The 57671-nt window shown below is 75.7% G+C and carries 49 protein-coding genes and 2 pseudogenes (1 of these 51 running past the window's edge); 34 read left to right on the top strand and 17 right to left on the bottom strand.

The genetic code is table 11. The annotated features are described in order from the left end of the window. On the bottom strand, positions 1 to 172 hold the 5' end (the start) of the coding sequence (locus ACRYM2_RS02770) for an acetolactate synthase large subunit (protein WP_432519692.1). Its footprint begins 1679 nt before the window's first position; 172 of the gene's 1851 nt are visible here — the first part of the coding sequence; its start codon is at positions 170 to 172; the stop codon falls past the left edge of the window. Positions 173 to 492: 320 nt separating this feature from the next. Continuing rightward, positions 493 to 2172, bottom strand: coding sequence for a dihydroxy-acid dehydratase (ilvD, locus tag ACRYM2_RS02765; RefSeq protein ID WP_432519754.1), 1680 nt, complete (start codon positions 2170 to 2172; stop codon positions 493 to 495). A gap of 200 nt (positions 2173 to 2372) precedes the next feature. Between ilvD and ACRYM2_RS02760 the strand changes: the two genes are divergently transcribed. The 5 genes from ACRYM2_RS02760 (at position 2373) to ACRYM2_RS02740 (ending at position 6712) form a co-directional block, all read left to right on the top strand. Next, on the top strand, positions 2373 to 4370 hold the full coding sequence (locus tag ACRYM2_RS02760) for an aldo/keto reductase (RefSeq protein WP_432519691.1): 1998 nt from the start codon (positions 2373 to 2375) through the stop codon (positions 4368 to 4370). Then, a complete protein-coding gene (locus ACRYM2_RS02755) occupies positions 4367 to 5305 on the top strand; it encodes a LacI family DNA-binding transcriptional regulator (RefSeq protein ID WP_432519690.1) in 939 nt (312 codons plus the stop codon). Before ACRYM2_RS02760 ends, ACRYM2_RS02755 begins: the two co-directional genes overlap by 4 nt. A 105-nt stretch (positions 5306 to 5410) precedes the next feature. Beyond that, positions 5411 to 5758, top strand: a complete 348-nt coding sequence (locus ACRYM2_RS02750) for a hypothetical protein (protein ID WP_432519689.1) — start codon at positions 5411 to 5413, stop codon at positions 5756 to 5758. A gap of 100 nt (positions 5759 to 5858) precedes the next feature. Further along, positions 5859 to 6383, top strand: coding sequence for a helix-turn-helix domain-containing protein (locus ACRYM2_RS02745; protein WP_432519688.1), 525 nt, complete (start codon positions 5859 to 5861; stop codon positions 6381 to 6383). After that, a complete protein-coding gene (locus tag ACRYM2_RS02740) occupies positions 6380 to 6712 on the top strand; it encodes a HepT-like ribonuclease domain-containing protein (RefSeq protein WP_432519687.1) in 333 nt (110 codons plus the stop codon). Before ACRYM2_RS02745 ends, ACRYM2_RS02740 begins: the two co-directional genes overlap by 4 nt. 777 nt (positions 6713 to 7489) lie before the next feature. Here ACRYM2_RS02740 and ACRYM2_RS02735 read toward each other — a convergent pair. Then, entirely contained in the window at positions 7490 to 8449 is a 960-nt protein-coding gene (locus tag ACRYM2_RS02735; protein WP_432519685.1) for a helix-turn-helix transcriptional regulator, read from the bottom strand. Positions 8450 to 8510: 61 nt separating this feature from the next. On the opposite strand from ACRYM2_RS02735, the gene ACRYM2_RS02730 reads away from it, so the two are divergent. Further along, complete coding sequence (locus tag ACRYM2_RS02730) at positions 8511 to 9452, top strand: SDR family oxidoreductase (protein ID WP_432519683.1); 942 nt, start codon at positions 8511 to 8513, stop codon at positions 9450 to 9452. Between the two features lie 402 nt (positions 9453 to 9854). On the opposite strand, the gene ACRYM2_RS02725 is transcribed toward ACRYM2_RS02730, so the two are convergent. Next, positions 9855 to 10637, bottom strand: a complete 783-nt coding sequence (locus ACRYM2_RS02725) for a DUF8817 family protein (protein WP_490055055.1) — start codon at positions 10635 to 10637, stop codon at positions 9855 to 9857. 471 nt (positions 10638 to 11108) lie between these two features. On the opposite strand from ACRYM2_RS02725, the gene ACRYM2_RS02720 reads away from it, so the two are divergent. From ACRYM2_RS02720 to ACRYM2_RS02705, 4 genes are all read left to right on the top strand, one after another. Then, positions 11109 to 11618 (top strand): putative immunity protein, encoded by a 510-nt coding sequence (locus ACRYM2_RS02720; protein WP_432519680.1) that lies wholly within the window; start codon positions 11109 to 11111, stop codon positions 11616 to 11618. Positions 11619 to 11851: 233 nt separating this feature from the next. Further along, complete coding sequence (locus ACRYM2_RS02715) at positions 11852 to 12313, top strand: type II toxin-antitoxin system Phd/YefM family antitoxin (protein WP_432519677.1); 462 nt, start codon at positions 11852 to 11854, stop codon at positions 12311 to 12313. A 14-nt stretch (positions 12314 to 12327) separates the two neighbouring features. Next, positions 12328 to 12744 carry a type II toxin-antitoxin system VapC family toxin gene (locus tag ACRYM2_RS02710; RefSeq protein WP_432519676.1) on the top strand — a complete coding sequence of 139 codons (417 nt, stop codon included), beginning with the start codon at positions 12328 to 12330 and terminating at the stop codon, positions 12742 to 12744. A 206-nt stretch (positions 12745 to 12950) separates the two neighbouring features. After that, positions 12951 to 13313 carry a hypothetical protein gene (locus tag ACRYM2_RS02705; RefSeq protein ID WP_432519674.1) on the top strand — a complete coding sequence of 121 codons (363 nt, stop codon included), beginning with the start codon at positions 12951 to 12953 and terminating at the stop codon, positions 13311 to 13313. 148 nt (positions 13314 to 13461) lie between these two features. Here ACRYM2_RS02705 and ACRYM2_RS02700 read toward each other — a convergent pair whose 3' ends face one another. Continuing rightward, positions 13462 to 14079 (bottom strand): hypothetical protein, encoded by a 618-nt coding sequence (locus ACRYM2_RS02700; protein ID WP_432519672.1) that lies wholly within the window; start codon positions 14077 to 14079, stop codon positions 13462 to 13464. 181 nt (positions 14080 to 14260) lie between these two features. Between ACRYM2_RS02700 and ACRYM2_RS02695 the strand changes: the two genes are divergently transcribed. After that, the gene (locus ACRYM2_RS02695; RefSeq protein ID WP_432519670.1) at positions 14261 to 15106 is read left to right on the top strand and encodes a phosphotransferase; all 846 of its coding nucleotides are present in this window, start codon (positions 14261 to 14263) and stop codon (positions 15104 to 15106) included. Positions 15107 to 15310: 204 nt separating this feature from the next. Here ACRYM2_RS02695 and ACRYM2_RS02690 read toward each other — a convergent pair. Both ACRYM2_RS02690 and ACRYM2_RS02685 read right to left on the bottom strand, forming a co-directional pair. After that, a pseudogene (locus ACRYM2_RS02690) lies at positions 15311 to 15637 on the bottom strand (dihydrofolate reductase family protein); the annotation flags it as partial. Between the two features lie 866 nt (positions 15638 to 16503). Beyond that, on the bottom strand, positions 16504 to 17511 hold the full coding sequence (locus ACRYM2_RS02685; protein WP_432519668.1) for a helix-turn-helix transcriptional regulator: 1008 nt from the start codon (positions 17509 to 17511) through the stop codon (positions 16504 to 16506). Between the two features lie 90 nt (positions 17512 to 17601). Between ACRYM2_RS02685 and ACRYM2_RS02680 the strand changes: the two genes are divergently transcribed. After that, a complete protein-coding gene (locus ACRYM2_RS02680; protein ID WP_432519666.1) occupies positions 17602 to 18441 on the top strand; it encodes an alpha/beta fold hydrolase in 840 nt (279 codons plus the stop codon). A gap of 267 nt (positions 18442 to 18708) precedes the next feature. Here ACRYM2_RS02680 and ACRYM2_RS02675 read toward each other — a convergent pair whose 3' ends face one another. Continuing rightward, positions 18709 to 19227 carry a phosphotransferase gene (locus ACRYM2_RS02675; protein ID WP_432519752.1) on the bottom strand — a complete coding sequence of 173 codons (519 nt, stop codon included), beginning with the start codon at positions 19225 to 19227 and terminating at the stop codon, positions 18709 to 18711. Positions 19228 to 19278: 51 nt separating this feature from the next. Beyond that, complete coding sequence (locus tag ACRYM2_RS02670) at positions 19279 to 19857, bottom strand: GNAT family N-acetyltransferase (protein ID WP_432519664.1); 579 nt, start codon at positions 19855 to 19857, stop codon at positions 19279 to 19281. 112 nt (positions 19858 to 19969) lie between these two features. Here ACRYM2_RS02670 and ACRYM2_RS02665 point away from each other — a divergent pair, with 112 nt between their 5' ends. After that, the gene (locus ACRYM2_RS02665; RefSeq protein ID WP_432519662.1) at positions 19970 to 21250 is read left to right on the top strand and encodes a DUF3500 domain-containing protein; all 1281 of its coding nucleotides are present in this window, start codon (positions 19970 to 19972) and stop codon (positions 21248 to 21250) included. 142 nt (positions 21251 to 21392) lie between these two features. Here ACRYM2_RS02665 and ACRYM2_RS02660 read toward each other — a convergent pair whose 3' ends face one another. Then, on the bottom strand, positions 21393 to 23981 hold the full coding sequence (locus tag ACRYM2_RS02660) for an ExeM/NucH family extracellular endonuclease (RefSeq protein ID WP_432519660.1): 2589 nt from the start codon (positions 23979 to 23981) through the stop codon (positions 21393 to 21395). Between the two features lie 244 nt (positions 23982 to 24225). Between ACRYM2_RS02660 and ACRYM2_RS02655 the strand changes: the two genes are divergently transcribed. Beyond that, positions 24226 to 26025, top strand: a complete 1800-nt coding sequence (locus ACRYM2_RS02655) for a bifunctional metallophosphatase/5'-nucleotidase (RefSeq protein ID WP_432519658.1) — start codon at positions 24226 to 24228, stop codon at positions 26023 to 26025. Here the strand turns inward: ACRYM2_RS02655 and ACRYM2_RS02650 are convergent. Continuing rightward, positions 25983 to 26831: a DeoR/GlpR family DNA-binding transcription regulator gene (locus ACRYM2_RS02650; protein ID WP_432519656.1), complete on the bottom strand. Its 849-nt coding sequence runs from the start codon at positions 26829 to 26831 to the stop codon at positions 25983 to 25985. The two genes, ACRYM2_RS02655 and ACRYM2_RS02650, sit on opposite strands and share 43 nt — an antisense overlap. 29 nt (positions 26832 to 26860) lie before the next feature. On the opposite strand from ACRYM2_RS02650, the gene ACRYM2_RS02645 reads away from it, so the two are divergent. Then, positions 26861 to 28084, top strand: a complete 1224-nt coding sequence (locus ACRYM2_RS02645) for an MFS transporter (protein ID WP_432519654.1) — start codon at positions 26861 to 26863, stop codon at positions 28082 to 28084. A 9-nt stretch (positions 28085 to 28093) separates the two neighbouring features. Then, the gene (locus tag ACRYM2_RS02640; RefSeq protein ID WP_432519652.1) at positions 28094 to 28774 is read left to right on the top strand and encodes a PIG-L deacetylase family protein; all 681 of its coding nucleotides are present in this window, start codon (positions 28094 to 28096) and stop codon (positions 28772 to 28774) included. Between the two features lie 21 nt (positions 28775 to 28795). Here the strand turns inward: ACRYM2_RS02640 and ACRYM2_RS02635 are convergent, their stop codons facing one another. Then, complete coding sequence (locus tag ACRYM2_RS02635; RefSeq protein ID WP_432519650.1) at positions 28796 to 29782, bottom strand: CPBP family intramembrane glutamic endopeptidase; 987 nt, start codon at positions 29780 to 29782, stop codon at positions 28796 to 28798. A gap of 140 nt (positions 29783 to 29922) precedes the next feature. Between ACRYM2_RS02635 and ACRYM2_RS02630 the strand changes: the two genes are divergently transcribed. From ACRYM2_RS02630 to ACRYM2_RS02615, 4 genes are all read left to right on the top strand, one after another. Next, positions 29923 to 31200, top strand: a complete 1278-nt coding sequence (locus tag ACRYM2_RS02630; RefSeq protein WP_432519648.1) for a sensor histidine kinase — start codon at positions 29923 to 29925, stop codon at positions 31198 to 31200. After that, positions 31197 to 31880, top strand: coding sequence for a response regulator (locus ACRYM2_RS02625; protein ID WP_432519646.1), 684 nt, complete (start codon positions 31197 to 31199; stop codon positions 31878 to 31880). The genes ACRYM2_RS02630 and ACRYM2_RS02625 overlap by 4 nt, the downstream gene beginning before the upstream one ends. A 74-nt stretch (positions 31881 to 31954) precedes the next feature. Then, complete coding sequence (gene ypfJ / locus ACRYM2_RS02620; RefSeq protein ID WP_432519644.1) at positions 31955 to 32875, top strand: KPN_02809 family neutral zinc metallopeptidase; 921 nt, start codon at positions 31955 to 31957, stop codon at positions 32873 to 32875. Positions 32876 to 33451: 576 nt separating this feature from the next. Then, on the top strand, positions 33452 to 33988 hold the full coding sequence (locus ACRYM2_RS02615) for a hypothetical protein (RefSeq protein ID WP_432519642.1): 537 nt from the start codon (positions 33452 to 33454) through the stop codon (positions 33986 to 33988). Here the strand turns inward: ACRYM2_RS02615 and ACRYM2_RS02610 are convergent. Then, positions 33948 to 34133 carry a hypothetical protein gene (locus tag ACRYM2_RS02610; RefSeq protein ID WP_432519641.1) on the bottom strand — a complete coding sequence of 62 codons (186 nt, stop codon included), beginning with the start codon at positions 34131 to 34133 and terminating at the stop codon, positions 33948 to 33950. The genes ACRYM2_RS02615 and ACRYM2_RS02610 overlap by 41 nt on opposite strands. Before the next feature lie 216 nt (positions 34134 to 34349). Between ACRYM2_RS02610 and ACRYM2_RS02605 the strand changes: the two genes are divergently transcribed. Both ACRYM2_RS02605 and ACRYM2_RS02600 read left to right on the top strand, forming a co-directional pair. Further along, a complete protein-coding gene (locus tag ACRYM2_RS02605; protein ID WP_432519640.1) occupies positions 34350 to 35297 on the top strand; it encodes an ATP-binding cassette domain-containing protein in 948 nt (315 codons plus the stop codon). Continuing rightward, the gene (locus ACRYM2_RS02600) at positions 35294 to 36118 is read left to right on the top strand and encodes an ABC transporter permease (RefSeq protein WP_432519639.1); all 825 of its coding nucleotides are present in this window, start codon (positions 35294 to 35296) and stop codon (positions 36116 to 36118) included. The genes ACRYM2_RS02605 and ACRYM2_RS02600 overlap by 4 nt, the downstream gene beginning before the upstream one ends. A gap of 20 nt (positions 36119 to 36138) precedes the next feature. Here ACRYM2_RS02600 and ACRYM2_RS02595 read toward each other — a convergent pair whose 3' ends face one another. Then, on the bottom strand, positions 36139 to 39384 hold the full coding sequence (locus ACRYM2_RS02595; protein WP_432519638.1) for an AfsR/SARP family transcriptional regulator: 3246 nt from the start codon (positions 39382 to 39384) through the stop codon (positions 36139 to 36141). 73 nt (positions 39385 to 39457) lie between these two features. Then, a complete protein-coding gene (locus ACRYM2_RS02590; RefSeq protein WP_432519636.1) occupies positions 39458 to 43597 on the bottom strand; it encodes a bifunctional nitrate reductase/sulfite reductase flavoprotein subunit alpha in 4140 nt (1379 codons plus the stop codon). Between the two features lie 216 nt (positions 43598 to 43813). On the opposite strand from ACRYM2_RS02590, the gene ACRYM2_RS02585 reads away from it, so the two are divergent. From ACRYM2_RS02585 to ACRYM2_RS02550, 8 genes are all read left to right on the top strand, one after another. Beyond that, positions 43814 to 45205: an MFS transporter gene (locus tag ACRYM2_RS02585; protein WP_432519634.1), complete on the top strand. Its 1392-nt coding sequence runs from the start codon at positions 43814 to 43816 to the stop codon at positions 45203 to 45205. Between the two features lie 24 nt (positions 45206 to 45229). Further along, complete coding sequence (locus tag ACRYM2_RS02580) at positions 45230 to 45577, top strand: molybdopterin oxidoreductase (protein ID WP_432519632.1); 348 nt, start codon at positions 45230 to 45232, stop codon at positions 45575 to 45577. A 5-nt stretch (positions 45578 to 45582) separates the two neighbouring features. After that, positions 45583 to 48162, top strand: coding sequence for a nitrite reductase large subunit NirB (nirB, locus tag ACRYM2_RS02575; protein WP_432519631.1), 2580 nt, complete (start codon positions 45583 to 45585; stop codon positions 48160 to 48162). Beyond that, positions 48159 to 48503 (top strand): Rieske (2Fe-2S) protein, encoded by a 345-nt coding sequence (locus ACRYM2_RS02570; RefSeq protein WP_432519629.1) that lies wholly within the window; start codon positions 48159 to 48161, stop codon positions 48501 to 48503. Before nirB ends, ACRYM2_RS02570 begins: the two co-directional genes overlap by 4 nt. A gap of 15 nt (positions 48504 to 48518) precedes the next feature. Beyond that, a complete protein-coding gene (gene cobA / locus ACRYM2_RS02565; protein ID WP_432519628.1) occupies positions 48519 to 49832 on the top strand; it encodes a uroporphyrinogen-III C-methyltransferase in 1314 nt (437 codons plus the stop codon). Positions 49833 to 49930: 98 nt separating this feature from the next. Further along, positions 49931 to 51037, top strand: coding sequence for a uroporphyrinogen-III synthase (locus ACRYM2_RS02560; RefSeq protein ID WP_432519750.1), 1107 nt, complete (start codon positions 49931 to 49933; stop codon positions 51035 to 51037). After that, positions 51034 to 51777, top strand: coding sequence for a sirohydrochlorin chelatase (locus ACRYM2_RS02555; protein ID WP_432519627.1), 744 nt, complete (start codon positions 51034 to 51036; stop codon positions 51775 to 51777). The genes ACRYM2_RS02560 and ACRYM2_RS02555 overlap by 4 nt, the downstream gene beginning before the upstream one ends. 118 nt (positions 51778 to 51895) lie before the next feature. Next, the gene (locus ACRYM2_RS02550; RefSeq protein WP_432519626.1) at positions 51896 to 53365 is read left to right on the top strand and encodes a peptidase M16 family protein; all 1470 of its coding nucleotides are present in this window, start codon (positions 51896 to 51898) and stop codon (positions 53363 to 53365) included. Between the two features lie 34 nt (positions 53366 to 53399). On the opposite strand, the gene ACRYM2_RS02545 is transcribed toward ACRYM2_RS02550, so the two are convergent. After that, on the bottom strand, positions 53400 to 54317 hold the full coding sequence (locus ACRYM2_RS02545; protein ID WP_432519625.1) for a 2-hydroxyacid dehydrogenase: 918 nt from the start codon (positions 54315 to 54317) through the stop codon (positions 53400 to 53402). A gap of 35 nt (positions 54318 to 54352) precedes the next feature. Between ACRYM2_RS02545 and ACRYM2_RS02540 the strand changes: the two genes are divergently transcribed. The 3 genes from ACRYM2_RS02540 to ACRYM2_RS02530 are packed head-to-tail and all read left to right on the top strand — an operon-like array spanning position 54353 to position 56683. Beyond that, on the top strand, positions 54353 to 55588 hold the full coding sequence (locus tag ACRYM2_RS02540; protein WP_432519623.1) for a PQQ-dependent sugar dehydrogenase: 1236 nt from the start codon (positions 54353 to 54355) through the stop codon (positions 55586 to 55588). 38 nt (positions 55589 to 55626) lie between these two features. Further along, a complete protein-coding gene (locus tag ACRYM2_RS02535) occupies positions 55627 to 56019 on the top strand; it encodes a PPOX class F420-dependent oxidoreductase (RefSeq protein ID WP_432519622.1) in 393 nt (130 codons plus the stop codon). A 58-nt stretch (positions 56020 to 56077) separates the two neighbouring features. After that, entirely contained in the window at positions 56078 to 56683 is a 606-nt protein-coding gene (locus tag ACRYM2_RS02530; protein ID WP_432519620.1) for a DedA family protein, read from the top strand. Between the two features lie 29 nt (positions 56684 to 56712). Here ACRYM2_RS02530 and ACRYM2_RS02525 read toward each other — a convergent pair whose 3' ends face one another. After that, complete coding sequence (locus ACRYM2_RS02525; protein ID WP_432519619.1) at positions 56713 to 57456, bottom strand: SDR family oxidoreductase; 744 nt, start codon at positions 57454 to 57456, stop codon at positions 56713 to 56715. Here ACRYM2_RS02525 and ACRYM2_RS02520 point away from each other — a divergent pair. Further along, a pseudogene (locus ACRYM2_RS02520) lies at positions 57455 to 57671 on the top strand (endonuclease/exonuclease/phosphatase family protein); the annotation flags it as partial. The gene ACRYM2_RS02525 and the pseudogene ACRYM2_RS02520 sit on opposite strands and share 2 nt — an antisense overlap.

Genomic DNA, 57671 nt, shown 5'->3' with positions numbered 1-57671 from the left:
TGTGCCGCACGTGCGGGGAGTCCATCAGCGGGTCGTAGGCGGGCAGGATCGCGCCGCCGGGGATGCCGAAGACGACCTCGACCCCTACCGCCTCCAGGGAGCGGACGAGGCTCTGCGCGCCGGTGAGGGACGCGACGGGGAGCTTCGGGTCCAGGGGCAGCTGCTCTGGCATCTCTGGTGTCCTCCTCGGGCGGTGCCGTTCGCGGTGTCGTGCTCTCGGACGCCCAGCCGGTCGGTCAGCCGGACGCAAAAAGACCCCTCAGCCCGGGATGGCGTGTGAGGGGTCGCGCGCTCGGCCGAACGTGGTCAGCCGGCGCGCTGTCCGATGGCTACGAGGAACCGCATGCGGACGAAGGTAGCCCGGTCGGCCCCCGCTGTCAGCCGCGAACGCGTCGCGTCTCACATCCTGGACAGATCGTCCACCTGGTGGACGCCCGCCGCTCCCCCGCCCCCGCCCACCGCGGGAGGTGGGCGGGGGCGGCTGCGGCCGGGTCAGCGGCAGACGGCCCCGAGGGAGGCCGACTGGACCTGCTTGGCGTACTTGGCCAGCACCCCGCGCGTGAAGACCGGCGGCAGCGGCTGCCAGCCCTCCTTGCGGGCCTCCAGCTCGGCCTCGTCCACGAGGACCTCCAGCGTCTTGCCCGCCACGTCCAGGCGGATGCGGTCGCCGTCGCGCACGAAGGCGATGGGGCCGCCGTCGACGGCCTCCGGCGCCACGTGCCCCACGCACAGGCCCGTCGTGCCGCCGGAGAAGCGGCCGTCGGTCATCAGCAGCACGTCCTTGCCGAGCCCGGCGCCCTTGATCGCCCCGGTGATGGCGAGCATCTCGCGCATGCCGGGACCGCCCTTGGGGCCCTCGTAGCGGATGACGACGACGTCGCCGGCGCCGATCGTGCCGTCCTCCAGCGCGTCCAGGGCCGCGCGCTCGCGCTCGAAGACGCGCGCGGTGCCCTCGAAGACCTCCGAGTCGAAGCCGGCGCTCTTGACGACCGCACCCCCCGGGGCGAGGTTGCCGGACAGGATCGTGATGCCGCCGGTCTTGTGGATCGGGTCGTCCAGCGCCCGCAGCACGACGCCGTCGACGTCCGGCGGCGCGATGTCGGCCAGGTTCTCCGCCATCGTCCTGCCCGTCACGGTCAGCACGTCCCCGTGCAGCAGCCCGGCGTCCAGCAGGGCGCGCATGACGACGGGGATGCCGCCGATGCGGTCGACGTCGACCATGACGTGGCGGCCGAAGGGCTTGAGGTCGCCCAGGTGCGGGACCTTGCCGGCGATGCGGTCGAAGTCGGCCAGCGTGAGGTCCACCTCCGCCTCGTAGGCGATGGCCAGCAGGTGCAGCACGGCGTTGGTGGAGCCGCCCAGCGCCATGACGACGGCGATGGCGTTCTCGAACGCCTCCTTGGTGAGGATCTGCCGCGCCGTGATCCCGTTGGCCAGCAGGTTCACCACGGCCTCGCCGGAGCGGCGGGCGAAGCCGTCGCGGCGGCGGTCGGTGGCCGGCGGCGCGGCGCTGCCCGGCAGCGACATGCCGAGCGCCTCGGCCGCGGCGGCCATCGTGTTGGCGGTGTACATGCCGCCGCAGGCGCCCTCGCCCGGGCAGATGGCGCGTTCGATGGTGTCGACGTCCTCGCGCGACATCAGCCCCCGCGCGCACGCGCCGACGGCCTCGAAGGCGTCGATGAGGGTGACCTCGTGCTCGCTGCCGTCGGACAGCTTGGCCCGCCCCGGCAGGATCGTGCCCGCGTAGAGGAAGACGCTGGCCAGGTCCAGGCGGGCGGCGGCCATGAGCATCCCCGGCAGCGACTTGTCGCAGCCGGCCAGCAGCACCGAGCCGTCCAGGCGCTCGGCGCTCATGACGGTCTCCACGGAGTCGGCGATGACCTCGCGCGAGACCAGCGAGTAGTGCATGCCCTGGTGGCCCATCGAGATGCCGTCGGAGACGGAGATGGTGCCGAACTCCAGGGGGTAGCCCTGCGCGGCGTGCACGCCGTCCTTGACGGCCTTGGCCAGGCGGTCCAGCGGCAGGTTGCAGGGGGTGATCTCGTTCCAGCTGGAGGCGACGCCGATCTGGGGCTTGACCCAGTCGTCGTCGCCCATGCCCACGGCGCGGAGCATGCCGCGCGAGGCCGTCGCCTCGAGGCCGTCGGTGACCGTGCGGCTGCGGGGCTTGATGTCGACACCGGGGGCGACCCGGGGGCCGCGACCGTTCGTCTGCTGCGCTGGAGGGGTCTCGGTGCTCACGACCGCCCAGTCTAGGCCGCGACCGCGGACCGGCCGGTCCCGCGCCGTTGACCCGCGGGCGCCCCGGTGCCTAGGCTCGCTCCCGCCGTGAACGTTCACGGCCACTCCCCAGGACGCGAAGGAGCGCCACCGTGCCCACCTCCCCCACCCGCTGGGCCGTCATCGGCCCCGGTGGCATCGCCCGCCGCTTCGTGAGCCAGCTGCCCGCCGCGGGCCACGAGCTCGTGGCCGTCGGCGCCTCCCCCACCGCGGCCGGCGCCGAGCGCGCCCGCGCCTTCGCGGCGGAGTTCGCCCCCCTCTTCGCGGCCCCGGCCGCCGTCGGCGACTACGACGACGTCCTCGCCCGCGACGACGTCGACGCGGTCTACGTCTCCACCGTGCACGTCACCCACGCGAAGCTCGCCCTGGCCGCGGTCCGCGCCGGCAAGCACGTGCTGTGCGAGAAGCCCCTGGCCCCCAACCACGGCACCGTGATGGCCGTCGTCGACGCCGCCCGCGCCGCCGGGGTGCGCTTCCTCGAGGCGTACATGTACGCCCACCACCCGCAGACGGCGAAGCTGCTGGACCTCGTGCGCACCGGCGCGATCGGCACCGTCCAGCACGTCGACGCCAGCTTCGCGTTCGCCACCGGCGCGAAGGAGGGGCGCCTCTACGACGCCGACCTCGCCGGCGGCGGGATCCTCGACGTCGGGGGCTACCCCGTCTCCGCCGCCCACCTCGTCGCCGGCGCCGCCCTGGGCCGCCCGGCCGCGGTGACCGCGTTCTCCGCGCAGGGCACCGTCGGGGAGACCGGCGTCGACGAGTGGGCCGTGGCCTCGATCACCTTCACCGGTGGCGTGACGGCCTCCGTCCGCACCGGGGTCGCGCTGTCGGAGCCCCAGACGCTCACCGTGCACGGCTCCGGCGGCACGATCCACCTGCCCGACCCGTGGACGGTCCTCGGCGACACCCGCGTCGTCCTCACCCGGCCCGGCGCGCAGCCCGAGACGTTCGCGTTCGACCCCGAGCTGCCGGAGAACAAGGCCTACGCCCGCGAGGCCCGGGCGCTGGTCTCCGACGAGACCCCGGTGTTCACCCTCGACGACAGCCTCGCCGTCAACGCGGTCCTCAACCGTTGGCGCGACGCGATCGGCCTGCGCTACCCCTTCGAGGCCGACACCGCCGACATCCCGACGGTCTCCGGCCTGCCGCTGCGGCGCACCGAGCCCACCACCATGCGCTACGGGCGCATCGAGGGCTTGGACAAGCAGGTGTCCCGGCTGGTCATGGGCTGCGACAACCAGCCCGACCTCGCGCACGCCTCGGCGGTGTTCGACAACTTCGTCGAGGCCGGCGGGAACACCTTCGACACCGCCTGGCTGTACGGGATGGGCAAGTACGAGAAGCTGTTCGGCCGCTGGCTGGCCAACCGCGGGATCCGCGACGAGGTCAACGTCGTCGTCAAGGGCTGCCACACCCCGCACTGCGACCCCGAGTCGCTGACCCGGCAGCTGCACGAGTCGCTGGAGCGGCAGGGCGTCGAGCACGCCGACATCTACATGATGCACCGCGACGACGAGTCCATCCCGGTCGGCGAGTTCGTCGACGTCCTCGACGAGCACGCCTCCGCCGGGCGCATCACCGTCTACGGCGGCTCGAACTGGTCCCCCGAGCGCGTCGACGCGGCCAACGCCTACGCCGCGGCCAACGGCAAGCGGCCCTTCCGGGTGCTCAGCAACCACTTCGGCCTCGCCGAGGCCCTGGACGTCCCCTGGGCCGGCTGCCGCCACGTCACCGACGCCGCCTCCAAGCAGTGGCTGACCGAGCGCGGGATCGCGCTGCTGCCGTGGTCCTCGCAGGCGCGCGGGTTCTTCGCCCGCGCCGACGCCGCCGACCGCAGCGACGCCGAACTGGTGCGCTGCTACTACAGCGAGGAGAACTTCGAGCGCAAGGCGCGCGCGGAGAAGCTCGGCCGCGAGCTGGGCGTGCCGGCCACCGCGGTCGCGCTGGCCTACGTCCTCGCCCAGCCGTTCCCGACGTTCGCGCTCTTCGGCCCGCGCACCATCGCCGAGTCCCGCTCGTCGATGGCCGGCCTGGGCGTCGAGCTCGACGAGCAGCAGGTCGCCTGGCTGGACCTGCGCGAGGGGTGAGCGCTCCCCCGGCGCGCGCCGCGACGATCGTCGACGTGGCGCGCGCCGCCGGGGTGTCCCGGCAGACCGTCACCCGCGCGCTGCACGACATGCCCGGCATCAACCCCGCCACCCGCGAGCGCGTGCTGGCCGCCGCGCGGGAGCTGCGCTACCACCCCTCGCGCTTCGGGCGCGGGCTGGTGAAACCCGCCGCCCGCACCCTGGGGCTCGTGGTCGGCGACCTGGCCAACCCCTACTACGGCGAGCTCGCCTCGGCGGTCCTGGCGCTGGCGGCCGCCCGCGGCTGGCACGTGGTCATGGCCGAACCCGCGAGCGCCGCGGACCTCGCCGCCGGAGCGGACGCCGTCGTCGCCTTCACCGGCACCGCGTTCCCCGACCCCGCCGTCGGCGCCCCGAACCTGCCGGTCGTGGAGATCGACCCGCCGCACCCGCACCCGCGGCGCGCCAGGGTCGCCTTCGAGCGCGCCACCGCGAGCGCGCAGGCGGTGGACCACCTCCTGGCGCGCGGCAGCCTGCGGCCCGTCGTGCTCGACTCCACCACCCCGCCCGGGGGGTCCTCGCGGGCGGCCGCGTTCGTGGAGGCCTTCCGCGCCCGCGGCGTCGAACCCCACCTCGCGCACCGCACGAGCAGCTTCTCGCAGCTGCCCCCGGGAACCGACGCCGTCGTGGCCTTCAACGACCTCGACGGCCTGCGCCTGCTGCGCGAACTGCACGAGGCGCACCGCGCGGTGCCGCGCGAGGTCCGCGTCGTGGGCGTCGACGGCCTGGCCGTCGGGGAGTTCACCACCCCGCGGCTGTCGACGCTGGCCATCGACCTGGCCGAGGTGGCCCGCGCGGCGCTCGACCTCGTGGTCGAGCTCACCGACGCGGCCCCCGGCGCACCGCCGCCCGTGCGGGTGCTCGCGCACGTCTTCCGGGCGCGCGAGTCCACCTGAGGCCGGCGGCCGCCCGCGCGCCGCGGGGTGCCGGAGCGCACGGGCAGGATGGTCCGCGTCCCCGCCGGGGACCCCGCTCCCACCCGACCGGAAGGCGGCACGCCCGTGAACACGCGATCGGACCGCGACGACCTGACCGCCCAGCGCGAGGCCCTCACCGCCGCGCGCACCCGCTGGCGCGAGGCCCTGGTGGACCTCGCGCGCACCGCCTCCCGCGAGGGCGCCGCCGAGGTCGCCGACGAGGCGTCCGCCCTGGCGCGCGCGCTGGCCTCGCGGGCCAAGCGCCCGCCCGCGGTCGACGGTTCCGGGCTCGCCGGGGCCGTCTCCGCCCTGGCCCGTACCAGCGTTCCCTCCGACGCCTTCGACGAGGCCGCCGCCCGGGCGCGCGCGGCGGAGCAGCTGGTGGACCAGGCCGCCTACGACCTGCGCACCGCCTCGGGTGAGGACGGCTAGGAGCTGCCCCGCGGACCGTGGAGCGACGACGTCACGGTCATGTCGATCCCAGGACGTTCGGGACCCCTCACGAACATCGACGATCCGCTATGTTGACGGCGTGCCCGTCATCGACTCCGCCGACGCGCTGCTGCGGGAGGCCCGTCGACGCGCCGGACTCACCCAGGCTCAGCTGGGTCGACGCGCCGGCGTGACCCAGAGCGTCATCAGCGCCTACGAGTCCGGTCAGCGACAGCCCTCCCTGCCCACGCTGCTGCACCTGCTGCGCGCCAGCGGCCACCTGCTCGACGCCTCGCTCGTCGCCGTCGACGCACCGCCCACCGCCCCGCTGTCCGGCCCCCTGGGACAGCGCTTGCGCCGGCACCGCCGCAGGATCAGGACGATCGCCGCCGCCCACGGCGTGCACCACGTGCGCGTCTTCGGCAGCACCGCCCGCGGCAGCGAGCGCCCCGACTCCGATGTCGACCTGCTCGTGGACCTCCCGCCGGGAACAGGCTTGTTCGCGCTGGGACGCCTGCGCCGCGAACTGGAGGACCTCCTCCACGCGCCCGTCGACCTGGTGCCCGAGGACGGGCTCAAGCCCGAGGTGCGCGCGAACGTCGAAGCGGACCTGGTGCCCCTGTGAGCCGGCACGCCCACCAGCGCCTGCTGGACGTGCTCGCGGCCCTGGACGCCATCGAGGCCCACACCCGTCGCGGAGACCTGTCCGACGGCCTCGTCTTCGACGCGGTCCGCGTACGGCTGATCGAGATCGGCGAGGCCGTCAAGGCCGTGCCGGAGGAGGTGCTGGCCGGCGAGCCGGACCTGCCGTGGTCGGAGATCGCCCGCATGCGCGACCACCTCGCCCACCGCTACTTCGACACCACCCGCTCCATCGTCACCGCCACCGTCACCCAGGACCTGCCCGAGCTGCGGCGCGCCGTCGAACGCCTGCTGGCGAACACCGGCGCCTGACGCCGGGACGTCGCGGTCATGGCGCGCTGCGGCGCGTGCACAACGGTGCTGCACTGCGCCCACCAGCCGCCGCACGGTCGTCCTGACGCCCTTCCCAGGAGCCGTCGACCGGCTCCCCACCCGTGTACGTCCGGGCGACCACCGCACCAGGCACGTCCTCGCCCCCAGGACGTGTTCGCGCGATCCCGTGAACGTCCTGAGCTGGCCCTCATCGGCTAGCTCAGCCACCCACCGCTTATCGGCCTCCTGCTCAACGGCCTCCGGGAGGACCGTCAGCCGACCGCGGCGAGCCAACCGATGACCCTCGGGAGCGGACTGATGCCTGCGGCGCGCCACGAAGCAGGACTGCCACCACGAGCTGCTGCTCCGACAGCTCCGACTTCACGGTCATGTCGCCTCGCGGGCGCGTCCGGTCGTGGCGCTGACTTCGCGCTCTTGCGGATGACCAGGTGAGCGTTGAGCACCGCGATCATCCGCGGGTTCCGCACCTGGCTCGTGCCGCGCGAGGACCTGCGGATCGACCAGCCCACGTAGACCGCTCCGCTGCGGTCGACCTGGGCGCCGACGCTGGCCCGTCCACCTCCACGACCGTGAAGTGCTCGGTGGCCGATGCCCGCGGGGAACCGTCGGCGTTGAGGGGGTACCGGCGCTGGGCCACTGACCGCAGCCACGGCGAGCAGCGCACCACCATCGGCGGGCGGGGAGGCTGCTCTCCTCGGGCGTCAGGGCCGGGCTCTGACGCTGGAAACAGGTGACGCCGTCGGATCCCGCGAGGTCCTACGCATCGCGGTGCGCCCGCGCCAGCTGCTCTCCGCGCTCTCGCAGGCGCTCGCGCAGCTCGGGCGGCTCGAGAACCTGCACCCCGGGCACCGCGCACAGCTGGTCGGTGGCGACATCGACTCCCTCCACCCCCAGCTGGACCTCCACGTGCCCACCAGGCAACGCGACGGCGTCGTGGGTGGCCGAGGCGGTGAGCCGCCCCGGGACGTGCCGGATCAAGTCCGGCAAGCTCTCGGCGGGCAGCACGAGACGGACCCGGACGCGGCGCAGGTCGGCATCGAAGGCGTCGGCGGCGGCTTGCCAGTAGCGGTGCAGGTCGAAGTCGTCCGGGCGCACCGCGGCCTCGGCGCGCACGGTGACGGATTCCACCCGCGAGGTGCGGTACGTGCGCAGCCTCCCGCGGTGCGCCGCGACCAGGTACCACCGCCCCGCCTTGAGCACCAGGCCCAGCGGATCGAGCCGACGAGCCACGCTGCCCTCAGCGCGCCGGTAGCGGACGTCGACGCGGCGGCCGGTCCACACGGCCCGAGCGAGATCACCCAGCGCCGCCTCCGGCGCCGCCGGGCTGAACCAACCGGTCGTGTCGAGCAGCACGCACCGGTTGACCACGTCCAGCTGCGCCTGCACCCGGGCGGGCAGACCCGAGCGCAGCTTGGAGCGGGCGACGGCGAGCACGGCGCCCAGGCCCAGGTCGGTGGCCGCTGCGCCGCCGAGCCCGAGCGCGGTCACCTCGTCGGGCGAGAGGCCTTCGACAGGAGAACGCCACCGCTCGACGATGCCGATCCCCCCGCCGGCGCCCTGCAGCGCGTACAGCGGCGCCCCGGCCAGCTGCAGCGCCTCGACGTCGCGGTAGATCGTGCGGACCGAGACGCCGAGTTCCGCCGCCAGCGCGGACGCCGTGGTCCGGCGGTCGCGCTGCACGCACAGCAGCAGGGCGACGAGGCGGGAGGAACGCACCTGCTGACCGTAGTGGCAGACCTGACAGCAGGTGTCAGGTCCGCGCCGCAGAGTGGGTCCCATGACTTCCGCTGAACGACCCTTGTCCGGTGTGGTCGCGCTCGTCGCCGGGGCCACCCGCGGCGCCGGACGCGGGATCGCCGTCGCCCTGGGCGCCGCCGGCGCCACCGTCTACTGCAGCGGCCGCAGCAACCGCGGGAGGCGGTCCGACTACGACCGTCCCGAGACCGTCGAGCAGACCGCCGACCTGGTCGAGGCCGCCGGCGGCACGGGCATCGCCTGCATCACCGACCACCTCGACCCGGCCCAGGTCAGGACGCTCGTGAGCCGCATCGACCACGAGCAGGGACGGCTGGATGTCCTGGTCAACGACATCGGCGGTGAGCACTACGTCGACTTCGGCAAGACGGTGTGGGAGTACGACCTCGACCGCGGCCTGGCCCTGCTGCGCGCCGGCCTCGAGACGCACCTGATCACCAGCGCCGTCGCGCTGGGCCTGCTCACCCGCCGGCCGGGTGGGCTCGTCGTCGAGGTCACCGACGGCACGACGACGTTCAACACCCCGCGCTTCCGCGAGACGGTCTTCATGGACGTCACCAAGCACGCGGTGAACCGCCTCGCCTGGGGGCAGGGGCACGAACTGGAGCGCGTCGGCGGTACGGCTGTCGCAGTCACTCCCGGCTGGCTGCGCTCGGAGATGATGCTCGACGTCTTCGGCGTCCGCGAGGACTCCTGGCTCGAGGCGACGAAGCAGCCGAAGACCGACGGCCCCGATCCGGCGGACTTCGCCATCTCCGAGTCGCCGGCGATGATCGGGCGTGCGGTGGCTGCGCTGGCCGCCGACCCCGACAAGGCGCGCTGGAACAAGGCATCGGTCACATCGCACGCGTTGGCCGAGCACTACGGCACCACCGACGCCGACGGTTCGCGGCCGGACGCGTGGCGCTACGTGGAGGAGGTCCGTGAGAGGGGCCTGCCCGCCGACGTCACCGGGTACCGCTGACGAGCCCTCCCGCACCTCGACCACCGGGAGCGTGCAACAGCGTCGCCACCCGAGCCTGCAGCAGCCAGGAACTGGCCGCCGGGCCCAAGCGCGCGGTCAGAGCGAGAACGACGCCCCTGATCGAGGCGCACGCTCGACTGCCCACCGGACGAAGGCCGGGCTCCTCGACAAGTCGTAGGCGGTCCGCCACTCACCACCCACGAGACCGCTGTCGCTCCACGTCACCACCGTAGGGACCAGCGCGCGGTGCGTCCGCTCATCCCGCCCTGCGGGCGACGTCACGGTCGTGGCGCGATCCGGGCGCGGTCGTGGGTGGTCGATGATCTCGTGGTCGTGCCGATGCGGGTGCCCGTGAAGGGGTGCGTCGACACGTGGCTGCGATCCTGCAGGCGCTCCAGCCGCTCACGAGCCCGCGCGCAGCACCTCACGAGCATGCGCGAAGTCGTGAGCCACCGCCGCGGCTTGCGCACCGCTCAGGTCCACGCGCGAGGCCTGCTGCACCGCCTCCACCGCTGCATCGAGCTCTCCAGTGCGCACCAGCAGCTCGGCGCGGTGCAGCAGCACTCGAACCTCCTCGACCGGCGGTCCCCCCGGGTGGCGCTGCACCCCGCGCTCCAGGACCTCCAGGGCCCGCGCGTGGTCACCGCGCGCGTCACCCTGGCGGGCCACGACCTCCAGCACCCGTGCCAGGCCCCGGCTGCGGGGCCGATCACCGGCCTCACCATCGTCACCGGGCCCACCGGCCTCGTCGACGTCGTCCTCCTCGACGTCTGCGCTGCCGTAGAAGCGCAACCAGTTGCCACCGACGTCCACGACCGTGGACCCCGTGGTCGTGCCCTGCTTGCGGCGAGGGCGCAGCACTCGCGGCACGCCTGCCGAGGGCAGGCGGCCGCAGTGCCGGCGGAGGCGGTCGACGAAGTCCGCGTACAGGTCGTGCGCATCGGGCACCACGACGATCACGCTGCTCACCGACGAGGCGGGGTCGAAGCTGTCGATCCCGCACAGGTGGACCGTCATGTCCTCGCGCGCCACCACGGCGTGGGGGTTGGGGCGCACCTGGCGGTAGGTGCGGCGGAAGCCCAGAGCACCGCAGAAGGCGATCGCCTCGTCCAGGTCGGGACAGGGCAGCACCGGATGGGTCCGCTCACCGCTCCAGCCTGACCCCTCGCACCTGCCCTCGTCCACGACCGATCGCCCGCTCACGGCGCCGGCTTCGCGCTCTTGACGACCTGCGCGAGATCGTCACGCTCCTCGCGGGCTGCCTGCGCGCCGCAGCCGACGAGCAGCAGATGGCTGCCGGCGCGCGTGTCACGTCGCAGGACATCGGTGACAGTTCCGCATCAGGACATCGGTGACAGTCACAGCCGTCTTGGTGGTGGTACTCCCCGCTCCTCCGGCTCCTCACCGCTGGACTCCGCCGGCCTCCGCGGAGCGCGCGGACCCCGCACCAGGTGACGCGCACGGGCCGGTCGTGCTGCCGGGGCGACGGACACCACCAGGGCTGGAAGCACCGCTGGAGCCGTCAGCGGCTTGCCCGTGCCGCCTGGCCTCCACGGTCACGGACGTCACGGTCACGGACGTCACGGTCCTGGCGATGGCCGCTGGCGGTACCGGAAGATCGTCCCCGGCTGCCCCTGCTGCTGGCACGCTGGTCACGTGATCCTCCCGAAGGTCCGCGACCCGCGACTGGTCACGATCCGCCGCGGCGGAGAACTCACCGACGAGGACCACCGGCTCCTCGCCCTGTGGGCCGCTGACTGCGCTGAACACGTGCTGCACCTCTTCGAGGCCGAACACCCCTCGGACACCCGCCCACGCGAGGCCATCGAGGCAGCACGCGCCTGGGCCGGCGGCAGCGTGCGGATGATGGACGCCCGAGCTCGCGGTGGGCACGCGATGGGAGCGGCCCGCCCGCTGCGGGGGGCTGCCCGCTGCGCCGCCTGCGCCGCGGGCCAAGCCGCGTGCGTGCCTCACGTGCCCGAGCACGACCTCGGCGCCGCCGCCTACGCGATCAAGGCGGCACGGGCAGCAGGCACGGCCGGTCCCACCACCGGACGGCTTGAGCGCGACTGGCAGCGCGAGCAGCTCCCGGAGCGCATCTGGGCCCTGGTGCTCGAGGACCAGGCCAGGCGCAACGCGATCTGCTGGTCCGTCTTCGACGACTGACGAGACCTGGCGCTCATCCCGCGTCGTGCGCGCTGTCGCTGGCGGCTGGTGGCTTCGCGGCCCATCGAGAGGCACGAGATCGCAATCTGCGTCACCGGAGGAGGGTGGTGCGGCCCGGCCGAGCTCACATCGACCGCTACGCACCGATGACCTCGGTACGACGACAGCGCCCCCCGAAGGACTCGCGCTCAGGACCTGGCCAGCGTAGCCAGAAATGGCTACAGTTCACTGGCGTGAAGACCATCACCGCCCGCGAACTGCGCAACGAGTACGCGCGCATCCTGCGAGAGGTGGAAGACGCGGGCGAGGGCTACACGATCACCAACCACGGCCGACCTGTCGCCCGCATCACGCCCATCGCACCCGTCCCCGACCGCCTGCGCGCCTTCAGCGGCGTCCCCCTCAGCGCCGCCGCCAGCCTCAACTCCGCCGCCGGCCCGTTCGACCACTCCGAACTCGAACGTCAGGTGGCCGCGACGTTGGACCCGCTCGCACGTGATCCCTACGCGGGGCGCGACGACGAGCCGGACACCGAGGCCGTCCAGCCACGCCAGCCCGACGACTCGAACTCCGCGACGGACGCCCACGCCGTCCGCGAGCGGGCGACCGCCCACGGCCACCAGGTCGCCCCTCGTGGTCCACGACTGGGCGACCTCGCCCAGCAGATCGCCCAGGAGAGGCTCAACCAGCAGTGACCGCTGGATACCTCTTGGACACCAATGCCCTGATCGACGTCCTGCGCGCTCCGAACGGAGCGACGTTCAGCATCGACCCGGACCAGCCCACCTACGTCTCGCAGATGACGTTCGCAGAACTCCGTTTCGGCATCGCCGTGGCCTCCGGGCCGACTCAGCAGCAGCGCCTCACCGACTTCACCACCGCGCGGCGCCTGTGGCCGAGCGCCCTCCCCGTGGACGACACCGTCGTGGACGCCTACGGACAAGTGGCTGCGACCATCTTGGCGGCCGGCGGGACGAGGAAGCAGCTCCGCATCCAGGTCGTCGAGGCCTACCTCGCCGCGACCGCGCACGCCTTCGACCTCGAACTGGTGACCAACGACCTGAGCGACTTCCAGGACGTGTCCGGCCTCATCGCCGTCACCCCGTTGACCGTCACCGCACCGTAGGAGACCAGGCACCGGCGATCGCGTGCTCATGGCGGAACGCGCAGTCACCCCGCCGTCCGCGCGGTCGCTCCACCGACGACGTCCGTTCCGGCGATGGCCGTGCGCGTGGAGATCATCGTGCAGGCCGGTGGACCTCGGGGTGATCACCCGTCTGCGCACCGGTGCTCCTGCCAGGATCGACGGGTCGTCCCCACGATCGGAGGGTCATGACCGCGTCGACCGACGGGACCGCAGGTGACGGGACCGGTGTCGTGGCCACGGCGTCGGTGGCCACGGCGTCGGTGGCCAAGGCGTCGATGGTGGGCGCGGCCGCCGGCGGGCTCGTCCTGGTCGTGCTCACCCTGCCGCTGCTCGTGCACGCGGTGATGTGGTCCGTCTTCGATCCAGGCGCAGCGCCGTGGTCCACGCTGTCAGCGATGGCTGCTGCCGGGCTGCTGCCCGTGCCGTTGGCAGCGGGGATCGCGTGGGCGCAACGCGCCGACGTCCGGGTGACAGCGGTGCTGGTGGGCGTCCCCCAGCTCGTCCTGTCCGCCGCGCTGTCGCTGTTCTGGGTGTGGGGCCGGCAGTAGTCGGGTGCGTGGGCACCTCGAGCGGTGAACACGCCGTCTCGATCGCCGACGTCTCCGAGCAGCCTCCCCACCCCGAGTCGCCCGATGCGCCTCCGGTCTCGGGTCCATCCACGCCATGCCGCAGCGCGGGCGTCGCGCGGGGCGGCGGTCAGGTTCCGAACTCGACGTACCCGCCCGCCTCGTCGTGGCCCACCGCTCCACTCTCGCGGTGTTGGCGTGCTCCACCGCCTCCGCGAACGCCACCGGATCGCAGCTGTACGGCCCCGAAGCCCACACCGGTACGCGCTGCCGGTGAGCACCCGGCCCTCGCAGACCACGAAGCGGTGCTCGTGGTCCAGCTCCAGCAGTTGCCGGCAGTACTGCACCTGCAACCGCGCATCGCGCCGCCGGCCAGCGCCGCGCGGCGGAAGTCCGCCACCTCCCCCACACCGGCCGGTGCCTGCACCAGCTTCAGCAGCGCCGGTTCGAGGGACATCCGCCCGGCGGGCACCTGATCCAGCGTGGTGGGGACCACCTGCCGCCCCGACAGCTCAGGATCGACGCTGCTGAGCCGGTTCCAGCCGGGTGCCGCCAGCGCCGGCGCCAGCCCGGCCGACTGCGGGCGGGCGGCGTAGTCGTCGGCCATCCAGAAGGTCAGGGAGTCGAACTCGGCCGCCAGCGGCACCTGGGCGGCCCAGGGGAGGAACAGGCGGCGATCGCCCCGGCCCGGGGCCAGGCGCACCGCGACCGTGGCGGCTCGGGCGATGACGCACAGGGCACGGGACACACCCGTCACGCTGGCCGAGCAGCGGGGTGGTCGTCCAGTCCGTTCCGGGTCGTGGCGCTGTCGTGGACGTCGGCGACCGTCTTCACACGTCGAAGAGCGGACGTTCGTCTCGTCGGCTGAGTACGGTCGTACGGGTCCGAGCCCCGGGAGGTCCGGGGCGCAGCCGAGCAGGAGGCCGACGGTGCAGGCGTTCGAGGTTCCGCGTGCGGTGAGCGCGGCCGCAGCGATCGCTTCGTCGCTCGGCCTCGCCGTCGACGACGCCGTCCTGCTCAACGTCTCCAACAAGCTCGCGGTGCGCCTGCGCCCCTGCGACGCCGTGGCGCGGGTGGCGCTGGACACAGATCACGTCGCGCCGTTCGAGGTCGACATCGCCCGACGGCTCGCCGAGCGCGCGAGCCCGGTAGCCCGTCTCGATCCCCGGGTCGAGCCGCGCGTCTACGAGCGCGACGGCTTCGCGCTCACGCTGTGGACCTACTACGAGCCCCTGCCGGGCCGCAGCACCGCACCCGCCGCCTACGCCGAGGCGCTGGCGCGGCTGCACGCCGGCATGGGCGGGCTCGACGTCCCGGCACCACACGTCACCGAGCGGATCCAGCAGGCCCGAGAGCTCCTCGCCAGCCGCGAGCGCACCCCAGCGCTTGCCGGTGCGGACCGGGAGGTCCTGCGCCGCGCGGTGCAGGACCTGAGCCCGGCGATCACCCGGGGCGCCGGCGCGGAGCAGCTGCTGCACGGCGAGCCGCACCCGGGGAACCTCCTCGCGACGCAGCAGGGGCCGTTGTTCATCGACCTCGAGACGTGCTGCCGCGGGCCGGTCGAGTTCGACCTCGCCCACGCGCCCGAGGACGTGGCCGAGCACTACCCGGGCGCCGACCCCGACGTGCTGCGCGCGTGCCGGATGCTCGTGCTGGCGATGATCACCACATGGCGCTGGGACCGCGACGACCGGCTCCCGGGCGGGCGGGCGCTGGCAGCTCAGTGGCTGAGCCAGCTGCGGGTGATGCTCGATCGCCACGGCGCCACCGGCTGAGCGCGCTGCACGTCGGCTCCGCGCTCGCCGTCGCCGTGTCCACGGCGAGCCGTCCGACTGCTCGCCCCATCCGCTCACCCCGTCGATGAGCGACGTCCTGCGCCGCAACGGCGGATCGTCGTGCAGAACCTCGGCGGGCTTCCGCCGCGTCTGCGGCGGCGGCGCCGTTGGCCGTGGGCTCCCCCGCGCGCCCGCCCCAGCCGATCAACGGTGCACCCGGTAGCGCAGGTGCAGCGCCCGCTCACCCTGGACCACCACGTCCGGCCCCTCCAGCAGGTGCTGCGCGGGCACCTACCCGAAGCAGCGCTTGCCGGACCCGGACACGACAGGCACGACGTCCATGCGCACCTCGTCGACCAGACCCGCGGCGAGCACCTGCCCACCGACGTCGCCGGCGAAGGAGGACGGCGCCGCGGGGTCCCGGCCCTCGGGCGTGGGCCGGTGCGTCACGACGACCACGTGCTCGACCCCGCTCGAGGGCTCGCCGTCCCAGCCGCCGGTCGTGTCGAAGACGTGGCGGCCCGGGGTCGTCGTGCTCGTCGGCGATGAAGCCGTCCACCGACACCGACACCGAGCCGTGCACGACCGACCTGCCCACGCTGCTCTCCTCCGCTCCGGGCAGTCCTGCGCAGGTGACTTCGAGGCGTCGAGGGAGTCGTCGGCGGCAGCACCGCTGCCGAACCGGGCGAACGACGCCCGCTCGGGGTGCCCTGCGGGCGCGCTCGTGGTCGGCGACTCCCCGCCTGTGCCGATGCCCGACCTGTCAGCGCAGCGCGGCAGGAAGAGGCATGGGCTACCGCGACACCTCCGCCTCCGTGGCCGAGGGCTGCCGAGCCTCCACCGGCGAAGCACCGCCGGCACGGGCGAGCCCACGGTGGCCGGTGTGCAGCACGCGATGCTCACCGCACGTCCCGGGCGCTGCACGCAGGAGGAGGTGCTGCTGGCCTCCTCGCCCGAGGTCCGCGCGCGCCGCGCCACCAGCAGCGACGTCGACGCCGATCAGGAGCACCTGCGAGCCCCGCCCTGCAGGACCGACGCCCACCCCAGCGGCTCATCGACCGCATCGCCGACCCCGTGGTGCGCCGCCTGGCTCCCGGCCCGCTGGGTCGGCGCCGGCCGGTGGCGGTGCTCACCGTCACCGGCCGGCGCAGCGGGCGCCGCTCGGACGTGCCCGTGGGGGTGCACCGGTCGCCGGGCAGCGCAGCACGGTGGAGGTGACCCTGGTGGAGGACCCCGCAGCGGAACGTCCTGCTGCTGCACTGAGGCACCTCGCTGGCGCTGTGCGCGGCCGTGCGCGGTCGTGGCTGCGGGCGCGTCCGGTCAAGGCGCCGTGCAGGCGCGTCCAGGGCCGCCGCCGGCGTAGGACAGCTGCAGGGTCACCGGGCGGGTGGTGTCGCTCACGACCTCCGCGGACCAGCCGTGGTGCCGACGACGGCGCCGCGCACCGCACTGGCCCGGAGGCGATCGGACAGGGCGAGGACCTCCTCGCGCAGGGCGTCGGGGGTGATCACCTCGAAGTCCCAACCGAGCCCTGCCAGCATGCGGGCCATGCCGGCGAGGTGCTCGACGCGCGTCTGCAGGAGCACGCCGTCGGGGTGCTCGCTCAGCCGTCCCACGCTCGGGGGCAGGCGCTCGCTCGCTGCCGCGAGGGTGGTCCGCAGCACGACGGCGACCTCGTGCGACCACCCGACCGCCGCGATGCCGGACACGACCTGCACCGTCGCGTCGAAGTCGGCGGGCACGACGTAGGAGCCGTCGCAGGAGCCGTCGCCCTGCCTGACCGAGGCGATGCGGTCCAGGCGGAACGTCCGCACGTCATCACGGCCGTGGTCGTGCCCGGTGGCGTACCACCGGCCGCCGTGGAAGACCAGGCCGTAGAGGTCGAGCTCACGCTGCGACTCCTGCCCGTCCCAGGCGGTGTAGGCGATCACGACGGTGCGCCGCGCCTGCGCTGCCCAGGCCAGGTCGAGCAGCGTGTCGGCGCCGGCGGGAGAGCCGGCGCGCGCCGGAGTCGTGAAGCGTGCGCTCGACACCAGGCTGTCGAGCCGCTGGCTCAGGGACCGCGGCAGCACGCGCGACACCTTGGCCAGCGCGCTCGCCGTCGCCGAGTGGTCGGTGGTGGCCAGCCCCGCGCGTTCCGCGGCCCGCAGACCCAGCACGACGGCGACGGCCTCGTCGTCGGTGAGCATCAGCGGCGGCAGCTTGTACCCCGGGGAGAGCCGGTAGCCGCCGTACCTGCCCCGCTGCGCCTGGACCGGGATCCCGAGGTCGGCGAGGTGCTCGGCGTAGCGCCGGACGGTCCGCTCGTCGACCCCGAGCCGCACCGCGAGATCGCCGACGGTGCGCTGCCCACCCGCCTGGAGCAGCTCCAGCATCGCCAGCACGCGCGCGGTGGGGCTGCTCACGCCCGTCCTCGGGGCTGTCCGGGAGCAACGGCGATGTCCAGTCCGGATACCGGGCGGGAATTGTCCATAAACCACCCTAACGTCACGGTCATGGGCACCACCACCTATGTCCTCGTCCCCGGCTTCTGGCTCGGCGCCTCGATCTGGCGCACCGTCGCGGACTCGCTGAGCGCACGCGGCCACGTCGTGCACGCCGTCGACCTGTCCGGCATGGGCGAGCGCGCGCACCTGGCCTCGCCGCAGACCGACCTGACCACCCACGTCGACGACGTCGTGCACCTGCTCGAGCAGCACGACCTGCACGACGTCGTGCTCGTCGGCCACAGCTACGGCGCCCTGGTGACGACCGGTGCGGCAGACCGCGCGCCGGAGCGCGTGGCCCGCCTGGTCTACATCGACTCCGGTCCCCTGCCGGACGGCACGGCGCAGGCCGACTTCGAGGGACCCGACGCGCGGGCGGCCAACGAGGACCTCGTCGTGACAGGCGGCGAGGGCTGGAAGCTGCCACCGCCGCCCTGGGCCCTGATCGCCGCCGAGGCGCCCGATGTCGACGACGACGCCGTGGCTGCGCTCGTCGAAGGCTCGCAGCCGCAGCCTTGGCGCACCGCCACCCAACCGGTCGTGCTCACGGGCGCCTGGGAGCGCCTGCCGCGGACGGGTGTGCTGTGCAGCTTCAGCCTCGAGCGACTGCGGCAGATGGCGCCCTGCGCGCCGGTGCTCGCGCACATGGTCGACGGCGACTGGACGTACGTCGAGCTGCCGACGTGGCACTGGCCGATGGTGAGCCGACCGGTGGAACTCGCCGAGGTGCTGGCGTCGGTCGGCTGCCAGGCGCCCGCACCCGGTTGCTCCGCGCGCAGGACGCGCGCTCATGGCGTTCAGCGCGGCGCTGAGCCGTCCGGGACGCACGACGGCCGCCGAGCTCGGTAGCCCGGCGGCCGTCGTGGTGATCGATCCGGCAGTCGCCTCTCGGCGAGAGGCCGCTCGAGGCGGCTGGAGGTGAGGCCCGGGGACGCGCAGCGGATCGACCACCCTCTGCACGCCGACGCCGGGCAGCGGCGTTCCCGGCTCCAGCGCGTCTCAGCACAGCCCGCCGGACACCCGATCCGACCCCTCACCTCGACCCCTCGCTGAGCACCCCGACCCGCTGACTCGCCGCCACGATCTCCAGCCACGATCTCCAAGCGCCGATCCTCGTCAGCAGCAGCCGACACGCCCCATGACGAGGACGCTCCCGGCGCAGTCGGTCAGGACGCGTTCGGCGGTCGAGCGGGTGCGCTCGAGCTGCCCCAGGACAGCGGCGCGCACATCAGGACGCTCCAGCACCGCCGCACACCACTGGAAGTGCCCGTCAGCGGTGCCGCTGCAGGCGTTGGCCCCGATCAGGGCGTACACCGCCTTGAAGCGCAGCACGTCCTCGCGCTGGGCGCCGAAGGCCTCGACGAAGAGGTCCGTCAGGCGCTGGTCGGTGCGCAGCGCGTGCGGGCCGTACATGTCGAAGAAGCCCGACGTCAGCGCCATCTCCAGCACGGGGTCGGCCAGCACGGTCAGGAAGCCCCGGTCCAGGACGGCCGTGAGCCGGCAGTCCTCGTCGACCAGCACGTTCTCCGGGCAGACGTCCCCGTGCTGCAGGGCGAGCGGCACGTCCTCGCGGGAGGCGAGGAACTCGTCGCAGGCCCGCACCAGGTCAGCGAGGCGATCGACGTGGCGGCCCAGCGGGGCCGGGGCAGCTGGGGCAGCACCGGATCGCTCCGGGCACCGCTGCCGTCACGGGGTCCCACGTCGATCACCGCCCCCGTCGGTCAGGACCGCGGGTGGTCGGTCCACCGCTCCGGGAGCGGTCGCAGCGACCGGAGCGAAGACCATCACCTCGGTCTCCTGCCCTCCGTCGACACCGCGCTCCCCTGTGGGCACGAAACCGGCCCGCTGCCAGGCGCGCACCGCACGCCCGTCGTCCACGGCCGGGTCGACCGTCAGCTCCCGCCATCCGCGAGCGGTCAACTCCTCGGCCAGCGCCCGCGCCACCACCGGCCCCAGTCCCCGACCCTGCGCGCCGGCGGCGAGGAACATGTCCAGGCCGCAGCGACCGCGCTCGTGCCACGCCTGGATCAGCCCGACCGGTCCCGCCGCCGTCTCGATGACGTGCACCACGACCCCGGGCAGGCGCGCCCCGGTGTACTTGGCGCGCACCTCCTCCAACGCCACGGGCGCACCGCCCCACCAGCGGTGCACCTGCTCCTGGCTCAGCCAGGCGGTGATGGTCTCCGCATCGGCGGGGCCGGACAGGCGCAGGCGCAGGCCTCGCGAGGGGTCGATCGTCAGCTCCGACGGGTGGCTCCGCACCATCCCCCGATGCTGGGGCACGACGAGCTGCGCCACCTCCCGGCCCCGTCGATGCATCCGCTCCCCACCGGCTGCTCACAGCTCCCGCAAAGCACGCCTGTCCATCGTGAGTGCCATGACGGAGATCGACGCGCCCCCCGCCCCCGCACCGCGACGACGGCTGCGGAACCACGCCACCCGGGTGGCCGCCGTGCTGCTGGCCGGCAGCCTCGCCCTCACCGGGTGCAGCACCACGAGCACCGACGCGGCGGCCGGCTCGACGACCGGCTCGACGGCGAGCAGCTCCAGCTCGATCACGGACGCCGCGGCCAGCTCGACCACCGACGCCACCACCACCGCGCAGACCATCGGCGACACCACCGCCGCCGCCGAGGCCTTCCTCGCCACCTTGAGCGAGGAGCAGCGCGAGGCGGTGCTGCACGCCTACGACGACGAGACCAGGACCACCTCCTGGTCCAACTTCCCCGTCACCTTCGTGGAGCGCGCCGGCCTGAACCTCACCGACCTCACCACCGAGCAGCAGAGCGCCGCCCTGGCCGTCCTGCAGTCCCTGCTCAGCGAGGAGGCCTACGCCACCGTCACCGCCATCATGGGCGGGGATCAGTACCTGGCCGAGAACAGCTCCTCCACCGAGGAGAGCCTGGGCCAGTACTACATCGCCTTCTTCGGCGACCCCTCCACCACCACGGCCTTCGAGGTCCAGTTCGGCGGGCACCACCTGGGCATCAACGCCACCCTCGACGGCGCCTCCGACGCGATCACCTTCGCCCCGACCCACCTGGGGGTGCAGCCGGCCGTCTACACCGACGCCGACGGCGACGAGGTCCAGCCCTTCGACGGCATCTACACCGACGCCTTCGCCTTCTTCGACAGCCTCACCGCCGAGCAGCAGGCCACCCTCACCTCCGGCGAGGTCAGCTCCTGCGCGCCCGGCGACACCTGCGACTTCGCCACCGGCACCGGGCTGACCGGCGCGGAGCTGACCGACGAGCAGGAGCAGCTGCTGCTGGAGCTCATCGCGAACTGGGCGGGCATGGCCGACGCGGAGAGCACCGCCACCACCCTGGCCGAGATCGAGGCCACGCTCGACGACACGGTCATCGCCTGGTCCGGTGAGACCACCTACGACATGAGCACCGGCGACGGCATCTCCTTCTCCATCTCCGGCCCGGACGTCTACGTCTCCTTCCAGGCGCAGAACGGGTCGGCGGGTGCGGACGTCGACGGCGTCACCACCAGCGGCTGGGGCCACGTGCACACCATCTACCGCGACCCGACGAACGACTACGCCGGCAGCGTCACCCAGCAGGCCGCGTCCGGGATGGGCGGCGGCGGAGCACCCGGCGGCGCCCCGTCCGGCGGCGCCCCGTCCGGCGGCGCCCCGTCGGGCGAGTGACGGCCACCCGACCACACCGGAACCCCCCACGCCGGGAGGACCACGACCCCGCCACCGCTGGACGTCGCCGGCGGGCAGGGCCGGACGCACGAGCGCCCGGGACCCCGCGGGGTTCCGGGCGCTCGCCGGTGGGGTGCCGAGGTCAGGACTCGGCGCCGTCCTGCTGCTCGCGGCCGCTGCCGCGGCCCTGCTCGAGGGCGTCGGTGCCCGGGCCGCCGATCAGCACGTCTGCACCGTTGTCGCCGGCCAGGCGGTCGTCGCCGAAGCCGCCGACGAGCACGTCGTCGCCGTTGCCGCCGGAGAGGGTGTCGTCCCCGGCGCCGCCGCAGACCACGTCGTCCCCGTTGCCGCCGGTGATGACGTCGTTCCCGCCCAGACCCATGATCACGTCGCGGCCGTTGGTGCCCTTGAGCACGTCGTTGCCCTCGGTGCCGCGGATCGTGGGCACCAGGCCCTGGCAGCGCTCGTCGAGGTCGATGCCGAGGACGATCGGGTCGTGGTCGCTGGAGCGGTACGGGTTCGGCGCGTACAGCGCATCGTCGCCGGTGTACTGGTAGGCGAAGGACTCCACCGAGTTGATGTTCCAGTGGGTCGCGTCGGTGACCTTGGCGGTCAGCTCCGCGCTGGCCAGGGCGTGGTCCAGGGAACCGGACAGCGCGTCGAAGACGTAGCTGTAGCGGCCCTCGTCGAACCGCTCACCGAGGTCGACCAGGCCCGCGTCGGTGCGCAGGACCTCGATCGGGTCCTCCTGCGTGTAGGCGTTGAAGTCGCCCAGGGCCACCACGTCGGCGTCGCCGGTGCTCGTGCGCAGGTCCGCCAGGAACCCGGCCAGCGAGCGGGCCTGCCGGACGCGGTCGCCGTTGAAGGAGCCCTGGCCGGTGTCGGCGTTGTCGCCGGTCCCGGTGCCGCCCTTGGACTTGAAGTGGTTGGCCACCACGGTGAACGCGTCGCCGTCCTTGACGAACGTCTGCGCGATCGGCTCGCGGGCGTTGGACCACACGCTCTCGTCGACCAGGCCGACGGGCTCGCCGACCGGCTGCACGACGTCCTGCTTGTAGACGATCGCGTTGCGGATGACGTCGCGGTCCACCGCGTACAGCTCGTCCGGCATCGGCACGTACGCCCACTCCTCGAACCCGGCGGCGGTGTTCAACCGCCGCACCAGGTCCGCCAGGGCGGTGTTCGCGTTCCCCGGGGTCAGGCCGGTGGAGTCGGTGTCCTCGATCTCCATGAGGGTGACCACGTCGGCGCCCAGCGCGCGGATCGCGGGCACGATCTTGCCGGCCTGCTGCTCGAGCTCGGCCTGGCTCGTGGCGCCGCGCCCGACGTTCTGGTCGAAGGTGAGGAAGTAGTTCAGCACGTTGAACGCGCCGACCTGCACGTCGCCGCCGACGGCCTCGGGGGCCCGCGGGCGGGTGTCCTGCGGGGCGAAGACGCCGTCGGCGCTGCCGTCGGCCGGCTGCAACCGCCAGGCGTCGAAGCCGTAGCCGAGCACCAGCGGCTCGGTGAAGGTCAGCTCGTCGCCCACGCGCACGGGCGTGGCGGGGCTCAGGTACGGGCGGGTGGTGACGCTGACGCGGGCGCTGACGGCGTCGTCGAGGACGATGCTGCGCAGGGCGTTCTGCTCGGCGATCGCCTGCGCACCGGCGCCGGGGCGGGCCAGCTCGGTGGGCTGCACGAGCACGCCGCCCTCGGACAGGGTCAGCTCGCCGTAGGTGGTGAGGTCGTAGACCTCGCTGACGGTGAGGCGGTCGGCGGGGGCGACGCGCATGCCCTCCAGGCGCTCGCGGGCGGCGTCGTCCGCGGGCAGGTCCAGCACGGCGGGCGCGGGCAGGTCGGCTGCGGTGCCCTCGGCGGTGACCGTCACGGAGGAGGCGGAGACCTGCGTCTGCTCGAAGCGCTCCTCGGCCCGGCCGGTCACGGTGACGGTGTCGCCGAGGTCCACGGCCACGGCGCTGGAGACGAAGACGCCGTCGGAGGTGGCGGGGTCGCCGTCGCCGTCGGGGTCCTGCAGGTAGAACCCGGACAGGCCCGGGGTGTCACCGACGACGACGCCGGTGACGGTGACCTGCCGACCGGCGAGCGGGGTCGTCGCACCGGTGCCCTGCACGGCGCCGATCTCGACGACCTCGCCGGGCAGGGAGGGCTCGGGGGTGGCGGCCGGGGCGTTGACCGCGCCGCGGGTGGCGGGGGCGGGGCCGGACCAGGTGAGGGCGCCGTCGGCGGCGACGGTGCGCGACAGGGACTGACCGGCGGGCTCGGTGCCCTGCTCGGCGACGCCGATGTCGGTGCTGGTCCGTCCCGCGGCGGGACCGTTCGTCGCGGTGAACACGCCCTCGTAGGAGAGGAACTCGAGCACCTCGGTGCCGCGCACGAGCGCGACGCCGTCCGGGGAACCGTTCTGGACGCCGTTCGCGGGGTAGTCGACGACGGCCACGGCGGGCGCGTCGGCGGGTGCGGTGACGGCCGGCAGCGGGTCGGTGTCGTAGCTGGCGCCGTTGCCGCCGTTGTAGAGGACGATCGACAGCCCGGCGGAGCTGGTGCCCGCGGGGAGCTGGACCTCGACGAACTCGCCGGTGTCGGTGCCGGCGTTGTCGTAGTGGATCTCCGAGACGAACGGCGCGGTGGGTGCGGCGGAGGCGGGCAGTCCGAGCGCGGTGAACGCGGCACCGGCGACGCCGAGGGCGACGCAGCCACCGGTCAGGCGCGCCGCGCGGGAACGGCTGGGCATGGGGGTCCTTCCGGACGGGCACGGGGAGTGCTCAGAAGGTAACCCGGCTCAGGGGGTGCTCAGCACCGCCCGGGGTCGCTCCCGGGTTAACTTCAGGTGACGTCCGGGTGGCGCGGTGAGCGGTCGCTCACGAGGGGCGCGCCCTGCGGGTCCGGAAGGGGCCGGCGGCGCGCGAACGGTTCCCCGGACCCCTTGCCAGGTGCGAGGATCCGGCCCGCACCGCACCAGCGTCCCCCGGAGAGACATGTCCCCCGCACCAGCGCGCCGCGCCGCGCTCGCCCTCGTCCTGGCCTCCACCCTCGTCGCGGCCCCCGCGACCGCCGTCGCCGCCCCGAAGCCGCCGAAGGCGCCCAAGGCCGACTTCACCCTGACGATCCTGCACGCCAACGACCTGGAGTCCTCCCTGCTGCCCGTCACGGGCACGGACGGCAGCACCTACGGCGGGGTGGACCGCTTCGTGGAGCTCCTCCAGCGCGAGCAGCGCGCGGCCGTCACCGGCGCCCCCGGTCCCGGCCAGGCCGGCAAGCGGGGCGTGCTGACCGTCTCCGCCGGCGACAACTTCCTGCCCGGCCCGCAGCTGGCGGCCAGCGAGGGTTCCGGGCGCCCGGTCTACGACGCGACGGCGTTCAGCGCCGCCGGTTTCGACGTCTCGATCTTCGGCAACCACGACTTCGACCAGAACCCCGACTTCCTCGCCCGGTGGCTGGGCGACGTCTCCCCGGGCACGGCCTTCGTCGCGGGCAACCTCGGCTTCGAGGCCGAGCCGCGGCTGCTCGCCGAGGTCCGCGACGGCACGATCGTGCGCACCCACGTGCAGCGGGTGAAGGGCGAGCGCATCGGCGTCATCGGCCTGACCACCCCCGAGCTGCCGCGCCTGAGCAGCTCGCGCGGCGTCACCGTCGACCCGGACCTGGCGCGCATCGCCAACGCCCAGGCCGCCGCCTACGCCGCCGCCGGCGTCGACAAGGTGGTCCTCGTCTCGCACCTGCAGGACATCGACAACGAGGTGGCCCTGGCCGGGCAGCTGCGCGGCGTCGACGTGATCGTCGGTGGCGGCGGGCACGAACTGCTCGCCGACCCCGGTGACCCGCTCGTCGCCAACGGCGTGACCCCCTACGGGCGCTACCCGCTGACCCCGACCGACGCCGACGGGCGGGTCGTGCCCGTCGTGACGACCAACGCGCTGCACACCTACGTCGGCCGGCTCGTGGTGACCTTCGACGAGCGCGGCGACCTCCTCGCCGTCGACGAGGCCGCCTCGCGGCCGCTGCCCGTGCTCGCGCAGGGCCCGGACGCCGTGCAGCCCGACGCCCAGGTGCACCAGCAGGTCGTGCAGCCGGTGCAGCAGTACGTCTCCTCCCTCGCCCAGCGGGTCCTGGCCCGCTCGGAGGTGCCGCTGAACGGCGTGCGCAACGACGTGCGCAGCCGCGAGACGAACCTGGGCGACCTCGCCACCGACGCCCTGCTGGCCGCCGGGCGCCGCGAGGCCGCCGCCGCCGGGGTGAGCGCGCCGGTCGTGGCGCTGCAGAACGGCGGCGGCATCCGCAACGCCTCCGTGCTGCCCGCCGGGGAGATCAGCGCCCTGGACACCTACACGGTGCTGCCCTTCGCCAACTTCGTCGGCGTCGCCCCGGCGATGCCGGTGGAGACCTTCCTCGCCGGCGTCGAGCACGGCCTGTCCGCGCAGGTCACCGGCGGGGTGCTGCAGCCGGCCGGGTCCTTCGCGCAGGCGGCCGGCTACCGCGTGCGCTACGACCCGGCCCGGCCGGCCGGCTCGCGCGTCGTCGACCTGGTCCTGGACGACGGCACGGTCCTCGTCCGCGGCGGGGTGCCCACCGGTGCGGTGCAGACCCTGTCGGTGGCGACGATCGACTTCATGCTGCGCGGCGGGGACGGCTACCCCTTCGACGGCGTCGCCTTCACCGTGCTGCCGGTGACCTACCAGCAGGCGCTGGCGACGTACCTCACCGGCGACCTGGCCGGCCGGGTGAGCGCCGCGGACTACCCCGTGGGCGGTGAGGGCCGCATCACGGCCGTCTCCTGAGCGGACCAGCCTGCCGCGCCCGCCCGGTCCCCGGACCGGGCGGGCGCGGCGACCGCGTGCACCTGGACGCCCTCGGCGCGGAAGGGGGCGAGGACGCTGTCCGGGACGTCGTCGGTGGTGACGAGGTGGGTGAGGTCGCCGACGCCGCCGAAGCGGAAGGTGGAGGTCCGGACGAGCTTGTCGGCGGTGGTGACCAGCACGCGCCGCCGCGCCGCGCGCAGGCAGGCGCGCTTGACCTGGGCGTCCTCGTAGGTGGTGGAGGTCAGCCCGGTGCCCGGCAGGGCGGCGCAGGCGCCGAGGACGGCGACGTCGCAGCTGACGTCGGCGAGCGCGGCCAGGGCGGCGCTGCCGGTGAAGGCGAGGGTGTCGGTCTCGACCGGGCCCCCGGGCACGACGGTCCTGACCCCGGGGCGGGCGGCGAGCGCCGCCGCGGAGTGCAGCGACAGGGCCAGCGCGGTCAGCGGGCGGCCGACGAGGTGCCGGGCGACCGCGTAGCAGGTGGTGCCGTTGTCGAGGACGAGCGACTCGTGGTCAGCGACGAGGCCGGCGACGACGGCTGCGAGCGCGTCCTTGCGCTCGCGGTCGGTCTCGAAGCGCACCGAGAAGGGCATCAGCGTGCCGCGCGCGTCGGCGCGGGTGGCGCCGCCGCGCACCCGGCGCACCGAGCCGTGCTCGGCGAGCTCGGTCAGGTCGCGGCGGACGGTGATCGGCGAGGCCCCGGTGAGCGCGCACAGCGCGTCGACGGTCACGGTGGCGCCGGAGGAGACCGCCTGGACGATCGCCCGGTGCCGTTCTGATCGTTGCACGTGATCATCCAACCACCTACGTTCCCGGCGTGCTCCGAACCCCCGCCCCGTCCTCCCCCCGCCGCGCCCGCGCCGGCGTGGCCCTGGTGTTCTTCACCAACGGCGTCCTCTTCAGCGCCCTGCTGCCGCGCTACCCCGAGTTCAAGGCGCTGTTCGGGCTCGGCGACAGCGGGTTCGGGGTGCTGGTCGTCGCCTTCGCCGCCGGCGCCCTGCTGGCGGCACCCCTCGCCGGACGGGTCGTCCGCCGCTTCGGCGCGCTGCGCGCGACCGTGGTCGGGTCGGCGGCGCTCGCGGCGGCGCTCGCGGTGGCCGGCGGCAGCCGCGAGGTGTGGCTGTTCGCGCTCGCCCTGGCGGTGGCCGGAGCCCTCGACGCGGTCGTCGACGCGGCGCAGAACGTGCAGGGGGTGCTGGTCGAGCAGTGGCACGGCCGCTCCGCCGTGAACTCCTTCCACGCCGCCTGGTCCGCCGGCGCGGCCACCGGCGGAGCCCTCGGCGCCGCGGCGGCCGCCGCGCACGTGGACCCGGGGGTGCAGATGCTCGTCAACGGCGCCGCCTGGGTGCTCGTCGCGGTCCTCGCGTGCCGCCTGGCCGTGGTCCCCGCCGACGTCCGGGCCGCCCTGCGCGCGGACGAGCAGCACGAGCGGACCCCCGCCGCGCCGCTGCGCACCGGTGCGCGCCGGCACGCCTGGCGGGCGCTGCTGCCGCTGGTGGTGCTCGCGATCTGCGGCACGCTGGTCGAGGACGTGGTCGGCAACTGGGCGGTGCTGTTCGTGCGCACGCGGACCGGTGCCCCGGAGGCGGTCGCGGGGCTGGTCCTCAGCGCCGCGCTGCTCGCCCAGTTCGCCGGACGGCTGCTCGGCGACCCGATGACCGACCGGTGGGGCCGCGCGGCCGTGGCCCGCGCCGGCGGGCTCGTCGTCGCCGCGGGCGCGGCGCTCGTCGTGACTTCCCCCGCGCCCGCCCCGGCGTTCGCCGGGTTCGCCCTCGCCGGGTTCGGCTGCGCCACCCTGGTGCCGGCCGCGTTCGCGGCCGCCGGCCGCGTCCCGGGGCTGCCGGAGGGCACGGGCATCGCCCTGCTGGGCTGGCTGATGCGGATCGGCTTCCTGCTCACCTCCCCGGCGGTGGGCGCGCTGTCGGACCTGACGGACCTGCGGACCGCCCTGCTCGTGCCCGTCGCCGCCGGACTGCTCGCCGCGCTCGTCGCGCACGCCCTGCGCCCGGCGGCCGCCGGGGCGCCACCGGCCGCGCGCTAGCGTCCCGGCATGGCGATCACCGTGCGCACGCAGTCGATGGCGGCTCCGGAGGGCGTGGACGAGCCGGTGGTGTTCTTCTCCCCGCACGCCGACGACGAGACCCTCACCACGGGCCCGGCGATCGAGCGGGCGGTCGCCGAGGGCCGCCACGTCGTGGTGGTCCTCGTCACCGACGGGCGCGCCTCCGCGGCCCGGGAACTCACCGGGTTGTCGGTCGCGGAGTTCTCCGCCGCCCGCGACCGGGAGTTCCTCGCAGCGTGCGCGGCCCTGGGCGTGCCGCAGGAGCAGGTGTTCCTCGGGCACTGCGTCGACGGGGCGCTCACCCCGGCGCTGGCCCGCAGCGTCGTGGGCACGTGGACGGGGTTGTTCCCCGCGGGCGCCTTCCGCACCACGAGCTGGAGCGACGGCCACCGCGACCACGCCGCCCTCGGTGCCGCGCTGCGCGACCTGGCCCCCGGCACCGGCGGTGACGTGCGCTTCTACGTCAAGCCCGACGAGTGGGCGCTGGAGCGGGAGCGTCCCGCGCTGACCAGCGAGCGCGCCCCGGGCCGGCGCTACCTCGCGGCGTGCGACGAGTACGCGCGCACCGACCCGGCCGCCGGCCGGTACGGGATCGGCCAGCTGTCCGTGCCGGACGTGTTCGCGCTGCGCCGGGCCAGCGACGAGAGCCGCTGGCACGGGCTCGGCTGAGCGGCGCCCCGGCCGGAGGGCTCAGCGGCGCGGGGACCGGTGCCCACCGGTGCGCGGCGGTGCGGTGCGGTGCACGACCGCCGCGACGAGGAGCAGGCCGGCGATCCCGCTGAGCACCACCCACGGCGGGGCGCTCGTGGCCAGCGACGCCTGCGCCAGCGTCCCGGTGAGGACGGCCGGCACGAGGATGACGAGGTTGTTCACCGCGTGCACCGCGACGGCGGCCTCCAGCCCACCGGTGCGCCACACCAGCCAGGAGGCGACGAGGCCGAAGACGACGCGGTCGGTGAGCAGCCAGGCGTCCTGGCCGCCGTGGGCCAGGCCGAACAGCGCCGCCGAGACCACCGCGGCGACGACGGCACCCACCACGGGGCGGGCGGACCACGACCCCACCGCCTGGCTCAGCCAGCCGCGGAAGACGTACTCCTCGCCGGCCGCCTGCAGCGGTGTCGTCAGCAGCACGACGAGCAGCAGCAGCACGACCTCGCGGGCGACCGGGTCCGCCGGCGGCGCGACGGGGTCGACGGCGTACCCGAGCGCGACGAGCGCCCCGAGGACGACCAGCGCCGCCAGCGCCGCGGCACCGGTGCGGCGCCAGCGGAAGCGCCCGGCGGTCGAGGACAGCGTCCCCGGCCGGCGCCGGTGCCCGGCGAGCACCGCCAGGGCGGCCAGCGGGATGCCCGTGGCCAGCAGCAGGTTCGTCAGCAGCCACCCCCACCAGGTGCTCGTCAGCGCCACGTCGAACTGCGCGTCGTCGACCTCGGGGACCTCCCCGCGGCCGAGGGCGGCGGCGGCGAGGACGGCCACGACGGTGCCGGCGAGGAGCACCACGAGCAGCACCAGCAGGCCGCCGGCCGCCGCGGCGAGGCCGACCAGCGGCCGCCACCAGCGGTGCCGGTCGTCGCGCAGCAGCGCGGTGTACGGGCGGTCGGCGGGACGGTGCGCGGGACGGTGCCCGGGCTGGTCGGTGGGGTGGTCGGTGGGGTGGTCGGTGGTGCTCGTGGTCACGGCTCCAGCGTGCTGTCCGCACCGGCCGCGACGCGTCCGCCGTGCGGGTGCGGGTCGGCTTCGACCTAGGTCGAAGCCGGCCCGGTGGCGGGCGCCGGAGGGTGGACGCCGGGCCGGCGCCACCGCCCTACCGTGGGCCCGTGCCCGTGCCCGTCGCCGCTCCGCCCGCTCCTGCCCCGCCCGACCCGTCGCCGCGGGCGCCGCGGTCGTGGGGGCGCACCGCGCTGCGCCTGCTCGGGGACCTCGCGCTGGTGCTGCTGTGCCTGGGGGCGGGGCTGGCGCTCGTGGGCGCGGAGCTGGACGGGGCGCTCGGCGCGCGGGTGCGCCCGGACGCGGTGGTGTTCGCCGACCTCCTGCTGGGCCTGCTGCTGACGCCGCTGCTGGTGCTGCGGCGGCGGTGGCCGCTGCCGGTGGCCTCGGTGCTGGCCGTGAGCACCGTCGTGTCGGCGAGCGTGCTCGCCGCGTCCCTGGTCGCGCTGTTCTCGGTGGCCGCCCGGCGCAGCTGGCGCGCGGTCGCGATCGCCACCGCCGTGCTGGCGGCGGCCTCGCTGGTCTACGCGCGCCTCTTCCCCGACCCCGCGGTGCGCTGGCCGTGGTGGGCGGAGGTCCTCGTCGTGCTGCTGCTCGCCGCACCCGTCGTGGGCTGGGGCACCTACGCCCGGACCCGCCGCGAGCTGCTGGAGTCGTTGCGCCGCACCGCCGACCGGCTGCGCGCGGAGCAGGAGTGGCGCGCCGAGCAGGCCCGGGTGCTGGAACGCGCCCGGATCGCGCGGGAGATGCACGACGTGCTCGCCCACCGCATCTCCGCGGTCAGCCTGCACGCGGGGGCGCTGGCCTTCCGGCCGGACTCCCCGCCGGAAGCGGTCGCCGCCGCGGCCGAGACGATCCGCAGCAGTTCGCACGCGGCGCTGGAGGACCTGCGCGAGATCCTCGGCGTGCTGCGCGCGGACGAGGTGACCGGTGCCGGCGGGCGGCCGCAGCCGCGGCTGGAGCACCTGCCCGACCTGGTGGCCGACAGCGCCGCGCTCGGCGTCGACGCCCGGCTCGCCCTCCGCGTCGAGGATCCGGACGCGGCGCCGGAGGCCGTGCAGCGCACCGTGTACCGCATCGTGCAGGAGGGGCTGACGAACATCCGCAAGCACGCCCCCGGCCACCGGGCCGACGTCGTGGTCGAGGGGGCGGCCGGTGGCGAGGTCGTGGTGACGGTCACCGACCGCGCCGCACCCGGGAGCGCCCCCGCCGGGGGTTCCGGAGGTTCCGGGTCCCCGGGCGGCCCGGGCGTGCCGGGGGCGGGTTTCGGCCTGGTGGGCCTGGGTGAGCGGGTCGCCCTCGCCGGCGGCCGCCTGGAGCACGAGCGCCTGCCCGACGGGTTCCGCCTGAGCGCGCGCGTGCCGTGGCCGGGCCGGGTGCCCGCGTGAGCGCGGCGGCACCCGTGCGCCTGCTGCTGGCCGACGACGACCCGCTGGTGCGCAGCGCGCTCACGATGGTCTTCGGCGCGCTGCCGGACGTCGAGCTGGTCGGCGAGGCCGTGGACGGGGAGGAGGCCGTGCAGCGCACCTGCGAGCTGCGGCCCGACGTGGTGCTCGTGGACCTGCGGATGCCCCGCTGCGACGGCGTGGAGGCCACCACCCGCATCACCGCCGGGACGGCCGCCCGGGTCGTGGTGCTGACGACCTTCGGCGACGACGCCTCGGTGCTGGCGGCGGTGCGCGCCGGCGCGAGCGGGTTCCTGCTCAAGGACACCCCGCCCGCCGACCTCGTCGCGGCGGTGCGCCGCGCCGCGGCCGGGGAGCCGGTGCTCTCCCCCGAGGTGACGCGGCGGTTGATGGCCCGCGTCGCGGCGCAGCTGCCGCCCGCCCCCTCGCGCGGCACGCTCGCGGCGCAGGCGCTGCAGTCGCTGAGCCCGCGCGAGCACCAGGTCGCGCTCGCGATCGGCCGCGGTCTGTCCAACGCCGAGATCGCCGCCGAGCTGGGCGTCGGCACGGCCACGGTGAAGGCGCACGCGACACGGGTGATGGCGGGCCTGGGCGTGGGCAACCGGGTGCAGGTCGCGCTCGCCGTCCACGACGCGGGCCTGCTGCCCGGCGCGCCCGGCTGACGACGAGCGGGGCGGCCGGACTGCCGCCACGCTGGGCGCGGAGGGCGGACGGCGCCCGCGACGGAGGGGTGGTCATGAGGTACCGGGACGACGCGAGCCTGGACACCGGCAACGTGCAGGACCGGCGCGGCGGTGGGGGCCGGGCGATCGCCGTGGGCGGCGGCGGGCTCGGGATCGTGGGCGTCCTCGTGGTGCTGCTGCTGCAGGTGCTGGGCGGCGGGGGCGGCGCGGGCGGGCCGGGGCCGGCGGTGCAGCTGGGTCCCGTCCTCGACGGCCTGGGCCAGGGGCAGACCGCGGGCACCGGCGAGCTCGCGGCCTCCTGCCGCACCGGCGCCGACGCCAACGCCCGCGCCGAGTGCGCCGTCGTCGCCGACGTGGAGTCCGTGCAGGACTACTGGAGCGGGCTGCTGGGTCCGCGCTACGCCCCCGCCGACACCGTCTTCTTCGCCGGCTCGACCCCGACGGGCTGCGGCACCGGCACCTCCGGCACGGGGCCGTTCTACTGCCCCGCCGACCAGCAGGTCTACATCGACCTGTCGTTCTTCGACGAGCTGCGCACCCGCTTCGGCGCCGAGGGCGGCACCTTCGTCGACGCCTACGTCCTGGCGCACGAGTACGGCCACCACGTGCAGCACCTGCTGGGCACCTCCGACGCCGTGCAGGCCGGGGTCAGCGGACCCGACAGCGGCAGCGTCCGCCTGGAGCTGCAGGCGGACTGCTACGCGGGCACCTGGGCGCACCACGCGACGACGGTGCCCGACGACTCCGGCGCCCCGCTCATCAGCGACATCACCGACGAGGACGTCGAGCGCGCCCTGGACACCGCGGGCCGCATCGGCGACGACTTCATCCAGACCCACCTCGGCGACGGCACCACCGACCCGGGCTCGTACACGCACGGCACCTCCGCGCAGCGGCGGCAGTGGTTCACCACCGGCTACGAGAGCGGCGACCCCGCGCGCTGCGACACCTTCTCGGTGGCCGACCTCGGCTGACCCGTCGGACCCGGCGGGGCCCGTCGTGGTCGTCGGCGCGAGCTTCGCCGGCCTGCTGGCGGCGGCGGCCGCGGCCGGGCGGGAGGTGCACCTCGTCGAGGCCGACCGGCTGCCGCCGCGCCCGCTCCCCCGCGACGGCGTCCCGCAGGGCCGGCAGGCGCACGTGCTCCTGCACGCGGGGCTGCTCGCGGCGCAGGAGCTGCTGCCCGGCCTGCGCGAGGACCTCCGTGGCCGGTGTCCGCCTGCACGAGGGCGCGCCCGTGACGGGCCTGGAGCGGGAGCGGGGTGCGTGGAGCGTGCGCACGGCCGGCGGCGACGTGGGGGGCGAGGTCGTCGTCGAGGCCTCCGGGCGCTCCTCGCGGCTGCCGCAGCGGCCGGCGCGGCCGGGTCTGCCGCCCGCCGCGGTCTCCCGGGTCGACGCCCGCACCGGGTGCGCCACGCGCCGCTACCGCGGGGACGGCGGCGGCACGGCTGGTCCTGCTCGCGACCCCGTCCTCGCCGCGGGGGCGCTGGTGCTGCCCGTCGAGGACGGCGACTGGCTCGTGGCGGCGGTGGGGGCCGCGCGGGGAGGTCGCCGTGCACCGGCAGACCGCCGACGTGCGCCGCGCGTACGAGCGGGTGCCCGGCTGGCCGGCGGGGCTGCTCGTGGTCGGCGACGCCCTGTGCGCCTTCAACCCCGTCTACGGGCAGGGCATCGCTGTCGCCGCCCGCCAGGCCGTGCTGCTGCGCGAGGCGCTGCGGGCCGACCCGCTCGACGCGCGCACCACCCGGCGCCGGCAGCGCCGGCCCGCGCGGGTGGCCGACCTGCCGTGGGCGATCGCCACGGGCGAGGACCTGCGCCTGCCCACCACGCAGGGGCGGCCCGGCCCGGCGCAGCGGGTGCTGAGCCGGTGGGCCCGCACGGTGGACCGCCTCGCGGCGCACGGCGACGTCCGCGCCGCGCGCACCCTGGGGCGCACGTACCACCTGGTGGGCTCACCGCTGGAGCTGCTGCACCCGGCGCTGGTGCTGGCCGCCGCGCGGGCGGCGACACGGGGGCCGGGAGCGGCCAACCCGCGCCCGCCCGCGCTGCTCAGGAGCGCTGCAGGCCGATCCGGCGCAGCGAGGCCCTGACGTCCCGGGCGTCCTCGGCGCCCCAGCCCAGGCGCCCGCCGTCCCAGGTGGGCTCGGGCAGGGCGCGGCGGCCGACCAGGGAGTGCAGCACGGCGACGTCCACGTCGTAGGTGTGGCTGGCCTGGAGCAGGCTGAGCTCGTCCATCGGGTCCTCTGGGTCCGCAGGGCTCCTCCACGCGACCGGGAGGAGGGGCGCCCCCGCGAGTCGGACCTCGAGCGGGGACGGTCCATCGTAGCGCGGCGATCACCGCCGCCCGCCGCGCGCGCACCGGACGGGTGAACGCCGGCGCGTGCCGGCGCGTGCCAGCGCGTGCCAGCGCGGTGGCAGCCCCGTGCCAGCGGCGACCGCGACGGTGCGGGCATGACCTACGCGATCGACGCCGACGGGCTGCGCAAGCGCTTCGGCGAGACCCGGGCCCTCGACGGCGTCAGCCTGCGCGTGGCGCAGGGCCGCGTCCTCGGCGTGCTCGGCCCCAACGGCGCCGGCAAGACGACGGCCGTGCGCATCCTGGCGACCCTGCTGCGCCCCGACGCCGGCACCGCCCGCATCGGCGGCCTCGACGTCGTCCGCGACGCGGCGCGGGTGCGGCGCACCATCGGGCTCACCGGCCAGTACGCCTCCGTCGACGAGGACCTCACCGGGATGCAGAACCTCGTGCTCATCGGCACGCTGCTCGACCTCTCCCGCCGCGACGCCCGGCGCCGCGCCGAGCAGCTGCTGGAGCGCTTCGAGCTGACCTCCGCCGCCTCCCGGCGGGCGGGCACCTACTCCGGCGGCATGCGCCGCCGCCTGGACCTGGCCGCCTCCCTCGTCGGCCGCCCCGCCGTCGTCTTCCTCGACGAGCCCACGACCGGGCTGGACCCGGCCAGGCGGGACGCCACGTGGGACGTCGTGCGCTCGCTGGTCGCCGAGGGGTCCACCGTGCTGCTGACCACGCAGTACCTGGAGGAGGCCGACCAGCTCGCCGACGAGATCACCGTCATCGACCACGGGCGGGTCATCGCCCACGACACCCCCGTCGGGCTCAAGCGGCAGGCGGGCGGGCGCACCCTGCGCGTCGTCCCCGCCGACGCCGCCGACGCACCCGCCGTCGCACGGTTGCTGGCCAGGATCAGCGGTGAGGAACCGGTGCCGCTGGCCGGGGGCGGGGCGTCGGTCCCGGTCGCCGACGAGGCCGCGATGGGCGCCGCCGTCCGCGGCCTGGCCGACGCCGGTGTCGCGGTGAGCGAGTTCTCGCTGCACCTGCCGACCCTCGACGAGGTCTTCGCCAGCCTCACCCAGCCGTCCCGCGAGGAGGTCCCCGCATGAGCACCCTCACCGAACTGCCCGCCACCGCCGCACCGGTCCCGGCCGCGCGCACCGGCGGCCCGCTGCGCGCGCTGCGCCACGCGCTCGCGCTCGCCGGGCGCAGCCTCGTCAAGACCGCCCGCACGCCGGAGGCCCTCATCGACGTGACGGTCCAGCCGGCCATCTTCCTGGTGATGTTCACCTACATCTTCGGCGGTGCCATCGCCGCCGGGGACCGCGGCGCGTACCTGCAGTTCCTCGTGCCCGGCCTGCTCGGCCAGTCGATCGCGCTGGCCGGGGTGTCGCTGGGCACGAACCTCAACGACGACATCACCAAGGGGGTCTTCGACCGGTTCCGCTCGCTGCCCATCGCGCGCTCGGCGCCGCTGGTCGGGGCGGTGCTGGCCGACCTCGCCCGCTACCTGGTCCTCTTCTGCTCCCTCACGGGTTTCGCCTGGCTCATGGGCTTCCGCGTGCTGACCGGCCCGCTGGAACTCCTCGCGGCGCTCGGGGTGTCGGTCGCGTTCGCGCTGTCGTTCTGCTGGATCTCCGTCCTGGTGGGCATGCTGGTGCGCACACCCGGTGCGGTGCAGGGCGTCATGTTCCTGCTCGTGCTGCCGCTGAGCTTCGGCAGCAACGTCTTCGTGGACTCCTCCACGATGCCGGGCTGGTTGCAGGCGTTCGTCGGCGTCAACCCGATCACCCACCTCGTGGAAGTCGTGCGCGGGCTGCTGCTCGGCGGCCCGGTCGCCGGCGACCTGGCGTGGACCGGCGGCTGGATCGCGTTCTTCCTCCTCGTGTTCGTCCCGCTGGCGCTGCGCGCCTACAACCGCCGCGCCTGAGCACCGCCGGGGGCCGCGGCTCAGCCCAGCAGGGCCGTGCGCTCCAGGGCCGCCGGCGGGTCCAGCCGGCGGCCCCGGGTGAACACCTCCTCGAAACCCCGCTCCCCCAGCGCGGCGCGCAGCCGCTCGCGCAGCGCGGTGACCTCCGGGTCGGTGAGGTCGTCGGCCCCGCGCAGGGACGCGGACGCGCCGAGCAGCTCGGCCGCCTCCGCGTCCCGGCCGGACAGCGCGCACCAGCGGGCGGCGGCCACGGCGAACAGCGCCACGATCGGCATGTCGCGGGTGCGCAGCGCCACCGGGCGGGTGGCCGCGAGCAGTTCCCGCGCACCCCGCAGGTCCCCGGCGTCCAGGCGCAGGTGGGCCAGCGAGGTCTGCAGGGCCGCGCGCTCGTGGTTCCAGCCCACGGCGCCGGGGGCGTCCCCGGCCCCCAGCGCCGCCAGCCCGGCGCGCACGAACCGCTCCGCCTCCTCGTGGCGGCCCTCGCAGCGGGCGGTCGAGACCTCGGTGAGGGCCAGCCACACCCGGGTGGACCCGGACGTCGCGGGAGCCAGCTCCCGCATGCGCTGCACCTGCTCGGCGGCGGCCGCCGGGCGCCCGCGCCGCTGCTCCACGTCGGCCAGCCGCATCCGCAGCTGCAGCTCGTCCTCGGTGGAGCCGAACGCTCCGACCAGCCGGACCGCCTCCGCCAGCCGCTCGCGCGCCGCGTCGAGGTCGCCGTCGAACAGGTCCGCGTGGGCGCGCAGGCGCAGCGCACCCGCCAGGCCCCAGCTCTCCCCGGCCGAGCGGAAACCCTCCTCCGCGCGCGCCGCGGCGCTGCGCACCGTCCCCAGGTCTCCGACGTTCTCGGCCGTGGCCGCGCGCAGCAGCTCGCACAGCGCCCGCACGAACGGGTCCGCGTCCTGCGGGACCGGCATCCGGTCCAGCAGCGCGTGGTCGGCCGGGCCGGTGAAGCCTTCGGCGAAGACGTGCAGGAACACCTGCGCCAGGACGACCACCGCGGACGGGGTGTCCCCGCCGTGCGCGGCGAGGCGGGCGGTGAGGTCGCGCACGTGCTCCAGCACGGCGGCGGTCTCGGCGTTCAGCTCACCGGCCATGATGCCGTCGAGCAGCTCCAGCGCCTCCGCCACCAGCTCGTCCTCGGCGCCGGGGCCCTCGGTGCCGGGGACCCCGGCGGAGCGGGCCAGCGCCAGCCAGTCGCGGGCGGGGGTGTGCCGGCCCAGGACCGTCCACCACAGCGCCACCGGCAGCGCCAGCCGCAGCGCCTGCGCCCGCCGGCCGGCGGCCACGAGGTCGCGCAGCGCCGCCAGCAGGTCCTCGGACTCGGCGTCCAGGCGCAGCGACCACGCGGCCTGCCCGGGACCGCGCAGCCCCGACCCGGCGCGGGCGGCGACGCCGAGCGCCCACCGCGTGCGCAGCTCGCGCACCCGCTCGACCTCACCCGCCTCGGCGAGGCGCTCGGCGCCGTACTCGCGGATGGTCTCCAGCAGCGCGTAGCGCACCGGGTCGGTGGGACGCAGCTGCAGCAGCGACTTCTCCGCCAGCGAGGCCAGCAGGTCGGCGACGGCGACCGCGTCGCCGGCGTCGGGGTGGACCGCGGCCGCGGCCTCCACCGACACCGGTGCCGCGAACACCGACAGCCGGCGCAGCAGCGCCCGCTCGTCGGCGCCGAGCAGGTCCCAGCTCCAGTCGACGACGGCGCGCAGGGTGCGGTGGCGCGCCACCGCCGTGCGCCGCCCGCCGGTGAGCAGCCGGAAGCGGTCCGACAGCCGCTCGTGCAGCTGCACCAGCCCCGTCGTGCGCAACCGCGCCGCGGCCAGCTCCAGCGCCAGCGGCAGGCCGTCCAGCCGGCGCACGAGGTCGGCGACGAGGTCGGCCTCCTGCGCGGTCACGGTGAAGCCGGGGGTGCCGGCGGCCGCGCGGTCGACGAACAGGCGCACCGCCGGGTTGGCCCGCACCACCTCCAGGTCCGCTCCCGGGGGCGGCGGGCGCAGCGGCCCGAGCGGGTGCAGCACCTCGCCCTCGACGCCGAGGGCCTCCCGGCTGGTGGCCAGCACCGTGAGGGAGGGGCAGTGCCGCAGCAGGTCCTCCACCAGCACGGCCGTCTCGTCCAGCACGTGCTCGCAGTTGTCCAGCACCAGCAGCTGCGGACCGGCCGACAGCGCCGCGAGCAGCCGCGAGCGCGGGTCCTCGGCACTGCCGCCGGGCGGGCGCAGGCGCTCGCGGTGCGCCTCCCGCGCCCCCACCGCGGCGACGACGGCGCCGAGGACGTCGGCCCCCTCGGCGACCGGTGCCAGCGGCACGAGGTGGACGCCGCCGCGTCCGGCGGGCGACCCCGCGCAGCCGTCCCCGGGACCGCCCTCGGCGCGGGAGGCGACGGCGGCGGCGACCTCGGTGGCCAGCCGGGTCTTGCCCGCACCGCCGGGGCCGACGACGCTCACGCAGCGCGCCGCGCCCAGCAGGTCCTGCAGCCGCTGCACGTCCGCGTCCCGGCCGACGAAGCTCGTCAGGGCGGGCAGCGGCGCGGCGGCGGAGGGGGCCACCGCGGGCGCCCCGGCACCGTCGAGCGCCTGGCGGTGGGCGGCGCGCAGCGCCGGTGAGGGGTCGGTGCCCAGCTCCTGCGCCAGGTGCCGGCGGGTGCGCTCGTAGGCGGCGAGCGCCTCGGCGCCGCGGCCGGTCGCGGTCAGGACGCGCACCTGCAGCTCGGCGAACCGCTCCCGCAGCGGGTGCGCCGCGGTCAGCGCCTCCAGCTCCGCGGCCAGCCCCTGCAGGTGGCCCGCCCGCAGGTCGGCCTCGGCGCGGTCGCCCAGGCACTCGAGGTGCAGCTCGCGCAGCCGCACCGCGTCCGCGGTCCCCTCCAGCTCCACGGGCTCGCCGCGCCACAGCGCGAGCGCGGCCGCGAGCTCGCGGGCGGCGCCCTCGGCGTCCCCGGTGCGCAGCAGCCGGCGGCCGGCCGCGCAGGCGCGCTCGAAGCGCACGACGTCGACGTCCCCGGGGTCGACGTCGAGGACGTAGCCGGCGGGGCCGGCGCCGACGCGCCCCGGGGCGCCGAGCGCGCGGCGCAACCGCGAGACCAGCGACTGCAGGGCGCCCGGGCCGGAGGGGCCCTCGCCGTTCCACAGCGCCGCCTCCAGCGCCGCCGTGGACACCGGGCGCCCGGCGCGCAGCGCCAGCTGCGCGAGCAGCCGCCGCAGCCGGGCCCCCGCCACGGCCACCTCGGTGCCGTCGTCGGCGCGGACCCGGACGGGGCCCAGCAGGTCGATGCGCACGGCAGCAGGGTGCCACCCCGGCCGCGGGGTCCCCGCCGCCGCACCGCTGCCGGGCAGTGCCGTCGGGGCCGGGTCAGTAGACGTCGCGCACGTAGCGCCCGGCGGCGGCCAGGGAGCGCACGTGGGCGGCGGCGTCCTCGGCGCTCGTGGCGCCGTGCGCGGCGACGACCTCGCGCAGGGCGGTGTCGACGTCGGCGGCCATCCGCGCCGCGTCGCCGCACACGTACAGGTGCGCCCCCTCGGCCAGCCAGCGCCACAGCTGCGCGCCGTGCTGGCGCATCCGGTCCTGCACGTACACCTTCTCGGGCTGGTCGCGGGAGAAGGCCAGCGACAGCCGGGTGAGGAACCCGTCCTCGCGCATGGCCTCGAACTCGTCGCGGTAGTACCAGTCGGTCGCCGAGCTGCGCTCGCCGAAGAACAGCCAGTTCGGGCCGCGGTGGCCCAGCGCACGCCGGTGCTGCAGGAACGCCCGGAACGGCGCCACCCCCGTCCCCGGGCCGATCATCACCATCGGGGCGTCGGGGTCGGCGGGCGGGCGGAACGCCGGGGACGGCTTGACGAAGACGCGCACGTCCTCGTCCCCGGCGCGGTCGGCCAGGAACGCCGAGCACACCCCCTGCCGCTGCCGCTCGGCAGTGCCCCACCGCACGGTGGAGACGGTCAGCTGCACCTCGTCGGGGTGCGCCTGCGGGGCCGAGGAGATCGAGTACTGCCGCGGCTGCAGGGGTTTGAGCACGGCGCGCCACTCGGCGGGTTCGGCCCGCGCGGGGAACTGCGCCAGGACGTCCAGGCTCTGCCGGCCGCCGGTGAAGCGCGCCAGCTCCTCCCCGCCCGCGGCCAGCAGCCGGGCCAGGCCCTCCTCGCGCGAGCGGGCGGCCACGAACCGCAGCAGGTCCGGGTTCGGGCGCAGGATCTCCAGGTGGCGGGTGGCGGCGGTGCGCCAGTCCACCTCCGTGCCGTCCGGTGCGCTCGTGGTCGCGTCGGCGTCGATGCCGGTGAGCGCGAGCCAGGCCTCGACGACGGCGGGGTCGTTGACGGGCCACACGCCCAGGGAGTCGCCCGCGGCGTGCTCCAGCCGCCCGTCGCGGTGCAACCCGATCTGGCGCACCTCCTTCGTCGAGCCGGGGCCGTTGAGCCGGACGTTGCGCACCAGGCGGCTGCGGTAGGGGTTCGCGCGGGAGGGCGGGGCGCCCGGCTGCGGGGCGCGCGGGACGGGGACCTGCCGCTCGCCGCCCGGGGCCTGCGGGGGTCGCGGGGGCTGCGGGCCCTGCTCGCGCAGCAGGTCGGCGACGCGGCGGCCCCACTGCTCGGCGCGCTCGTCCTCGCCGGGCTCGACCTCCACGCGCTCCAGCAGCCGCACCCCGCCCAGCTCGGCGAGCCGGTCGTCCAGGCGCCGGCCGTGCCCGCAGAACTGCGCGTAGCTGCTGTCGCCCAGGGCGAGCACCGCGAACCGGGTGCCCGGCAGCCGGGGGGCCTGCTGCTGCGAGAGGGCCGACCAGAACGCCTCCCCGTTGTCCGGCGGTCCGCCGTCGCCGAAGGTGCTGGAGACGACGAGCACCGTCGGCACCGCCGCCAGCCGGGCCGGGTCGACGGTGTCCATGGCTGCGACGTCCACGCGGATCCCGGCCTCCTGCAGCACCTGCGCGCTCTGGCGGGCGTGCTCCTGCGCGCTGCCGGTCTGCGAGGCCCACAGCAGCAGGACCTCGGCCTGCCCCGCCGCGTCCTGGCCCGCCGCGTCCTGCCCCGCCGCGTCCTGTCCCGGGCCCTCCGCCGGCGCCCGGGAGGTCAGCCCCGCGAGGAAGCCGTCCACCCAGGCGCGGTCGCCGCCGGTGAAGGGCGCCGAGTCCGGCAGCACGGCGGTGCCGGCCTCGGCGCCCTGCTGCCCCAGGGCGTGCAGGAACCCCTGCAGGTAGCGGGTCTGCCGCTCGTCGAGGACCGGCACCGGCGCACTTGCCGCGAGCACCGCCGGCGCCTGGGCGGCGGGCTGCGCGGCGGGCTGCGCGGCGGGTTGCTCGGGTGCGGCGGGCGGGCCGACGCGGGCCAGCCGCACCGCGCACACCTTGAACTCCGGCTGGAAGCTGTCCGGGTCGACGGCGTCGTTGGTGACGGCGTTGACGGCCAGGTACTCCCCGAAGGCGTCGTTCCAGTGGAAGGGGGCGAAGCAGGCGCCGGGCAGCACGCGGTCGGTGACGACGGCCGGCAGCACCGCCCGACCGCGCCGGGAGACCACCTCGACGCGGTCCCCCTCGGCGATCCCCAGCGCCTGCGCGTCCTGCGGGTTCACCTCCAGGAACGGCCCGGGGTTCAGCGCGTTGAGCCTGGCGACCTTGCCCGTCTTGGTGAGGGTGTGCCACTGGTGCTGCACGCGGCCGGTGTTGAGGACGAACGGGTGCTCGTCGTCGGGCAGCTCGGCGGGCGGCAGGTACGGGCGGGGGTGGAAGACCGCGCGCCCGGAGGGGGTGGCGAACACCGCCCGGGGGCGGGTGCCGTCGGGGTGGACGACGACCTCGCGCCCGACGCCGTCGTTGAGGTAGCGGATCGGGTGCCGGGTGCTCTCGTCGCCCGGCGGCGCCGGCCACTGCACCGGTGAGGTGCGCAGCCGCTCGTGGTCCACCCCGCGCAGGTCGTAGCCGGTGCGCGGGTTGGCGAAGCCGCGGATCTCCTCGAAGACCTCCGCGGCGCTGGTGTGGGCGAACCCCTCGGTGAACCCCATCGCCCGGGCGACCTGCGCGATGAGCGACCAGTCCGGTGTCGCCTCGCCGGCCGGGTCGGCGGCCTGCGGCAGCAGGGTGAGGGTGCGCTCGGAGTTCACCGCGACCTGGTCGGACTCGGCCCACAGCGTCGCCGGCAGCACCACGTCGGCGTAGGCGTTGGTCTCGGTGTCGGCGAAGGCGTCCTGGGTGACGACGAACTCGCAGCGCTCCAGGCCCTCCACGACGGTGCGGCGGTTGGCGACGGAGGCGACGGGGTTGGTGCAGATGATCCAGCACGCCTTGACCTCGCCGGCCGCCATCCGCTCGAACATGTCGACGGTCCCGGCGCCGGCCTCGGTGCGCAGGGTGCCGGGGGCCAGCCCCCAGGCCCGCTCGGTGAACGCGCGGTCGTCGGGGTCGAGGGCCGAGCGCTGCCCCGGCAGGCCCGGGCCCATGTACCCCATCTCCCGCCCGCCCATGGCGTTCGGCTGCCCCGTCAGCGAGAACGGCCCGCTGCCGGGGCGGCAGATCGCCCCGGTCGCCAGGTGCAGGTTGACCAGCGCGTTGGTGTTCCACGTCCCGCGGGTGCTCTGGTTGAGCCCCATCGTCCACAGGCTGGTCCACTCCCCCGCACCGGCGATGAGGTCGGCGGCCCGGTGCAGGTCGGCCTCGGCGATGCCGGTGATCTCGCTGACCCGCTGCGGCGGGGAGTCGGCCAGCAGGGGCGCCATCGCCTCCCAGCCCTCGGTGCAGGTGGCGATGAACTCCTCGTCGAGGGCGCCGCGCCCGGCCAGCAGGTGCAGCAGGCCGTTGAGCAGGGCCAGGTCGGTGCCCGGGCGCACCTGCAGGAAGAGGTCGGCCGCCTCCGCGGTGGCGGTGCGGCGGGGGTCGACGACGATGAGCTTCGCGCCGGCGCGCACCCGGTCCATCATCCGCAGGAAGAGGATCGGGTGGCAGTCGGCGGTGTTGGAGCCGATGACGAGGAAGAGGTCGGCGGTGTCGAGGTCGTCGTAGGAGCCGGGCGGCCCGTCCGAGCCCAGGGACTGCTTGTAGCCCGTCCCGGCGCTGGCCATGCACAGCCGCGAGTTGGACTCCACCCGGCTGGTCCGCAGGAAGCCCTTGCCGAGCTTGGTGGCCAGGTACTGCGCCTCCAGCGACATCTGGCCCGAGACGTAGAGGGCCACGGCGTCCGGGCCGTGCTCGTCGACGACCTGCCGGAAGCGGGCGGCGACCCGCTCGACGGCCTCGGCGACCGGCAGCGGGCGCGGGGCCTCCCCCCGCTCCTCGCGCACCAGCGCCGTCTCCAGCCGGCCGGGTGCGCTCGCCATGTCCGCGCTGGTGGCACCCTTGGTGCACAGCCGCCCGGCGTTGGCCGGGTGCTGCTTGTCACCGGTGACCTTGAGCACGCGCCGGCGGCCGGTCCCGGGGTCCACGGCGACGTCGAGCACGACGCCGCAGCCGACGCCGCAGTAGGAGCAGGCGCTGCGCACGCGGGTGGTGCCCTGGGCTTCAGACGTCACGGGCACAGTAGACGGGCACGCGGTTGCACGGCCGTTTCGCCCGTGTTGCGCGCGGGGTGCGTCCTCCTCACAGCCCCGGCCGCCCGCCGTGAGGGCGACGTCACAGGAGCGCAACGGCGGGCGCGACCGGCTGTAACGCGCCCGGCCTAGCGTCGTGGCGGTCCCGGTGGTCACCCGGGCCACCCCGACGTCGTCCGCCCCCCGAGGAGCGCCCACATGGCCGTCACCAGCGAGCGCACTGCCCCGACCGGAACGATCCCCTCCCCGCGGCCGGGGCGCTGGGTCGACGACTACGACCCGGAGGACCGCGCGCAGTGGGAGTCCACCGGCCGTCCGGCGGCCCGGCGCAACCTGTGGCTGTCGATCTTCGCGGAGTTCCTCGGCTTCTCGGTCTGGCAGCTGTGGACCATCGTCACCCCCTCGCTGAACGCCGCCGGCTTCTCGCTGAGCGCCGACCAGCAGTTCTGGCTCATCGCCGTGCCCAACCTCGTCGGGGCGACGCTGCGCTTCCCCTACACCTTCGCCGTGCCGCGCTTCGGCGGGCGCAACTGGACCATCGTCTCGGCGCTGCTGCTGGTCGTCCCGTGCGTCGGGCTCGCGGTCGTCGTGCAGAACCCGGACACCCCGTTCTGGCTCATGGTGCTGGTCGCCGCGACCGCCGGCGTCGGCGGCGGCAACTTCGCCAGCAGCATGGCGAACATCTCCTTCTTCTTCCCCGAGCGGGAGAAGGGCGCCGCCCTCGGCCTCAACGCCGCCGGCGGCAACCTCGGCGTCGCGGTGGTGCAGCTGGTCGTCCCGGTGATCGTCGTCGTCGGCGGCGGTCTCGCGCTGGAGCGCGCCGGGCTGGTCATCGTGCCGCTCGCGGTGCTGGCGGCCGTGCTCGCCTGGCGCTGGATGGACAACCTCTCCAGCGCCAAGGCCGACGTCGCCGGTTACGCGGCGGCGATGCGCAACAAGCACACCTGGATCATCTCCTTCCTCTACATCGGCACCTTCGGCTCGTTCATCGGCTACGCCGGCGTCTTCCCCACCCTCATCAAGACGCAGTTCCCCGACATCGCCTTCGACTGGGGGTTCATCGGGCTGGCCCAGGTGCCGCTCACGCTGGCCTTCCTCGGCGCCCTCGTCGGCTCGCTCGCCCGTCCCTACGGCGGTCGGCTCTCCGACAGGCTGTCCGGCGCGAACGTCAGCATCGCCGCCTACGCGGTCATGTCGCTGGGGGCGGTCGGGGTCGTCCTCGGTCTCGGCGCGCACAGCTTCGCGCTCTTCTTCCTCAGCTTCCTGCTGCTGTTCGTCGCCACCGGCATGGGCAACGGCTCCGTGTACCGCATGATCCCCGCCATCTTCCGCTCCACCGTCGACCGCGGCGACACCGCGGCGCTGCTGCTGGCCAAGCGGCAGGCCGCCGCCTGCATCGGCATCGCCGCCGGCATCGGCGCCTACGGCGGGTTCATCATCCCCCGGGTGTTCGCCGCCTCGATCACCTCGACCGGTTCGCTGCGCCCCGCGCTGATCGGTTTCATCGCCTTCTACGCGGTCTGCGTGGCCGTCACCGTCGCCGTCTACAAGGTCGGCCGCGAACGCCGCTTCGCCGGCGCGGACATCTGAGACCCCGAGGACCGGAGGAACACCGTGAGCTCGACCCCCCGCTTCCTGCAGGGCGCCTACGCCTTCACCGGCGCCGGCCTGGAGAAGCTCGTGACCCTGGAGGGCCTGCCCTCGTACACCGTCCCCGACGGTGCGCGCGCACAGGCCGTCTACTTCCGCGCCGGAAACTCCAGCGACGAGATGGTCAGCGTCGTGCTGCTGCGCGACGGCGTGGCCGTGCGCTGGTTCCCCGTCGCCGCCAGGGGCGCCACCCACGTGCCGCTGCGCATCGTGGAGGACGTCGAGGCGCCCTCGGTCCTGGAGCTGCGGGTGGCCGCGCCGGACGGCCTGAGCGGCACGGTCGTGCTCGACCTCGGCCTCGTGGAGGTGTGAGCGCCGTGACCCTCACCAGCACCGCGGTCCTGCCGCACCAGCGCACCGCCCGGCGCCGCCTGGTCGTCGTCGGCAACGGCATGGCCGGCGTCCGCGCCGTCGAGGAGCTGCTCGAGCGCGGTGGGCGCGAGCAGTTCGACGTCACCGTCTTCGGCGACGAGCCGTACGGCAACTACAACCGCATCATGCTCTCGCACGTGCTCTCCGGCGAGCAGGACGAGGAGGGCATCTTCCTGAACTCCCTGCCCTGGTACGCCGAGAACGGCATCACCCTGCGCGCCGGTGTCCGCGTCGAGCGCGTCGACCGCTTCGCCAAGGTCGTCCACGACGCCGAGGGCGGGCGGACGCCGTACGACGTGCTGCTCATCGCGACCGGCTCGACGCCGTTCTTCCCGGCCATGGAGGGGATGACCCGGCCGGACGGCTCGATGCTGGAGGGGGTGTTCGGCTTCCGGACCCTCGACGACGCCCGGGCGCTGCTGGCGGCGGCGCGCACCCACCGCCGCGCCGTCGTCATCGGCGGCGGCCTGCTGGGCCTGGAGGCCGCGCACGGGCTGGTGACCCACGGCCTGCAGGTGGACCTGGTGCACTCCCCGCAGCACCTGATGAACCAGCAGCTCGGCCCCGAGGCCGGCCGGGTGCTGCGCCGCAGGATCGAGGAGCTGGGCATCCGCGTGCACACGGGGGTGCGCACGCGGGGCCTGCTCGGCACCGAGCGGGTCAGCGGGGTGGAACTGCCCGACGGCAGCGTCCTGGACGCCGACTTCGTCGTCGTCGCCGCCGGCATCCGGCCGAACACCGACGTCGCGCTGCGCTCGGGCCTGGAGGTCCAGCGCGGCATCGTCGTCGACGACCGGATGCAGTGCAGCGCCGGGGAGGAGGGCGAGGAGGGCGTCGCCGACGGGGTCTACGCGATCGGCGAGTGCGTGCAGCACCGCGGCCAGACCTACGGCCTCGTCGCGCCGCTGTGGGAGCAGGCCGGGGTCCTCGCCGACCACCTCACCGGGACCCGTCCGGACGCCGAGTACCACGGCTCGCGCACCTCCACCAAGCTCAAGGTCGCCGGTGTCGACGTCGTGGCGATGGGCCTGCCCGGCCCCGAGCGCGACGACGACGAGTTCGTCGTCTTCTCCGAGCCCCACCGCGGTGTCTACCTCAACGTCGTCGTCCGCGCGGGCCGCCTCGTCGGCGCCACCCTGCTCGGCGACGTGCGCAAGACCGCCTTCCTCACCCAGGCCTTCGACCAGGGGCTGCCGCTGCCCGAGGAGCGGATGGCGCTGCTGTTCGACCTCGGCTCCCCCGCCGAGGAGACCTCCGTCGCCGAGCTGTCCGAGCAGACGCAGGTCTGCAACTGCAACGGCGTCACCAAGGGGCAGATCACCGACGCCGTCGCCGGCGGCTGCACCTCGCTCGGCGCGGTCATGGCGAAGACCCGCGCGGGCAAGGGCTGCGGTTCCTGCACGACGCTCGTGGAGCAGATCACCCAGTGGGCCGCCGGCGGCGAGCTGACCGTCGACGAGTCCGCGAGCTGGTACGTGCCCGGGATCCCGATGGCCAAGCCGGAGCTCATGGCCGCGATCCGCGAGCGCCGGCTGAAGTCGGTGTCCGCGGTGTTCCGGGAGCTCGCGCCCGGCGGCGAGGAGGACGCGAAGTCGAAGATGGGCCTCACCTCGCTGCTGCGGATGATGTGGCCGGAGGGGCTGGACCAGGACGAGCGCGACGGCCGGTACATCAACGACCGGGTGCACGCGAACATCCAGCGCGACGGCACCTTCTCCGTCGTCCCGCAGATGAAGGGCGGGGTCACCACCGCCGAGCAGCTGCGGAAGATCGCCGACGTCGCCGACAAGTACGACGTCGGCATGATCAAGGTGACCGGCGGGCAGCGCCTGGACCTGCTGGGGATCCGCAAGGAGGACCTGCCGAAGGTCTGGAAGGACCTGGGCATGCCCTCCGGCTACGCCTACGGCAAGAGCTTCCGCACCGTGAAGACGTGCGTGGGCACCGACTTCTGCCGCTTCGGCCTCGGCGACTCCACGCAGCTGGGCATCGACATCGAGACCCGCTTCCAGGGCATCGAGACCCCGGCGAAGCTCAAGCTCGGCGTCGTCGGCTGCCCGCGCAACTGCGCGGAGGCCTACGTCAAGGACGTCGGCGTCGTGGCGGTCGGCTCCGGCCGGTGGGAGGTCTACGTCGGCGGCGCCGCCGGGGCCTCGGTCCGCAAGGGCGACCTGCTGGCCACGGTCGACTCCCCCGAGGAGGTCATCGCGCTCACCGGCCGCTTCATCCAGTTCTACCGCGAGTGGGGCAACTGGCTGGAGCGCACCTACGAGTTCGTGCCGCGGCTGGGGATCGAGCGGGTCCGCAACGTCCTCGTGGAGGACTCCGACGGCCTGGTGGCCGGGCTCGACGAGCGCATGCAGGCCACCGTCGACAACTACCGCGACCCCTGGCAGGAGGGCGAGCGGCCGGCGACGCCGGGGCAGTTCCGCCCCGCGCTGCCGCTGGTGGACCTGCCGCTGGTCCCCCGCCGCCCCGCCGGTGCCCCCGGCGGCACGCCCGTCCCGCTTGAGGTCCCCCGATGAGCGTCCCCACCCGCGCCCGCGCCGAGGGCGCCGAGCGCACCGCCCACGCCGTCTGCCCGCTGGAGGAGCTGCCCGTCGGCGAGGGCCGCGCCTACGTCGTCGACGGCCGGCAGGTGGCGCTGTTCCGCCACCGCAGCGGCCGGGTCAGCGCCGTGCAGGCCGCCTGCCCGCACGCGGGCGGGCCGCTGGCCGACGGGCAGGTCGACGAGCGCGTGGTCGTCTGCCCGCTGCACCTGAACGCCTTCGACCTGGCCACCGGCGCCTCGAGCACCGGCGCGGACCCCATCGCGGTGCATCCTTGCCGGATCTCCGACGACGGCGTCGTCAGCGTGGAACTCTGAGGGCGGGAGGACACCGTGAGCGCTCGAGCGAGCAGCTACCCGCTGCACCTGGACGTCACCGGACGACGCGTGCTCGTCGCCGGCGGCGGGCCCGTCGCCGCCCGGCGGGCCCGCGACCTGCTCGAGGCGGGCGCGCTCGTGCGCGTGGTCGCCCCCGCGCTGTGCGAGGACCTGCGCGAGCTGCTGCCCCGGCTGGAGTGGGACCCCGTCGAGGTCGACGTCACCGCGCTGCCGGCGCTGCTGGCGGACGCGTGGCTCGTGCACACCGCCACGGGAGCGCCCGAGGTCGACGCGGCCGTGGCGGCGGCGGCCGAGGCGCAGCGCACGTGGTGCGTGCGCGCCGACGACGCGGCGGCCTCCAGCGCCTGGACGCCCGTGGTCGTGCGCCGCGACGACGTGGTGGTGTCCGCGACCGCCGGGGCCGACCCGCGCCGCGCGCAGGCGCTGCGCGGGGCGCTGGCCCGCTGGCTGGACTCCGGGGCCGCGCCGCTGCGCCGCCGCCGCCCCGGGCGCGGGCGCGTCGTCCTCGTCGGCGGCGGACCCGGCGAGGTGGACCTGCTGACCCTGCGCGGGCGCCGCCGCCTGGCCGAGGCCGACGTCGTCGTCGTCGACCGGCTGGCCCCCACCGCCGTCCTCGACGAGCTCGACCCGGCCGTGGAGGTCGTCGACGTCGGCAAGACCCCCGACCACCACCCCGTCCCCCAGGAGGAGATCAACCGGATCCTCGTCGAGCACGCGCAGGCCGGCCGGCGGGTGGTGCGCCTCAAGGGCGGGGACCCGTACGTGCTCGGCCGCGGCGGCGAGGAGGTGCTGGCCTGCCGCGCGGCCGGGGTGGAGGTGGAGGTGGTGCCCGGGGTCACCAGCGCGTTCTCGGTGCCCGCGGCCGCCGGCGTCCCGGTCACCCACCGCGGGCTCTCGCGCTCGGTCACGGTGGTCAGCGGCCACGACGCGGTCGACGCGCAGGCGCTGGCGCGCCTGGAGGGCACGATCGTGCTGCTCATGGGCGTGACGCTGCTGGCGCGCACGGCCGCGGACCTCGTCGCGGCGGGCAAGGACCCGGCGACGCCGGTGGCGATCGTCGAGGACGGCTGGCGCGCCTCCCAGCGCACCACCCGGGGCACCCTCGCCGACATCGCCGCGACGGCGGCGGCGCGGGGGGTGCGCTCCCCCGCGGTGGTCGTCGTGGGCGAGGTCGCGGGGCTGGACCTGACCCGTGAGCCGGCCGTCGACGCGGCCGTCCACGCGGCCGCCCACGCGGCCGTCGACGCGCAGGGCGGCGGCGGGGTCGTGGCGGACGGGCCTCCTCTCGCCTACGGTCCACAGGCGTGACCGTCCCCACGCCAGCACCGGCCACCCCCGCGCCGGCTCCCGCCGAGCCGCCGGGCGCCCCCGGCACCGCCCCGGGCGCCGGCGGCGAGGTCCGCCAGCTGCTCGGGGTCACCATCGGCATCACCAGCGACCGCCGCTCCTCGGACATGATCGCCACCTTCGAGCGCAAGGGCGCCCGCGTCGTGCACGCCCCGACGATGCGCATCGTCCCCCTCACCGAGGACGCGCAGCTGCTCGCCGAGACCCGCGACGTCATCGCCGACCCGCCCGACGACGTGCTCGTCACCACCGGCATCGGCCTGCGCGGCTGGGTCGAGGCGGCGGACGCGGCGGGGCTGGCGACCCCGCTGCTGGAGACGTTCGGGCGGGCCCGGGTGCTCGCCCGCGGGCCCAAGGCCACCGGCGTGATCCGCGCCAACGGGCTGCGCGAGGAGTGGTCGGCCGCCTCCGAGCAGACCGCCGAGGCCGTCGAGCGCCTCGTGGCCGAGGGGGTGGCCGGGCGCTCGATCGTCGTGCAGCTGCACGGCGCGGCCGACCAGGAGCAGCTGGCGCCGCTGGTCGAGGCCGGCGCCCGGGTGCGCGGCGTCTCGGTCTACCGGTGGCTGCCGCCGGACGACCCGGCCGCGGTGGACCGCCTCGTCGACCTCGTCGCGACGCGCCGGCTGGACGCGGTCGTCTTCACCAGCGCACCGGGCGCGGTCGCCCTGCTGGAGGCGGCCGGGAGCGCCGGCCGGCTGGAGGAGCTGGTCGGCGGCTTCGCCGACGGCGTGGTCGCCTGCGCCGTCGGGGACGTCACGGCCGAACCGCTGCGCGCCGCCGGCGTCGAGCCGCTGGTCCCGGACCGCTGGCGGCTGGGGGCGCTGCTGCGCACGCTCACGGCCCACCTCGCCGAGCACCCGCTGGCGCGCGTGGAGACGAGCGCGGGGACGCTGCGGCTGCGCGCGCAGGCCGCGGTCCTGGACGAGCAGGTGCTGGAGCTGGCCCCGGGACCGCTGGCGGTGCTGCGCCGCCTCGTCGAGGCGCAGGGCGCGGTGCTCTCGCGCGAGGAGCTGCTGCCGGCGCTGCCGGGCGCGGCCGACGTGCACGCCGTGGAGGTCACCGTGGCGCGGTTGCGCTCCGCGCTGCCGGACCCGGCGCTGGTGAAGACGATCGTCAAGCGCGGCTACCGCCTCAGCGCGGCCGCCCCCGGGGAGGAGACCACGTGAGCGCACCCCTCGCGAGCGCACCACCGGTGCAGGCGCCCGTGCTCGTGGCCTGCTCGCACGGCACCCGCTCCGAGCTCGGCCGGCGCACCGTGGACGCGCTGCGCGACGCCGTGGCCGCCGCCCGCCCGGACCTGTCCGTGCGCGCCGCCCACGTGGACGTGCACGGCCCCGAGCTGCCCGAGGTGGTCGGCGAGCTGAGCGCCGCCGGCCGGCGCAGCGTCGTGGTGCCGCTGCTGCTGTCCAGCGGCTACCACGTGCGCGTCGACGTCGCCCGGGCCGTCGCCGCCAGCGGCGGTCTGGCCACGGCCGCCGAGGCCCTCGGCCCGGGGTCCGAGGTGACCGGCGTGGTGCTGCAGCGCCTCGGGGAGGCGCTGGGCGAGGACCCGGCCGCCTTCGAGGGGGCCGTGGTCCTGGCCGCCGCCGGGTCCTCCGACGCCGTCGCGCAGGGCGACGTGCGGACCGCGGCGGCGCTGCTCGGCGAGCGGCTGCGCGCACCCGTGACCTGCGGGTTCCTCTCCGCGCAGGAGCCGACCGTCGCCGACGCGGTCGCCGCCGCCCGCCGCGCCGGCGCGCGGCGGGTCGCGGTGGCCGGCTACCTGCTCGCGCCGGGGGTGTTCTCCCGGCGGCTGGCCGCCGCGGGTGCCGACGCGGTGGCCGAGCCGATGGGCCCGCACCCGGCGCTGGTGGACCTCGTCGTGCGCCGCTACGAGGCGGCCGCCGCGCTCGCCGCGACCCCCTGACCAGGGCTCCCGAGCGCGCCTGCCCGAGCGCGGGCGCGGTCCCCGCGCGCTGCGCCGTCCGGGCGCCCGGGGCACCGAGCCGGGCGCGCGGGCCGCGCCGCGTCCCTACGCTGCGGGGGTGAGACCGCTCGACGAGATCGCCGTCACCGAGGTGGACGAGGTACCGGTGGTGTGGGCCGCCGGCCCCGCCCCCCTGTCCGCCTCCCTGGTCTTCCGCGTCGGCCAGGCCGACGAGGCGTTCCTCGACGGCGGTGTCACCCACCTCGTCGAGCACCTCGTCATGCGCGGGGTCGGCCGGGTGCCCATCGAGGCCAACGCCCACGTCTCCACCCACACCACCGCCTTCGAGGCCACCGGCTCGGCGCACCACGTCGTGGCCTTCCTGGCGAGCGTGTGCGAGCAGCTCGGGCGGCTGGACACCGCCGCCCTCGACGTCGAGCGCCGGGTGCTGGCCGCCGAGGCCGAGCGCGGCAGCGGCGCCGGACCGGCCGCCGAGGCCGCCGCGCTGCGCTACGGCTGCCGGGGCGCGGGGCTGCTCGCCTACCGCGACCTGGGCGTGCCGCGCCTGGACGCCGCCGCCGTCGCGGCGTGGGCGGCGCGCTGGTTCACCCGCGGCAACGCCGTCCTCGCGCTCACCGGCCCCGTGCCGGAGGACCTGCGGCTGCCGCTGCCGCCCGGGGAGCGGGCCGCCGTGGCGCCGGCGACGCGGCGCGCCCTGCGGCTGCCCGCGTGGGAGTCCCCCGCCGGCGGCACCGCGGTCTCGCTGCCGCTGGCCGCCGGCGACGGCAGCGACCTGGCGCTCGCGCGGCTGCTGGCGCGCGCGGCCGAGGACGCCGTGCGCCACGAGCGCGGCCTGGCCTACGACGTCGACACCGACGTGCTGCTCGTGGACCCGGTGACCAGCGAGGTGGCGCTGCACGCCGACAACGACCCCGCTCACGCCGCCGAGGTCGCCGGGCTGCTGCTCGACGTGCTCGAGCGGTTCGCCGCCGACGGCCCCGCGGCGCAGGACCTCGCGGCCGACGTGGCGCAGGCGTTCGAGGCGCTGGCCGACCCGCGGCGCACCGGTGACGCGGTGGGCGCGGCGGCCCACGAGCTGCTGCTGGGCCTGCCGCTGCGCACCCCCGCCGACCGCTACGAGCAGACCCGCCGCCGCAGCGCCGGGCAACTGCGCGAGGCGGTGCGCGCGGCGCTGGGCGCCGCGGTCGTCCTGCTGCCCGAGGGCACCGCGTTCGAGCGGGCCGGCCTGCACCGCCTGGCGCCGAGCTCGCACCCGGTGCCGGCCGGGCGCGAGCTGCGCCCGCGCCCCTTCCGCGGCGTGCCGCGCGGCACCCGCCTGGTCGTCGGCGAGGACGGGGTGGCGCTGCGCCTGCCCGAGGGCGACGTGGTGGCGCGCTGGGACGACGTCGTGGGCGTGACGGTGCTCGCGGACGGCACGCACGTGCTGCAGACCGGCGACGGGCCCGCGGTGCCCGTGGCCACCGGGGACTTCCGCGGCGCCGGCGACGTGCTCGTGCAGCTGCGCCGGCGGCTGCCGGCGGCGCTGTTCGTGCCCGACCCGGAGGCGGCGGGCGCCCCGGCCGGCTGACGTCGGCCGGGGCGCCCGGTGGGGCCGGCGGAGGTCAGCGCACGAGGTTCAGCGGCTCCTGGCCGGCCAGGTGGCGGCGCACCTGCTCGCGCAGCAGCCGCACCATGCGGGGGCGGAAGGCCGTGGAGTTGCCGCCCACGTGCGGGGTGACGATCACCCCGGCCGACCACAGCTCGTGGCCGGCGGGCAGCGGCTCGGGGTCGGTGACGTCCAGGGCGGCGCGCAGCCGCCCGGTGCGCAGCTCGTCCAGCAGCGCCGCCGTCCGCACCACCGGCCCGCGGGCCACGTTGACCAGCAGCGCCCCGTCGGGCATCGCGGCCAGGAACGCCGCGTCGACGAGCCCGCGGGTCGCCTCCGTGAGCGGGCAGGCCAGGACGACGACGTCGTGGTGCGGCAGCAGCGCGGGCAGCTCGTCCACGGAGTGCACCGGCACGCCGTCCTGGACGCGGGCGCGGGCGGCCACCGCCGTCAGCTCCACCTCGAAGGGCGCCAGCCGGGCCGCGACCGCGCGGCCCACCCCGCCCCAGCCGAGCACGAGGACGCGCCGGTCGGCCAGCGAGGTGCGCCGGGAGGCGCCCCAGCGCCCGTCCGCCATGGCGCGCACGTCCCCGTCGAGACCGCGCAGCGCGGCGATGGCCAGGCCCACCGCGAGCTCGGCCGTCGACGTCTCGTGGACCCCGGCGGCGTTGCACAGCAGGACACCGGCCGGCAGCTGCTCGGGCACCCCGTCGTGGCCGATGGTCAGCAGCTGCACCGTGCGGCAGCCGGCGGGCAGCGCCGACAGGTCCGGCGTGGCCACGTAGGGCGGGACGACGAGGTCGGGAGCGGGCCGGGGCGCGGGGGCCGCGCCGTCCCAGACGAGGACCTCCACGCCCGCCGGGAGGTCCTCGGCGGCGAGGGCGCGCCGCCAGGACTCGGTGGGGACGCTGACGCGGAAGGAGGTGTCGGCCACGCGCGCACGCTACCCATCGGGGTGACGATGGGGGCATGGCACCGACCTCGCCCGCCACCGCCCCCGCCCGCCGGGCCCGCGCGGCCACCGCGGTGCCCGCAGCGCTCTGCGCCGCGGTCCTGCTCGCGGCGCTGGGGGCCTGCTCCGACGAGGGGGCGCCGGGGGCCTCCTCGCCCGGCGAGCGGACCCCGAGCGCGGCGGCACCGGGCACGGGGACGCCGAGCACGGGCACGGACCCCGCCCCGACGCCGTCGGGGTCCTTCGACGCGCTCGCGGCGGCGACGGGGCTGCCCGGGCAGCCGGTGGACATCGCGACCGGGCTGGACGTGCCGTGGGGGCTGGCGGTGCTGCCCGACGGGACCGCGCTGGTGACCCTGCGCGACCAGGCGCGCGTGGTGCGGGTGGGACCCGGTGTCATCTCGCAGGTCGCCGGCACCGGTGAGGACGGCAGGGTGGCCGACGTCGTCCCGGCCGGCGAGGGCGGTCTGCTGGGCGTCGCGCTCTCACCGCGGTTCGCCACCGACGCGCACGTGTTCCTCTACTTCACCGCCCGCAGCGACAACCGCGTCGTGCGCTACGTCCTGGCCGACGGCCGGCTCACCGAGCCCGAGCCGGTGCTCACGGGGATCCCGAAGAACACCACCCACAACGGCGGCCGGATCGCGTTCGGCCCCGACGGGATGCTCTACGTCGGCACCGGCGACGCCCAGGACCGGGCGGCGGCGCAGGACCCGAAGTCGCTGGGGGGCAAGGTCCTGCGCATCGCCCCGGACGGTTCGGTGCCCGCCGACAACCCCTTCGCCGGGTCGCCGACGTGGTCCTACGGCCACCGCAACCCCCAGGGCCTGGGCTGGGACTCCACGGGCCGGCTCATCGCCGCGGAGTTCGGGCAGGACACCTGGGACGAGCTGAACGTGATCCGGCCCGGGGGGAACTACGGCTGGCCGGAGGTCGAGGGCCCCGGCGACGGCGGCGGCCGGTTCGTCGCGCCGCTGCGGACCTGGACGACCGACGAGGCCTCGCCCAGCGGGATCGCCGTCACCCCGGACGCGGTCTACGTCGCCGCGCTGCGCGGTGAGCGGTTGTGGCGCGTGCCGCTGGACCCCGACGGGCCCACCGGCACCCCGGACGCCTGGCTGGAGGGCGCGCTCGGGCGGCTGCGGACCGTCGAGGTCGGCCCGGACGGGTCGCTGTGGGTCCTCACCTCCAACACCTTCCGCGGCGACCCCCGCCCCGGCGACGACCGGCTGGTGTCGGTGCCGCTGGCCTGACCGTGCCGGGGCCCCGGACCTGCCCTAGCGTGCGGTGCGTGGACCTCCCCGACGAACTCCTCGGCCTGCTGCGCGGCCGCGCCACCTGCTACCTGGCCACGACGATGCCCGACGGCTCCCCCCAGCTGACGCAGACCTGGGTGGACACCGACGGCAGGAACATCGTCGTCAACACCGTCGAGGGCTTCCAGAAGGTCCGCAACGTCGAGCGCGACCCGCGGGTCGCCGTGACCGTCTCCGACCCCGAGAACCCCACCCGCTACTTCGCCGTGCGCGGGCACGTCGTCGCCGCCAGCACCGAGGGCGCCGCCGAGCACATCGAGGCCCTGTCCCAGCGGTACACCGGCGGCCCCTACCCCTGGTACGGCGGGCGCGAGCAGCAGCGGGTGGTGCTGACCATCGCCGCCGACCGCCTGCACGCCATCGGCTGACCCGCTCCCCCTGCTGGCCGCCCGGCGCGCTGCCGGGCGGCCGTGCGAGGGTGAGGAGGTGTTCGAGCACGTCGGCGAGGTGGTCGCGGCGCACGCGGGGGCGCCCTGGGTGCTGGCGGTGGTGTTCGCCCTCGCCGCGCTCGACGCCCTGCTGCCGCCGCTGCCCAGCGAGTCGATCGTCATCGGCCTGGCCGCGATCTCCGCGGACACCGGGGCGCCGGACCTGCTCGCCCTCGGCTGCTGCGCCCTCGTGGGGGCCTTCTGCGGCGACAACCTCACCTATGCGATCGGGCGGCACTCCCCGCTGCGCGGCTGGATCGCCCGGCACCCGCGCCTGGAACACGCGTTCGCGCGGGCCGCGCACCAGCTGGAGCGGCGGGGGGCCCTCGCGATCCTCGCCGCCCGCTACGTGCCGGTCGGCCGGGTGGCGGTGAACCTCACCGCGGGGGCGGTGCGCTTCCCGCGGCGGCGCTTCGTGGCGCTCAGCGCGCTGGCCGCCTGCACCTGGGCGGCGTACTCGGTGGCCGTCGGCGCGCTGGCCGGGCACTGGGTGGAGTCCACCCCGCTGGTGGGCGCGCTGCTCGGGATCGTCATCGCGCTGGTGCTGGGGTACGCGGTGGACACGCTGCTGCAGCGGCTGCTGCGCACCCGCGACCCCCGCTGAGGGGCCGCGGGAGCGCAGCGGTCAGCGCTTCACCAGGACGACTCGCCCGGCGGCAGCACCGCCAGCTCCGGCACGACGCTGTCGGGCCAGGTGGCGAACACCGTCATCAGCGCACGCGCCACCGTCTCGGGCCGCTGCAGCTTCGTCAGGTCCGCGTCGGGGAAGCGGTCGGTGACGAAGGGGGTGGCCATGCCGCCGGGGATCAGCCCGGTGACGCCGACGCCGATGCTGCCGTGGCGCTGCTTGCAGTCGCGCTGCGCCTCCTTGAAGAGGGCGGTGGTGTAGGCGCGCAGGCCGTGCTTGCTGGCCGCGTACGCCGACGCCTCGGTCCACACCCGCCGCGCGGCCGTGGAGAGGGTGTTCACCACGTAGCCGTGGTTGCGCTCCAGCATCGCCGGGTAGGTGTTGGCCACCAGGTACATCGGGCCCAGCAGGTTCGTGCTCACGACGCGCTGCGCCTGCTCGGGGGTCTGGTGCTCGATGGGCGTGCAGACGTCGAAACCGGCGTTGTTGACCAGCACGCCGACGGGGCCGTCCTGCACGCGCACCGAGGTCACCGCGGCCTGCACGGCCAGCGGGTCCCCCACGTCGAGCACGAGGGGGGCGGCCGCGCCGCCGCCCTCGGTGATGGCGGCCGCGGTGGCCTCGGCGGCCTCGGCACGCACGTCGCTGACCCACACCTTCGCGCCGGCACCTGCCAGTTCGCGCGCGATGGCCGCGCCCAGCCCGCTGCCGGCGCCCGTCACGAGCGCCACTTCACCCTTGAGGTCCATGCCGGCGAACCTACGGGCGCGGCGCGGGCACGGCGAGCGGACCCGCCGGGGCCGCGGGCGGCCTCCCGCCGGCCCGGTGCCGGGCCTAGTTCTCGTCGACTCCTGGCACTACGCCGAGCCCGGCGACAGCGGCCTGACGTGGGACCGGGCCAACCCCTGGGTCGCGCCGGTGCACCAGCCGAGCGCGCGCAACGACCACCACCTCGTGGGGCAGC

The sequence above is a fragment of the Kineococcus aridisoli genome (assembly GCF_050871885.1).
GTDB lineage: Bacteria > Actinomycetota > Actinomycetes > Actinomycetales > Kineococcaceae > Kineococcus.
This window is presented reverse-complemented; position numbering and strand designations above follow the sequence as displayed.

Coding starts and splice junctions, on each gene's coding strand:
- ACRYM2_RS02610 (WP_432519641.1), bottom strand. CDS start 34,133: ATGGACGAGCTCAGCCTGCTCCAGGCCAGCCACACCTACGACGTGGAC.
- ACRYM2_RS02705 (WP_432519674.1), top strand. CDS start 12,951: ATGACCGCGTCGACCGACGGGACCGCAGGTGACGGGACCGGTGTCGTG.
- ACRYM2_RS02525 (WP_432519619.1), bottom strand. CDS start 57,456: ATGGACCTCAAGGGTGAAGTGGCGCTCGTGACGGGCGCCGGCAGCGGG.
- ACRYM2_RS02730 (WP_432519683.1), top strand. CDS start 8,511: ATGACTTCCGCTGAACGACCCTTGTCCGGTGTGGTCGCGCTCGTCGCC.
- ACRYM2_RS02585 (WP_432519634.1), top strand. CDS start 43,814: ATGGCCGTCACCAGCGAGCGCACTGCCCCGACCGGAACGATCCCCTCC.
- ACRYM2_RS02570 (WP_432519629.1), top strand. CDS start 48,159: ATGAGCGTCCCCACCCGCGCCCGCGCCGAGGGCGCCGAGCGCACCGCC.
- ypfJ (WP_432519644.1), top strand. CDS start 31,955: ATGAGGTACCGGGACGACGCGAGCCTGGACACCGGCAACGTGCAGGAC.
- ACRYM2_RS02605 (WP_432519640.1), top strand. CDS start 34,350: ATGACCTACGCGATCGACGCCGACGGGCTGCGCAAGCGCTTCGGCGAG.
- ACRYM2_RS02660 (WP_432519660.1), bottom strand. CDS start 23,981: ATGCCCAGCCGTTCCCGCGCGGCGCGCCTGACCGGTGGCTGCGTCGCC.
- ACRYM2_RS02640 (WP_432519652.1), top strand. CDS start 28,094: ATGGCGATCACCGTGCGCACGCAGTCGATGGCGGCTCCGGAGGGCGTG.
- ACRYM2_RS02670 (WP_432519664.1), bottom strand. CDS start 19,857: ATGGTGCGGAGCCACCCGTCGGAGCTGACGATCGACCCCTCGCGAGGC.
- ACRYM2_RS02540 (WP_432519623.1), top strand. CDS start 54,353: ATGGCACCGACCTCGCCCGCCACCGCCCCCGCCCGCCGGGCCCGCGCG.
- ACRYM2_RS02665 (WP_432519662.1), top strand. CDS start 19,970: ATGACGGAGATCGACGCGCCCCCCGCCCCCGCACCGCGACGACGGCTG.
- ACRYM2_RS02655 (WP_432519658.1), top strand. CDS start 24,226: ATGTCCCCCGCACCAGCGCGCCGCGCCGCGCTCGCCCTCGTCCTGGCC.
- ACRYM2_RS02680 (WP_432519666.1), top strand. CDS start 17,602: ATGGGCACCACCACCTATGTCCTCGTCCCCGGCTTCTGGCTCGGCGCC.
- ACRYM2_RS02600 (WP_432519639.1), top strand. CDS start 35,294: ATGAGCACCCTCACCGAACTGCCCGCCACCGCCGCACCGGTCCCGGCC.